The sequence below is a fragment of the Pseudoalteromonas sp. SR41-4 genome, from assembly GCF_014163985.1.
Classification (GTDB): domain Bacteria; phylum Pseudomonadota; class Gammaproteobacteria; order Enterobacterales; family Alteromonadaceae; genus Pseudoalteromonas; species Pseudoalteromonas rhizosphaerae.
Window position 1 is genome coordinate 57,550 of record NZ_JACJEI010000008.1, and the last position, 43,112, is coordinate 100,661.

A 43,112-nucleotide genomic window follows, 5' to 3' on the forward strand; every position below is an offset into this window, starting at 1 on the left:
AGCTAGAGTTATTCTTTAACAACATTCTTTGGTAGAAGAAGTTGGCTGGGATACCAGGATTTGAACCTGGGAATGCCAGGATCAAAACCTGGTGCCTTACCGCTTGGCGATATCCCAACAAAGAAATAGTTGATAGTTTTAATTCTTATCAAGAACATGGTGCGGAAGGAGAGACTTGAACTCTCACATCCTAAGATACTGGAACCTAAATCCAGCGCGTCTACCAATTCCGCCACTCCCGCATAGTCCGTATAATTATATACGTTTTTGCTGTTTATACTCGTAGCTAGAGTTATTCTTTAACAACATTCTTTGGTAGAAGAAGTTGGCTGGGATACCAGGATTTGAACCTGGGAATGCCAGGATCAAAACCTGGTGCCTTACCGCTTGGCGATATCCCAACAAAGAATCAATTGATAGTTTTAGTTCTTATCAAGAACATGGTGCGGAAGGAGAGACTTGAACTCTCACATCCTAAGATACTGGAACCTAAATCCAGCGCGTCTACCAATTCCGCCACTCCCGCATTATCACTTTGAATTAATCAAAGAAATGGTAGTTATTTTAAACTCTTCATTGAGTTGCAATTTAACTCTTGCAGAGCCACTTCTAAAAAAGAAATGGTGGCTAAGACGGGATTTGAACCTGTGACCCCATCATTATGAGTGATGTGCTCTAACCAGCTGAGCTACTTAGCCATTGTTGGCTGGGATACCAGGATTTGAACCTGGGAATGCCAGGATCAAAACCTGGTGCCTTACCGCTTGGCGATATCCCAACAATAACAATTGATAATTTTAATTCTTATCAAGAATATGGTGCGGAAGGAGAGACTTGAACTCTCACATCCTAAGATACTGGAACCTAAATCCAGCGCGTCTACCAATTCCGCCACTCCCGCATCGTATATACAGGTAACAACGTTTTGGAACCTTAACCCAGCGTCTAATTCAAGACAACTGCCAATTCCATCACTCCCGCATACGTTGTGTAATAAAACACTAGGTAGTTATTTTAAACTCTTCATTGAGCAACAAAAAATAATGGTGGCTAAGACGGGATTTGAACCTGTGACCCCATCATTATGAGTGATGTGCTCTAACCAGCTGAGCTACTTAGCCATCTTTTTTTGTTAGCACTTCATCGCTGAGTGCGGGGCGTATTATGCTGATATGACCCAAATCCGTCAACACCTTTTTTGCAAAAAAACACGTATCTTGGTTTGTTTGCGGGAAAAATAGGCTAACAGGCTAAATTTTAATAAAAATGGTGTTTTTTTAACTGCTTTATTGTGACTTATTCACAACAGCTGATATTTAATGATAGTGCAAAAATAAAAAAGGCTCGTAAAAACGAGCCTTTAAAAATCACTAAAGGTGATAGGTCACACTGGGATGGTGTTAAACATTGAACAAGAAGTTCATTACATCGCCATCTTTAACTATGTATTCTTTGCCTTCTTGGCGCATCTTACCTGCTTCTTTTGCACCACTTTCACCTTTATAGGCGATGTAGTCATCAAAAGCGATGGTCTGTGCACGGATAAAGCCACGCTCAAAGTCAGTGTGGATTTTACCTGCAGCTTGTGGCGCAGTTGCACCTACTGGGATTGTCCATGCACGTACTTCTTTTACACCTGCAGTAAAGTAGGTTTGTAAATGAAGTAACTCATAACCACCACGGATCACTAGATTCAAACCTGGCTCATCCAGACCAAGATCGGCCATAAACTCAAGTTTATCTTCTTCATCTAGTTCCGAAAGCTCAGATTCAATCGCGGCACATACAGGCACAACAACAGCATCTTCAGCAGCAGCAATTTCGCGTACACGGTCAAGATATGGGTTATTTTCAAAACCATCTTCAGCTACGTTAGCAATGTACATAGTTGGTTTGATTGTTAAGAAGTTAACAGAGCTAATAGCCGCTTTTTCTTCTTTAGTTAATGCTAAAGAACGTAAAGTTAAGCCTTCATCAAGGTGTACTTTTACTTTTTCAAGTACGGCATTTTGTTCTTTTGCGTCTTTATCGCCACCTTTGGCTTTTTTCGCGTTACGGAAAAGGGCTTTTTCAGCGCTATCCATATCAGCAAGTACTAACTCGGTGTTGATCACATCAATATCATCAGCAGGATCAATGGTACCTGCAACGTGAATGATGTTGTCATCTTCAAAGCAGCGCACTACGTGGCCAATTGCATCGGTTTCACGAATGTTAGCTAAAAACTGGTTACCAAGACCTTCCCCTTTCGATGCGCCTTTTACAAGACCCGCAATATCCACAAATTCCATACTCGTTGTAAGAATACGTTGTGGTTTTACAATCTTTGCAAGTTCGTCTAGACGAGGATCTGGCACCGGTACCACGCCCGTATTTGGCTCGATGGTACAAAAAGGAAAGTTAGCGGCTTCAATACCCGCTTTGGTTAATGCATTGAAAAGTGTTGATTTACCAACATTAGGCAAACCGACGATGCCACATTTGAAACCCATAGTTAAGATACCTTGTTTAGATCCGCTTAACCAATTATGGCTTAAACGAATGTAGTCTGTTTTGTGCTTTTAACACACCGTCTTTTGCAAGTATTTCCATACAACGAACTGCTTCATCTACTGCGGCATCCATTTTCTCTTGGTCTTCTTTGGCTGCTTTTCCAAGCACCCATCCGGTCACCATTTCACGGTGTCCTGGATGACCTATGCCAACGCGCAAACGCATGAAATCTTTTTGATTTGCCATCTTTGCAATAATGTCTTTTAAACCATTATGGCCACCGTGTCCGCCACCTTTTTTTAATTTGGCAACACCGGGTTCTAAATCCATTTCGTCATGGGCAACTAGGATGCTCTCAACAGGAATTTTGAAAAAGTTGGCTAAACTACCGACAGCTTTACCACTTAAATTCATATAAGTAGTAGGGATCAGTAATTTGAATTCTTGACCTTGGATGATCACTTTGCCGGTAAGGCCGTGATACTTAGGATCGTGTTTTAGCGTACAGTTGTAGCGTGCAGCGAGTTGCTCGATGAACCAAGCACCTGCATTGTGGCGTGTGTTTGCGTATTCGGGGCCTGGATTAGCCAGGCCCACAAGCATTTGAATAGAATTCAAGGTGCAAACCTTAAAATTTATTCTGCAGCTTCGTCTTCAACTGGCGCAGCTTTGTTAGCTTTGATAGTTACGATAGACTGGTCGTGATCAGCACCTTTCGCTAAATCAACAGATGAAACACCTGCTGGAAGTTTAACGTCAGAGATGTGTATTGAGTCACCAGCAACTAGGCCAGCTACGTCAACTTCTACGAATTCAGGAAGTGACTTAGGAAGACACGTGATTTCGATTTCTGTTAATTGGTGAACTACAGTGTTACCCGCTTTAGTTACCGCTTCTTCACCGATGAAGTGAACTGGTACTTTAGTGTTAAGTTTGTGAGTAGCATCTACACGTTGGAAATCAAGGTGAGTGATTTTAGGCTTGAACGGGTGACGTTGGATATCTTTAAGGATAGCTTCAACTTTTTCACCAGCGATATCAAGAGTAAGGATGTGAGTGTAAAAACCTTCACTTTCTTGTGCTTTGATAATATCTTTGTGTTCAAAAGTAAGTGATGCAGCTTCTTTGTCAGCACCGTAAAGGATCGCAGGGATTTTATCTTCACGACGTAGGCGGCGGCTCGCACCTGTACCCGTAGCTGTGCGTAATTCTGCATTAAATGTATATGTTTCGTTAGACATGATGTCTCCAATAATTAAATAGTGTAGGGCCTTTGCGACCAAGGTCCCTAGCCAAAAGGCGCGCTATCATACCACCGCGACTAATTAAAAGAAACACGATACATAAAAAAAGCGCCAACGAGGCGCTTTATTACATCAGGATATTTTAACTAAACCAAGTTTAGTGTTCGAACATCGCTGAAATAGATTCTTCATTGCTGATACGGCGAATTGTTTCAGCTAGCATGTCTGCAAGTGTTAACACTTTAATTTTATCAATTGCTTTTAATTCAGCAGACAGTGGAATTGAGTCAGTTACAATCACTTCATCAATTACTGAGTTACGAATGTTTTCTAATGCTTGGCCAGAAAGTACAGGGTGAGTAGCGTAAGCGAATACTCGCTTAGCACCGTGTTCTTTAAGTGCTTCAGCTGCTTTACATAAGGTACCGCCAGTATCGATCATATCATCAACGATGATACAGTCACGGCCTTCAACGTCACCAATAATGTGCATTACTTGAGAAACATTCGCTTGTGGGCGACGCTTATCAATAATGGCAAGATCGGTATCGTTTAATAACTTAGCAATAGCACGGGCACGAACTACACCGCCGATATCAGGTGATACAACAACAACATCATCAAATTGACGCTCTTTCATATCTTCAAGTAGCACTGGGCTACCGAACACATTATCAACTGGTACATCAAAGAAGCCTTGGATTTGCTCAGCGTGTAAATCAACCGTTAGAACTCGGTCAACACCTACACTTGATAAGAAATCGGCAACAACTTTTGCTGTGATTGGTACGCGAGCAGAGCGCACGCGGCGATCTTGACGTGCATAACCAAAATAAGGAATGACGGCTGTTATACGACCTGCAGATGCACGACGTAAGGCATCAACCATTACAATAAGCTCCATCAAGTTATCGTTAGTAGGGGCACAGGTTGATTGCACAATAAAAACATCCGAGCCACGAACATTTTCATTAATTTGAACACTGATCTCACCGTCGCTAAAACGGCCAACAACAGCATCGCCAACTTCAATATATAAACGTTTTGCAACTTTTTGAGCTAACTCAGGTGTTGCGTTACCAGCGAAGAGCTTCATGTCAGGCACGGTAGGGTTCCTCAGGCACTGAATTTTTGGACTAATAAGCGATAAAAAAAGTATAGCTTATTAACTTAAACTTTATTTACTTGTACGTTACTTCATTGCTTCAATGTATAGCGTCCAACTGCGTATGAGCAGGAGAGATATTAACGCTGCTGGCAATAAAACCGTCCCAGTTATGGGGGAGATTTTCAAGAACATGTTGCGCTTCTTTTTGCGTGGCAAATTCAACAAAACAGCATGAACCTGTGCCAGTCATCTTCGACGGAGCGTATTTTAGCAACCACTGGAGGGTCTTTTCAACCTCAGGGCAGAGCTTTTTAACTAAAGGCTCGCAATCGTTGGCTAATGTTTGTTGCTGCCAGTGGCCTTTTAGCTTCGGTGTATTGCGTTTTAAATCTGGGTGAGTAAAAATTTTCGCGGTGCTGACATGTTCACTTGGATGCACTACACAATACCATTTTGACGGCAGCTCTACATTCACTAACTTCTCGCCAATGCCTTGAGCTAGGGCGCTTTTGCCGTTAATGAACACCGGCACATCTGCGCCTAACTGCACGCCAAGCGCTGCTAATTCAGATAGTGATAACTGGCATTGCCATAATTTATTAAGCGCTAAAAGTGTGCTGGCCGCATCTGAAGAACCACCACCAACGCCGCCTCCCATGGGTAATATTTTAGTTAAATTTATTTTTGCGCCAAAAAGGGAATTTGTGTGTTTTTGTAATAAAACGGCCGCTTTATAGATCAAATTATCTTTTAGGGGGATATCGGTGGTGTCACCAGTGACTTCAATTTCAGTTGTTTCAGTCAAAGTAAATGTGAGTTGATCGCCATAATTTAAAAAAGTAAATAAGGTTTCCAGTTCATGATAGCCATCTTCACGACGGCCATTAATGTGTAAAAATAAATTGAGTTTGGCAGGAGCCAATAACGAAAATGAAGTCATAGTGTGCGTAGTCATGTTAGTTAAAGTGCCACTCGTAAAGTTGAATTTTTATTTTAATATCTTGGTGTTTTAACGTGAGCTTTTTAGGTAACCAAAATCCGGCGTATTGTTGGTAATCAGCATAGCTTATTTGCCATTGATCGCCATCGGGTGCGTGCCAAGTTACATTTTTTGCTCGGCCTAGTTCATCAACTTGCAAACTTGGATCGTCAACAGTGCCTTTTAACCAATTATCGGCGCTGTCCATCGGTATATTAAAACCAGTGAGCCTAGCAAGCAGGCGCGATGCATTAATGTCATGGTAAATGTGATCATCGTATTCAAGTTCAGCGCCGTTAGTATTTTGTGTTAATGCTAAAACACGGGTACCGATAAAACTCGTTAAAATAAGTTGGTTTAACTGTTCTTGTTGTTGCCAATTTAAGTTTGCTGATTGGCGTTCATCTGGACTAATAAAAGCCAGTTTTCCTTCAACTTGCCAATTGGTTTGTTGTGATAATTGCGACTTCCAATCGTCATAAAGAGCTGTTTGAGGGCTAATTTGCTGCGCACAACCACTTAAAAATAAAAAAAATATGAGTAAAATCAAATATAGTCGAATCAAATGTCGTTCCTTACTTTCCATATTCCGCTGATTTTTGGTAAAATTATCGTCTTTCGAGCACGGCTTAGCAATATTTGGCACATATGACCATAGTAGCACTTGGTATTAATCATAAAACCGCATCTGTAGAATTACGCGAAAAGGTTGCCTTTTCGCCTGAGCAATTGTCAGAAGCATTACAGCAACTGAGCGATCACGATCAGTTTAATGAAGCGGTTATTGTGTCCACATGTAACCGAACAGAAATCTATTGTAGCCTCGCTCAGCAAAATTCCCAAATACTGTTGCAATGGTTAGCTAGTTTCCACGGTTTGGATGAATACGAACTGAGCAGTAATGTATATTGTCATCAAGATAATGATGCTATCAATCATTTAATGCGTGTGTCATGTGGCCTAGATTCTCTGGTGCTAGGTGAACCGCAAATTCTTGGTCAGATAAAGCAAGCTTATAATAGCGCCAAAAATCACAATTCGGTGAGTGTGGTATTTGACCGGTTATTTCAAAAAACCTTTTCGGTAGCAAAACAAGTAAGAACGGAAACCGATATAGGCGCCAGTGCGGTGTCTGTTGCTTATGCTGCGGTTAATTTAGCTAAACATATATATGGCAAGTTAGATAAAACCAAAGTGCTATTAATTGGTGCCGGGGAAACAATTGAGCTGGTAGCGAAACATCTATATCAAAATGAACCACAACAGATCACCGTGGCGAATCGCACCATAGAGCGTGCACGCCTACTGGCAGAAGATGTTAATGCCGACGTTATTGCGTTAGCGCAGTTACCTGAACGCTTACATCAGGCGGATATAGTGATCAGTTCGACAGCAAGTACTTTGCCAATTATTGGTAAAGGGGTAGTTGAACAAGCGCTAAAACAACGCCGTAATAAGCCAATGTTATTTATTGATATTGCAGTACCGCGCGATATTGAAAGCCAAGTTGGTGAATTAGATGCGGCCTATTTGTATTCGGTTGATGACTTACAGGCAATAGTAAGCGAAAATATCGCTTCAAGAGAACAAGCCGCCGATGAAGCGCAAGTGATTATTACCCAGCGCTGTGCGGAATTTGTGATGTGGATGCGTTCACTCGACTCTGTCGATCTGATCCGTTCTTATCGCCAAGATGTACACGATATTAAGTCTGAGCTGGTTGATAAGGCAATAAGCCAATTAAATACCGGTAAAGACGCAGAAAAAATTATTTTAGAGCTGGCCAACAAGTTAACCAACCGCCTAATGCACGCGCCTACCCGTGCAATTCAAGATGCGGCTAAAAAAGGTGAAGTTGCTCAGTTAAGCCAATTAAAGAAAATGTTAGGTATTGATCAGGAATAGCAGTTACATGAAAGAGTCCGTTTATCGTAAGTTAGAAACCTTAGTAGAGCGTTATGAAGAAGTACAAGCGCTGCTAAGTGATCCGTCAGTTATTAGCGACCAAAATCGTTTTCGTGCGCTTTCAAAAGAATATTCTGAGTTGGAAGAAATTGTAAAAGCATTTTTAGGCTATCAGCAAACACAAGATGATGTTGCTACAGCAGAAGAAATGCTAAAGGATTCGGATCCTGATATGCGTGAGATGGCGCAAGAAGAATACAAAGAAGCCAAAGCGCAAATCCTTGCTATCGAAGATCAAATACAAGTGTTGATGCTACCAAAAGATCCGCGCGACAATAATAATGTGTTTTTAGAAGTACGTGCCGGCACGGGGGGCGATGAAGCAGCCATTTTTGCTGGTGATTTATTCCGTATGTATACCCGTTATGCTGAAACTAAAAAGTGGAAAGTAGAGATTGTGAGCACCAATGAAGGTGAGCACGGTGGTTACAAAGAAGTCATTGCTAACATTAGTGGTGAAGGCGTGTATGGGCAATTGAAGTTTGAATCTGGTGCTCACAGGGTACAACGTGTGCCAGAAACTGAATCGCAAGGACGAGTACATACCTCTGCGTGTACTGTTGCGGTAATGGCTGAAGTGCCAGAAGCTGAAGCGATTCAAATTAATACCGCTGATATTAAAGTTGATACGTTCCGTGCCTCAGGTGCCGGTGGTCAGCACGTTAATAAAACTGACTCGGCAATTCGTATTACCCACTTACCAACAGGTGTAGTGGTTGAGTGTCAAGATGAACGTTCACAGCATAAAAATCGCGCGAAAGCGATGTCAGTGCTTGCTGCACGTTTACAACAAGCGGAAGATGAAAAACGCCACGCGGCTGAAGCATCAGAGCGTCGTAACTTAGTCGGTAGCGGTGACCGTTCGGAACGTATTCGTACTTATAACTATCCGCAAGGACGTATTACAGATCACCGTATCAACCTCACTTTATACCGTTTAAATGAGGTAGTTGCCGGCGACTTAGGTTGTGTGATTGAGCCGCTAATGCAAGAGCATCAGGCTGATTTACTAGCCGCTATGGGTGATGAGTAATCGTGACCGACACGATTGAAAGTGCTGTTTCGCGTGCTACTTTGCTGCTGCAAAGTAGCAGCGATAGTGCCAAATTAGACGCTCAAGTATTATTGCTCGACGTATTACAAAAACCACGTAGCTACTTATTTAGCTGGCCAGAACAAAAGTTAACACCGCAACAACAACAGCTATTCGAAAGTTATTGTCAACGTCGCTTAACAGGTGAGCCAGTGGCTCATATAACGGGCACACGTGAATTTTGGAGTTTGCCACTGCAGGTTAATCCCACTACGCTGATCCCCCGTCCAGATACCGAAACACTGGTTGAATATACGCTCAGTTTACCTTTACCTGTGGCCGCTAAAGTGCTTGATTTAGGCACTGGGACTGGTGCAATTGCGCTTGCACTTGCCAGCGAAATGCCACTTTGGCAAATCACAGGGGTTGATAGGGTTACTGATGCTGTAGCGCTTGCGAATACAAATAAGCAGCGGTTAGGCTTTATTAATGTAGACTTTGTGCAAAGTGATTGGTTTAGCCAAGTTACAGCACAAAAGTTTGATCTAATAGTTAGTAATCCGCCGTATATCGAATATGATGATATTCACTTAAATCAAGGTGACGTACGTTTTGAACCACTTTCTGCGTTAGTTGCCGATGATGACGGTATGGCTGATATCAAGTATATTATTACTCAAGCACGCAATTTTTTAACGTCAAATGGTTACCTTGTTATTGAGCATGGATATCAACAAAGTACTAAAGTGCATAGTTTTTTTGCACAAATGGCGTATACAAATATACTTACAGTTAAAGATTTAGCAAATAACGATCGTGTAACGCTCGCACAGTGGCCGGGATAACTATAACAATTACAGTGCGAGAGCAAAATAAACGCTTTGAGGACTCAGTATGATGGATGATTTTTTGTTTTCGGATGAACCACAAGAAGTAGAAAGTGATGTAGTTAAGGGGACATGGAAAGTCATCATTGTTGATGATGAGCCTGAGGTTCATGCCGTCACGAAACTGGCATTAAGTGATTTTGAGTTTCAAGACAAGCGTTTAGAGTTTATTAGTGCATACTCAGGGGCTGAGGCTAAAGTACAAATAGATAATAATCCCGATGCTGCAATAGTACTGCTTGATGTGGTGATGGAAACCGACGATGCAGGCTTGAAAGTCGCGCAATATATTCGTGAAGTCGCTAAAAATAATCATATACGTATTATCCTTCGTACTGGTCAACCCGGCCAAGCGCCAGAGCGCCAAGTTATTGTTAATTACGATATCAATGACTACAAATCAAAAACAGAACTTACCGCACAAAAACTATTTACTGTAGTGATGTCGAGCTTACGTTCTTATCGCGATATTTTATCGATTGAACAATCTCGTCAAGGTCTTGAAAAAATCATTAAAGCATCTCGAGATATTTTTTCAGCGCACTCACTTGATCACTTTATTGAAGGGGTGATGCAACAATTAACATCGTTGCTCGGCACCGTTGATCAAGCAATGTACGCCACCAGTTTAGTGGCAGGTAATCCACAAGATAATCAGCATAAATTAGTGGTATTTTCTGGGCGAGGCGATTTTGAACGCAGCGAAGGTAAAGCAATTGAAGAGGTCTTGAATACCGAGCAGCTATCAGCATGTAAGCAAGCATTTAGAGATAAAAACATTGTTTATAAAGACAATTATTTGTTTGCATACTGTTGCAGCGAACATAATCATAATTCAATGCTTTTTATATCTGGTATTCCACACGACTTATCGGATACACAGCGCCATTTGATTGAAATATTTTCGCAAAATGTACAGTTAGCGTATGAGAATGTGCAATTACAATCCGAGGTCGAAGCTACTCAGCAAGAGTTAGTGCTTCGTTTAAGTGAAGCTCTGGAGCAGCGTTCAACCGAAACAGGTAATCATGTTAAGCGGGTTTCGCATATATGTAATACTTTAGCACTGGCGTATGGTTTATCGAAACGTGAGGCTGACTTAGTTCGTTTAGCGTCGCCACTTCATGATGTTGGTAAGGTCGGTATTCCTGACGCTATTTTAAATAAGCCGGGTAAATTGACCTCCGAAGAGTGGGAAATCATGAAAACGCACACTCAAAAAGGTTACCTTATCTTACAAGACTCTCGTCGAGAAATCGTTAATGCGGGTGCTCAAATTGCACGTGATCACCATGAAAAATGGGATGGTTCAGGTTACCCACAAGGAAGGCAAGGACAAGACATTCATATCTTTGGCCGTATAGTGGCGCTTGCAGATGTGTACGATGCGCTGCGCCATAAACGTTGTTACAAAGAAGCGTGGACGCTTGATGATGTCGTTAATGAAATCAATCAGCAAAAAGGCAAACATTTTGAGCCTAAACTGGTCGATGCATTTAACGACAACCTAGCGGAGCTTGAAGAAATTTTAACCCGTTTTCCAGATTAAAAAATAATACCCAGTGCATTGAACTGGTGAGTTATTTAACGCATTAGAATGAGTATGTTTAATAACATTGGTACAATTTCTTTTTTAACATTAATGAGTAGTTAGGGGCATATGGATTATTTAGCAGTCAAACACACACACATGGCAATTGCAGTTTTAAGCATTGTTCTATTTTATGTACGTTCATTTTCTCGCCTCGGCAGTGGTGCAATCGCTAAAAATAAATTGGTATTTATTGGTAGTCACGCAACCGATACGTTTTTACTTATTTCAGCTTTCGCGCTGATGGCAATTGCAAAAATTAATCCACTAGAACAAACCTGGCTGCTTGAAAAGATTATTCTTGTAGTGGCGTACATTGTACTGGGTATTATTGCCAGTAAACAGCAAAAAACCAGTATAAAAATTGTGTTTTTAGTTGTTACGACTGCGGTCATTGCCTTCATTGGTAAGCTGGCGGTTGCCAAAACAGCGTTTATTTTGTAACTAAACGTGTTCAAAGGCTGCACTAAACAGTCTTTGAACGTTAATCTAGCGCGCTACGTTGGTATCTGTGTAAAAAAATAGGTAAACTAGTCATTCATTTTCTATTAAAGATGTTGCCGTATTAATGACCACCCCTTGGTTTGAAGATCAAAATGAATCCTATCAAGATGAGGCTTTTGACACATTCGTTCCCCAAGCGTTGTATCGTTGTATAAGCGCTGAAGCGAAGTGGGATCCTCAAGCTGATTTAAGTGATAGCTTTGCCACACTGAGCGACTTTGAAAATCAAGTCACCGAACTATGCCAACAATACCCTGATATTCACGAACGGTTTGATGCGTTGGTTGACATGTTTTTTACTCAGTGGTTATTTAGCGTATCCAGTTTAAAAGTCCCAGAATACACCTTAAATAGTTTTAGCTATATGCTGAGTATGCGCAGTGGTTCTGAAACAACACTGGGTATTTTATTATGCCATTTGCTGAACCATGCAGGTTTTGATGCAAATGTAACGATTAATAATAGTGAAATAAATGTCCATGTTGCTATTAGCGATGAGGAAGGTTATTTACTTGAGCCGAGTTCAGGTCAACAAAGTTGGTATATTATTCCTGAAAACGCCAGTGAAGAAAATGGTGATGAGCAAGAGCCGCTTGAGCTCATTTTTGACGAAGAAGTGTATAAGCTTTATCTAGCACAACAAAAGTGGGCCTTTATTAGCAGTAATAAATTTGGTCATGCTTTGAGCTGTGTTGAGATGCTGATGGAGCTAATAGGCGATGATCCGTACGAAAGACGCGACAGAGGCTATTTACTTAACCAGCTTGATTGTCCGAAAATGGCACGTGACGACTTACAATTTTTTATCGATGAGTGTCCAGATGATCCTGCAATTGATATTATTCAGCATCAACTTGAAGAACTCGAAGATAATCACAAAACTCACCATTAACTTTTAAGGAATTTACATGGCTGACGCCCATACTGCCCTGATCACCAATGACGCGGTTGTCTTTGGTTTATTAGCAGTAATATTAGGCTTTATTTTTAAAACATCGAACAGTCAAAATAGCGCACTGAAAAAGTTTTACAAATATGTCCCAGCATTATTACTGTGCTATTTTTTACCTTCACTATTGAATACTTTTGGCATTGTTGATGGTCATTCATCTAATGTGTACTTTGTAGCATCACGTTACTTGCTTCCGGCGTGCTTAATTTTACTGACCATTAGTATTGATTTACGTGCCATTATTAATCTTGGTCCGAAAGCATTAATTATGTTTTTAACCGGTACTGCGGGTATTGTGATCGGCGGCCCGTTGGCCATTTTGATCATGAGCGCAGTGTATCCAGAAGCAGTCGGTGGTCATGGCCCTGATGCAGTATGGCGTGGCATGACCACGATTGCTGGAAGCTGGATTGGTGGTGGTGCAAACCAAGCATCGATGAAAGAAATGTTTGAAGTTGGCGGAGATATATTCTCAGCAATGGTTACGGTAGATGTGATTGTCGCTAATTTATGGATGGCAGTATTACTGTTAATGGCTGCCAACCATAAAGCCATTGATGCGAAAACAGGCGCGGATACTAGCGCGATTGAAGAGTTAAAAAATCGCGTTGAAAAATACCAAGCCGAGCACGCACGTCTGCCAACACTCAATGATTATATGCTGATCATTGCAATTGCATTTGGTATTACCGGTCTTGCGCATTTTTGTGCAGACTTTTTAGGACCTTACTTTGGCGCTAATTTTCCATGGGCACAAGAATATAGCTTAAACAGCAAGTTCTTTTGGTTAATTGTTATTTCGACGACCATAGGTATTGCATTGTCGTTTACTAAAGTACGTCATATTGAAGCCTTTGGCGCATCTAAAGTAGCCTCCAGCTTTTTGTATATTTTAGTGGCATCAATTGGCCTTCATATGAATATTACGGCTATATTTGAATCGCCTATGTATTTCGTCATTGGCTTAATTTGGATGCTTACCCACGCCAGTTTAATGTTAATTGTGGCAAAAATAATTAAAGCGCCGCTATTTTATATGGCCGTTGGCTCACAAGCGAATGTGGGCGGTGCGGCATCGGCACCTGTGGTTGCTTCGGCATTTCACCCATCGCTTGCGCCAGTTGGGGTATTATTAGCCGTTCTGGGCTATGGCGTAGGCACGTATATGGCATATATTTGTGGTTTAATGATGCAAGCAGTTGCACCTTAAGGAATAAAAATGAACAACCATTTAATTAAAATTAATGATATTGAACTGGCAAACGAAAAACCGTTTGTATTGTTCGGTGGCATGAATGTACTTGAGTCTCGTGATTTAGCAATGCGTATCGCCGAGCATTATGTAGAAGTGACCACTAAGCTTAATATTCCTTATGTGTTTAAAGCGTCATTTGATAAAGCAAACCGTTCATCAATTAATTCATACCGTGGTCCTGGCATGGAAGAAGGCTTAAGGATTTTTGAAGAAATTAAAAAAACGTTTAATGTTCCTTTGATCACTGACGTCCATGAGCCGCATCAAGCAGCGCCTGTGGCAGAAGTGGTTGATGTGATCCAATTACCAGCATTTTTGGCGCGCCAAACAGATTTAGTGGTCGCAATGGCGAAAACGGGCGCAATTATTAATGTTAAAAAGCCACAATTTTTAGCCCCGCACGAAATGCGCCACATCATTACTAAATTTAATGAAGCGGGTAATAACAATGTTGTATTGTGCGAGCGTGGCTCAAGCTTTGGTTATAATAACTTAGTCGTTGATATGCTGGGTATGGATGACATGAAACCAATGGCTCCGGTTATTTTTGATGCCACTCATGCTTTACAACGTCCAGGTGGGCGCAGTGATTCTGCCGATGGTCGTCGTGCACAAGCGGCAGAACTTGCTCGCAGCGGCATGGCATTAGGGTTAGCGGGTTTATTTATTGAAGCGCATCCTAATCCTAATGAAGCTAAATGTGATGGCCCATGTGCACTTGCATTAAGTAAGTTGGAAGGCTATTTAAGTCAAATGAAAGCCGTGGATGATTTAGTTAAAAGCTTTGGCCCATTGGATACCAGCGCCAGCGACTTGTAATCGCAAAGCGTGATAAGAAAAGCGACGAAAGTCGCTTTTTTTATGTCTTGAATATACACTTCCTTGGCATGTGTATATAATCTTATCCATAAGAAAAACTAATTCTAAGTTTGATCACTATGTCTCGACGTGTTCCGCCACTAAACGCATTAAAAGCATTTGAAGCTGCTGCTCGGCATTTGAGTTTTACTAAAGCGGCTGAAGAGTTATACGTCACACAGGCGGCGGTAAGTCATCAAATAAAAACTTTAGAAGAGCATCTTGGCTTAAAACTATTTTTGCGAAAAAACCGTTCTTTATTACTCACCGAAGAAGGCCAAGGTTACTTTTTAGATATTAAAGAAATATTTACTCAGCTAATTGATGCTACCGAAAAGCTATTAGCCCGTGGTGCAAAAGGCTCATTAACCGTGAGTTTAACGCCCAGCTTTGCTATTCAATGGTTAGTGCCACGCTTGAGCTTATTTAACGAACTGCACCCTGAGATAGATGTACGAATAAAAGCCCAAGATCAAGACGAAAACTCACTCACCGATGATGTTGATGTGGCTATTTATTATGGCCGTGGTCATTGGAGTGGCGTGCAAACGCATAAACTGCATACCGAATACTTAGTACCTTTGTGTAGCCCCATGCTATTAACAGGGCCAAAGCCGCTGGATCAGCCAAGTGATTTGGCAAACCATACTTTATTACACGATACCACCCGTAAGAACTGGAAAACGTGGATGAAAACCGCCGGTGTTCGTAATGTGCAAGTAAACCAAGGACCTATATTTAGCCACTCATCAATGGTGTTGCAAGCAGCAGTGCATGGTCAAGGTGTTGCTATTGGTAACAGTGTGCTTGCTAAACCTGATATTGATGCAGGACGTTTAGTTATTCCGTTTAACCACAGTTTAGAAAGTAAAAATGCGTACTATTTAGTAAGTCGTGAAACGCAATCTGAATTAGGCAAAATAGTATCGTTTAAGCAGTGGATGCTGAGTTTAGTTGAACAAGAGCAAGAGTATTAATATGACTATCGAATGGATTAAAAGTGACCAACAACCCGCTTTGGCACAATTTATTTTTGCCCATGGTGCTGGAGCCGCTAGTGATTCAGGATTTATGCAGAAAATGGCAAGCTTGCTGGCAGAGCAAGGTATTGATGTTGGCTTATTTGACTTTGAATATATGCAAATAGCCAAGCAAACCAATAAGCGTCGCCCGCCAGATCGTGCGCCTAAATTACTGCAATACTTTGCACATATATTAACCTTTGTACAGCCAAGCTTACCGTTATTTATTGGTGGCAAGTCAATGGGCGGGCGGATGGCATCAATGCTTGTCAGTGAAGAGCGAGTAACAATGCCTACAATTTCAGGCGTATTGGCATTTGGCTATCCATTTCATCCACCAGGCAAGCCTGATAAATTACGCATTGATCATTTTGGTAAAATACCATGCCCGTTTATGGTGCTCCAAGGCGAGCGCGATACATTTGGTACCCGTGACGAATTAACACAGCTACAACTGGATAAACGCCCAGAGTTTGTGTGGCTAGCTGATGGCGATCATTCCTTAAAACCACGCAAACGCAGTGGCTTTACAGAGTTAGGTAATGTGCAAACTGCCGCTGAGCACGCTGCTAGTTTTATCAAACAGCATATTTAAAGGCATCTTTAGCAGGAAAAAAATCATGATTAAACTATTTTTAATGACTGGCAGTTTATTTTGCATGCTATCAGTGGTGTTGGGCGCCTTTGCGGCTCATGGTTTAAAAAGCCGTGTTTCTGAATATGCTATTGGCGTATTTAAAACTGCGGCAGAGTATCAGATGGTGCATGGCCTTGCGTTAATTGCGATTGCCATTTTAATAAAATGGGGAATTAACCTCACATCGGCTGGTTGGTTTATTATTGCTGGTATTTTTTTGTTTAGTGGCAGTTTATATTTATTAGCAATCACCGGTTATAAGTGGCTTGGCCCCATCACACCCGTTGGTGGTTTATGTTTTATTATTGGTTGGACTATTTTATTAGTGCAAGTAGCACGGTTTAAATTTTAATAGAGAATATCGCTCAAAAGAGCAATTAAAGGGTTTTTATGTCAAGTGTAGTGATTTACTGCCGTAGTGGTTTTGAAAATGATGCCGCTGCAGAAATAACATTTCATGCCGCAGAGCAAGGTTTTGCTGGGTATGTAAAAGCAAAGCCAAATACCGGCTATGTTATTTACGAATGTTTTGAAGCGCAGCATAGTGATGAAATCATCAAAAAGGTTGATTTCAAAAATATGGTATTTGCCCGTCAGTGGTTTGCCGGCACTTTACTTGAAAACATGCCCGTCGAAGATCGTGTTGGCGAAATAGTAAAAGCAGCGGTCGATTTTCCACTTTGCTCAGAGCTACGGGTAGAAACACCCGATACCAATGAAGGCAAAGAGTTGTTAACTTTCTGCAAAAAAATCTCTACCCCACTTAAAAAGGCTTTAGAGAAACAAAACACCGTGTTACGCGAACCTAAAGCCAATCGCCCCGTAATGCACATCATGTTTTTAACTAATAACACCGCGTTTGTCGGTCATTCATATAGTTATAATAATTCCCCATTTTTTATGGGAATATTACGACTAAGAATGCCAAGTGATGCACCGAGTCGCTCGACCTTAAAACTGGATGAAGCGTTTAATGTGTTTATTGCGGAAAAAGATCGTGAAGCGCGGGTTCAAGCCGGTATGCGCAGTGTTGACTTAGGTGCCTGCCCAGGTGGTTGGACGTATCAACTAGTGCGTCGCGGTATGTTTGTTAGCGCCATTGATAACGGCCCAATGAATGATGATTTAATGCAAACAGGTCAAGTTAAGCACTTCCGTGTTGATGGTTTTAAATACCGCCCTGAGAAAAGAAATATTACTTGGTTAGTATGCGATATGGTAGAAAAACCAACCAAAGTAACCAGTCTTATGATTGATTGGGCGGTCAACGCATACGCGAAAGAACTTATCTTTAACTTAAAGCTGCCAATGAAAAAGCGCTTTGACAGTGTGTATGAGTGCTTAACGATGATCAAAGAAGAGCTTAATAAATACGGTATAAGCTATGAATTACAAGCTAAGCATCTTTATCACGATAGGGAAGAAGTAACTGTTCATTTGAACGTCACTAAAGTGCCACAAAGTCTATATAGTTAATAAGCTTGCAAAGTTTAGATATATAAAAGCACAGCATTAGCTGTGCTTTTACGTTATGGCGTAAGTCTGCACTAACATAGCATTGCAAGTTACAGCATATAACGCGTAATATAGGGGTTATGGAGAATTAGTTAAGTTGCGGCATGAGTGCACTGCATTATAAAAGGTAAATATAAATGTACAAAAACCAAAAAGTAATCTTGCGATTACGCGCTAACATTCCATCGTTTGAATGTGTTGAAGGTTGCCATGATTGCTGCGGTCCAGTGACAACATCATCTGAAGAAATGTCGCGATTACCGGTAAAAAGCGATGCAGAGCACGAAGCGGCATTAAATGAATTTAATTGTGTACACTTAGGTCCAAAGGGATGCACTGTATATGATGAACGGCCATTAATTTGTCGTTTGTTTGGCACAACTCCAAGGATGCCATGCCCAAATGATCGCGCTCCAGAGCAGCCAGTTGATCCTAAAATTGAGCGCGAAGTGCATCATTTCATTGCTAATACACGGCAAGTTTTAGTGTAAAAAGTGCTGCAAATAGGGGACTTAATAATGGCTTATATTGTCGTCCCCTCTGAGCTTTTTATTCGCGGTAGTTAGGGCGGTATTGATCAACCCACAAGCGAGTTGCGCCGCACACAGCGACAGGCATAACAATTAAATTCACGATAGGAATGGCTGTAAGCAACAATACTGCTAAGCCGAATCCATACGAGAGAGTTTGTTTTTGTTTTAAGTCTTCTTTCATTTCTTTAAAGCAAATTTTGTGATTATCAAACGGATAATCTTTGTATTGCACGGCATACATCCAACAGGTAAACATCACCCATAACACTTGGCCGATAACAGGTAATATCCATAGCAAGATAAAAAAGCCAATGGCACGTGGTAGGTAATAGCACAACTTAGTCCACTCACGGCCAAGCATTCGTGGCACATCTTTCACTATCTCCGCTAAGCCATCATCATTAATTTTTTGCCCGGTTAAATACAGCTCTACTTTTTCACTGAGTAAGCCATTAAAGGGCGCGGCAATGAAATTAGTGATCACCGAAAACAGCATACTGTAGCTAAATAAAATCACTAATACTGCAATAGGCCACATCAGCCACTCCAGCCAACTTAACCATGTTGGTAATAGATCATTTAAATAAGCAAACCCATCGGTAAGCCAGCCATATAAAAAGAATAATGAGCTACCAAAAAGCACGATATTGATTAATAAAGGAATAAATACAAATCGCTTCAAGCCTTTTTGGGTAATTAATTTGAAGCCCGAAAAAAAATATTCCATACCTTGTGTAAACTGCACGCTAAAACCTCTGATCATATCGACATTGCCCTCAGTATAAATTGCTCAGATATTTTGAACAGTATTTTTGCGTAACAAAGTGTTTAATATCTAATGAGCAATAGAGTGTATGGTCTAAAAAGCATTATCTTTATATTGATAGAAAAATCGGAGTTACTGATTGAATCGCAACAAACACTGGGATATGGTTTATATATCAACAATAATAAATTAAACGAGAGATGTTATCGGCTCGTTTATTACGCAGGAAGCTTTAAATGACTATGAAAAAGTTATATCTGTTTGCATTGTTACTAATGCCGCTGGTAAGTCAGGCTGATGTTACTGATTTGCAAAGTAAAATGATGCGTTTAGATACAGGACTTTTTGATTCTTTTAATCATTGTAATAACCCAGTACAACTTGCTAAGCACGCGAGCTACTTCGCGGAAGGTGTTGAGTTTTATCATGATAACGGTGGAGTTACCTGGGATCGCAATTCCATGATAGCTAATACTAAACAATATGCATGTGGCAAGTATACGCGGGAGTTGGTCAGCGGCACGTTTGAAGTGTTTACCATTAAAGATTTTGGTGTGATGACCAAAGGAACTCACATATTTTGTCAAAATGGCGGCTATAAATGTGACGGTAAAGCTGATTTTGTGATGCTTTGGCATGACTTAGGCGACAAATTAGAAATTACTCGAGTATTGAGTTATGGGCACCGTAGTAATATGGATAATAAATAAGGGAGCTTGCGGTTAAACTACCGCTTAACTTTGTTGTTGCTCTGTGGGTGATGCTGTCATTTAGGTATATACTAACGGCCTTTTAAAAATGAGTGACGTTAGATGTCTAAGATATTTATTATCGGTCTACCTCGAACCGGCACCACGAGCATCAGTGTTGCGTTGTTAGAAATGGGCTTGTTGGTTGCGCATACCGCGTTTACTAAAAAAGCGTTTGAAATAGCTGATGCTATATCTGACGCACCGTGTTTTAGTGACTATATGCATTTAGACGGGTTATTTCCTGGTGCTAAGTTTATTTATTTAAACCGAGACCTAAAAGCATGGTTGCCATCCATCACGATGCTGCTTGAAAAAATGGCGCCACATCTTGATCTTAAAACAGGGCACTTTAGCCCGGTTCTAAAGCGCAGCTTTCATCAAACGTTTCCCTCTATTTACCCGTTGAGTGAGCGCGAGTTAGCAGATTGCTATACTAAACATCAACACGCAGTGTTTCATTATTTTAAAGACCGTGATGATTTTTTATCGCTTGATGTAAGCGAACCTGGCGGCCTGTTGAAGCTAAAACAGTTTTTGGGAATGTCGCCTGAGGGCGATACTGACTTTGCGAAATTAAATGTTGGCCGTAATGTGGCAAACTGGCGTGAGTATAAACATCCTAATAAGGTGAATGCCAACTTAGCCGGAGCAGAGCATCGCAAGTTCTTTGACTACAGTTGATTGATTTAGAATTAGTCAGTTTTGGGCTCTTTACTATCAGCTGAACTGTGAATATTACCACTACTAAAAAAACTAAGCTTGGCGATTAAATCAGGAACTAGTCGCTCGCTATTATAATCATAAATTTTATTCATTTGTTTTACGTGAAATGCATCTTCTATCCGAGCAATATTATTTATTGCCCATGCCTCAACCGAATCTGAGCGAGTAAACTGCTCAGGCATTTTTTCCTTATCATCAAGTAGTGTTTGCCATAATTCGTTTTGGATCTGCGCTGGACTCCCTGTGAATTGCTCTAGCGCATCGTTTATCCAGCCCATGCCAATGTCGTTATAGGCGTTTAAGATATTGCTATAAAGCTCACGTCTATTAGAGTCAGAGCTAATATTGTCTTGTTGTGCAACAAACTTACCATTATCCATTTGGTAATACTGCTTATTGGCTTGATAATTAGTTTGCAGTGCAAGGTAACTAAATAAGTTAGGTTCACGGTCTTTATCAACTTCATTGAACATTGCCAATACATCATCCGTTTGATGGTTTTTAACTAAGCTAATCATGTCGATGATACCACTGCTTTGTGTAAGCGTACTGTCAGATAAGTGGTCATTTAACTGCATAAGTTGATCTTCGCTGAGGTTTTTTTCTATTAATAAATTGGTGTAGTCATTTGCCAATTCATATTTTGCACTGTTAGCCTTATAGTTTGATTTAAACCAGTTTATGGTTTCAGGCATACTGATCATTTCGACTCTTTCATTACCATGCTCATTTTCACCTAATGGTGACACCGGCTTCTTATAATCATTCCCTTGTTGTAATAATTTATCCATTGTTGCGAGGGTACTGCTCAAGGCATCATCTGACAGTTTGCTTAAAGCTGAAATTAACTGTGCACTGCTGTTGTTGTTTTCTGTGCCAAAGTGATAGCTAGATGTTGTAACAACAAATTGACTAAATACAGCAAGCTCTTCATCACTCATTTTTTGCACCAAATCAAGTAGTTCTTGTGTTGGTTTTAGGTGTTGGAACATAAATTTATGTTCACCTTCAAGCCGGTCTACTTGATCTAAAAAAGCATTTATATCATCGGGATCTGTAAAGTCACCATAGCGATAGGTCGGCTCTTTAATCGGTTCACCTATGTTAATGGTGGTGCTAGAGGTGACTTTATAACGGTTCATACCAATGTAAGAAGAGGGGGTGTAATCTTGATTAAGTTTGCGGCCTTTGAATGGATCATAAAGGGGCGTACTTGCTGCGTCTTCGAGCGTTGAAAGGAGGTCTTGTGGTTCGACAAGAGAAGCGGCGGCTTTAAACTCCGTGGCGCGATTGGCCGACACCGTTTGCAAAGCTATTTGCTGCGCTTGACCAAGATTGGGGAGTTTCATTGTTATTCCTTTAACGTTAACTTAGCTATTTATCGACGCAGGGCGTTAAAGCTTTAGTCGTTAATTTATTTTTTAACCCGTATTTTTATAAAAGTCGCTAACGTTTAACACCACAGCAAACTATTATCTTGACGTGTTTGCTACTTTTTAGAAAATAGCTAAATGCTGTTATTTTGACATACGACAAAGTCGTGACTAATAAGACAGCAAATAAATGAAAAATCCATAGTTCTGGGTTGTTCATTTGCAACAATTCGGTATAGTTTGTTATCAAACAATAAATATAATTAGAGCTTTTATGCAGTTAGTCGACTTAACCCCTGATGATCCGGATGTGATTAATGTTTTTTCTGATATCGATAGGCTTATAAATTCTCTGTACCCAGTAGCCACGGCGCAATCGCTGTCGGTGAGTGAGCTTGGTCAAGCTAATGTGTACGCCATTGGCTTAAAAAGCGAGGAGGGTATTGTTGCATGTGGTGCGATTGTCAGACAGTTCGACACAGTACCTTATGGTGAAATACGCCGTCTATATGTCAAACCAAGTCATCGTGGTAAAGGCTTGTCTCGGCGTATAATGCAAATTTTATTGCATCATGCTGGCGAAGAAGAGATCCCTTTGATCCGCTTAGAAACAGGCCCGAAACAGGCTGAATCGATTAGTCTGTATGAAAATTTAGGTTTTAAACGCTGTGCAAGTTTTGGTAATTATACCGATAATCCACATAGCTTGTTTATGGAGTTAGGGCTCAGTCAATAAGGCTAATTAGTGGCTAGAAACTGCCTACGCTTTGTGTTTTAGTTTTTGAGTACTTCATCGATTTAATCTCCTACACAACTACGGCTTATACACGGATATAAGTCGACATTTATATGCTTAAATGGCCTTGGTCAGCGCCACTTTTATCATTGAGAGTCACGTTTTCGGCTAACTTTTATATATATATTCCCTTTTAAGCCTTCTATTTTTTATACTAAAGACTCCAGTGCCCAACAAATAAAAGGGCCGTTGTTATCAACACTAAAACTCACTCGTTACGAGCAAAAATACTTGTTGGACTTGATAAGCTATTTTTCCTTTAATGCGCGCAACAGCCGCAAGGCATTCATCAAATAAAAGAGAAAGATAAATGAAAGAGACAACATCACTAGAACAAGCTCGCACGAGTTACAATGTTCGTCATTGGAGCCAAGGTTTTTTTGGTATTAATGATCAAGGTGATGTGTATGTTGCGCCCAAGGCTGATGCCCCAGAGCAAACCATCGCACTTATTGATATTGCAAAACAACTTGAAGATAAAGGCTTGAGTTTACCTGCGTTGGTTCGTTTTCCACAAATTTTGCATCACCGCGTGCACAGCTTATGTGCTGCATTTAATACTGCGATTGAAAGCTATGGTTATCCAAAAGATTACTTGCTTGTTTATCCAATTAAAGTAAACCAACAGCGCGAAGTGGTCGAAGAAATTGTTGCAAGCCAAGCGAACGTAGAAAAGAAGCAACTAGGTTTAGAGGCGGGCAGTAAGCCTGAGCTATTAACAGTATTGGCATTAGCTGAAAAAACCAGTGCAGTGATTGTGTGTAATGGCTACAAAGACAAAGAATATGTGCGCTTAGCATTAATTGGCGAAAAGTTAGGCCATAAAGTGTACATCGTACTTGAGAAACTGTCTGAGCTGGACATGGTACTAAGCCAAGCTAAAGAGCTGAACGTAAAACCGCGTATTGGTATTCGCGTGCGCTTAGCGTCGCAGGGTAAAGGAAAATGGCAAGCTAGCGGCGGTGAAAAATCAAAATTTGGTTTATCCGCTTCACAAGTATTACATGTTGTTAATCGTTTAAAAGAGACTGATCAACTTGATTTAGTTCAGTTGGTGCATTTTCACTTAGGCTCGCAAATGGCGAATATTCGCGATGTGCGTTTAGGTGTTAGCGAAGCGGCGCGTTTTTATTGTGAACTACGCAAACTCGGTGCACAAATTGAATGTTTAGATGTCGGTGGCGGTTTAGCGGTTGATTACGACGGTACACGGAGCCAGTCTCACAACTCGATGAACTATAGCTTAGCTGAGTATGCAAATAATATTGTCTACACCATTGGTGATATTTGTAAGCAGTACGAGCAACCATTCCCGACTATTATTTCTGAGTCTGGGCGTGCATTAACAGCGCATCATGCAGTGCTTATCTCTAATGTGATTGGCACTGAAAGTTATGAGCCTGAAGAAATTCAAGCGCCAGCAGATGACGCGCCATTATTGCTTAATAACATGTGGCTGTCGTGGCAGCAACTTCATGTGCTGACAGACGACCGTGCATTAATTGAGATATATCATGATAGCCAAGGTGATTTAGCTGAAGCACATAACCAGTTTGCGATGGGATTATTAGATTTAACTCAACGCGCCTGGGCTGAGCAAATAAATTTACGTGTGTGTTATGAGCTTAATAAACACATGGATAACAAAAACCGTTTTCATCGCCCGATAATAGATGAACTTAATGCCCGTTTAGCGGATAAGTTTTTTGTTAATTTCTCATTGTTTCAGTCATTGCCTGATGCGTGGGGAATCGACCAAGTATTTCCGGTATTGCCATTAAGTGGCTTAACTGAGGCACCACAAAGACGCGCAGTATTGTTAGATATTACCTGTGACTCTGACGGTGCACTAGATCATTACGTTGATGGGCAAGGCATTGAGAGTACCTTACCAGTGCCGGCATTTAGTGCTGAAAAACCCTATTTAATGGGCTTTTTCTTAGTGGGGGCATACCAAGAAATTTTAGGTGACATGCATAACCTATTTGGCGACACCCACAGTGCAATGGTACACATGGATGAGCAAGGCGACGCAAGCATTGTAGAAATAAACCAAGGTGACACTGTAGCTGACATGATGCGCTATGTTCATCTTGATGTAGAAGGTTTTCAATCATCGTACGCACAGCTAGTGGCTGCAAAATTACCAGCAGATGAGCAGCAAAGTGTGCTTGATGAATTGCAAGCAGGTTTAGACGGTTATACTTATTTAGAAGAGCTTTAATATGACCACTTTGTTTGATCATCCAGATCACTCATTGTATTCCAATGGCATGACGTTCTTACGTCAGCCAATGGTACAAAATATTACTGACATCAATGCTGATGTTGTGGTGTTAGGTTTGCCATTTGATATGGCAACTTCAGGACGTCCAGGTGCGCGTTTAGGCCCTGATGCGATTCGTCGTGCATCAGTGCATTTAGCATGGGAAGAAACAAAATACCCATGGACGTTCAAATTGTTCGAACGCCTAAAACTGGCTGATGCTGGAGATTTTACTTACCCTGTCGGTGACGCTGAATACTTTACCGCTAAGCTTGAACAAGCTGCGACGGGTATTTTAAGCCAAGGTAAAGCAATTTTAGGTTTAGGGGGCGATCACTTTGTAACCTTACCGTTGTTACGTGCTCACGCTAAGCGCTTTGGTAAAATGGCGTTGGTGCATTTTGATGCCCATACTGATACTTATAGTAATGGCTCACGCTACGATCACGGGACCATGTTTTACCATGCGCCGATGGAAGGGCTGATTGATGTTGATCATAGTATCCAAATTGGTATTCGTACTGATTTTGATCAAAGCAAACACGAGTTTGCAGTGATTGATGCGATGGCCGCCAATGATTTATCGGCGCAAACGATTGCTGAGCAGATTAAAGCGAGAGTAGGTGATTTACCTGTGTATATCACTTTTGACATTGATTGCTTAGATCCGGCGTTTGCCCCTGGTACTGGAACACCGGTATGTGGTGGATTAACATCAGATAAAGTACTTAAGATATTACGTGCCCTTAAAGGCATTAATATGATTGGTATGGATGTTGTTGAAGTATCACCTTCGTACGACCAAAGTGAGCTTACTGCGATTGCTGCAGCCACTATTGCTAGTGAGCTACTGCATTTGTGGGCATTAAAGCATAAGTATTGATGTTATAAATAGAGTTTTACAACAAAGGGTATGCCAACGCATACCCTTTTGTTTTACAGGCTCGTATTATTTGTAATAGTTATTTCTTTTAACCAAATAATACTTAACACAATAAGTGGTACGTTAGTTGTAACAGGGTTAAACGCTTCAATAAGTAGTTGTGGTTGCATTATTATCACAGCAAGCAAGAGTCCACTAAGCGCTAAAATGTTTAAAATAACTAAGTATTTATTTTTATAAAATAAAGCTAAACACAGGCCAAAAATAATTTCTCCAACACCTGCTGAGCGGGTAATAAAATCAGACACCTCAGTTGAAAAACCCGCACTGCCGGTCATAAGCTTTTCAAGAGGGGCTATATGATAAAGCTTTGGGAAAAAACCATGATATATCCATGTTAATGCTACTACACCGCGGGCAAGTTGCATATAAAGTAAGTTATTATCTGGCATTATCTATTCGCTCTTGTGCACTTGGGTGGCTAGATAAATACTCGAGTAAATTATTCACTTTTTTAAGGTGCTCGTTTTCACTGGTATGGCTATATTGGAGTGTCTCTATTGCATCGGCAAAGTCGTTACTTGAGTACCCTAAATACTCCAATTGCGTTAACGCAAAACTGTCGGCCTCGCGTTCCATATCCCTTGAAAAACCTTGCTGTGCAAATGACGCGCCAGTCCCCAGAGCAACTTCTGCAATACCTTCTAAGTCACCAAATATTACCGCTAATACAATTGTACTTGCAGCTGATTGCGCAGTAATACGCACACTATGCTGGTGTACTATATGGCCTATTTCGTGTAGTAATACTGCTTTTAGGGCATTGGGTTGATCGACAAGTAAATTAACAAGCTCATCTGTTATCACAATACGTCCATGCGGTAGTGCAAATGCATTAGCGCCAAAATGTTCAGATTTATAAAAAGATAATCGATATATCGATTTATCAAGTGATAGTTGCTCAAGCATGGTATTAAAATGTTGTTGTATCTTAGTTTGTTGTTCAACTGGCAATTCGCTATCATCGAGCGCTAACTTTTTAATCACCGTAAAGCTTTGTTCACCCATTTGATTAATCACATTATGCGGCAGTGTATCTATGCTATAAACCGCAATTGCTGGCACTGCTTTGTAAAGCGCTAGCCACATAAACAGTGGTGTAAGTATAACGGCAGCTAAAATAGCCCATTTACTTTTTTCTAGGCGTTCCATTATCTGATGATTATTTGATTTAAATGGCCACCTGTAATTTACATCTAGTGGAATAAATCGACTGCCATCGGTAAAGCTTAACTCGTCGGCAAGACCAGCCATACCTGAATTTAAATTAAGTTCAGTAATGGCGTGGCGAGTTATAATGTATTCATCGTGTTTTATGTCAATATGTGTGTCGCTAATACTTGCGACACACTCTTGATAATTACTCGATGCCTTAGGAAAGTAATGTCCTTTTACATGCATGATGAGCTCTTAAGTTAATGAAAGGTCTATATCAAATACATTTGCAGCTTCTTCAGCGAAAGATGATTGCTGTGCTTGTTGAGTATCGATTAAGTTTAATGCGCCAGAATAAATATTCACCGTAGTTACATCAGCGAGCATTTTTGATGTACGTACTTTTGTCCACGGGTAAGCAAGTCCTAAAGAAAATACAATAGCGAGCATGTTTGTTAAAAGTAACATAGCAAAAGGTACAGGTTTTAGTTCTGACTTAAACGTTGCTACACCTTCAAACTGGCTATTATCAATAATATGGTTACGGATAGCAGCTTTCCACACAGCAGTTACTATAGTAATCATAAACACATAAGCGGCCATTAAAGCAGCAAACATAATTATCATCGCAGATGGGTCTTGTATATTTTGTTGGTTTTCTGCGTTTAGTAAATCGAGAACAAAAAAACCTAAAATGGCCATAAATATCACCATAGTGATAGAACTAACTACAAAACAAATAAGTGCTGTGAGGTAATAGGTTTCACCTTTTAAGTTCACCGTCAGTGGTTTGTCGCCGTAGCTAATGTTACTGTGAATATAGCTGTCGATACGCTTTAAAACATAAGGCATTAATAAATATAAAGTAAATATGCTTGCAATCGGCAGTAGGATAAAGTTAACAAAGGCTTCGCCATAATTACCTTGAAACGAAAAACACACATTTCGGTGGCGAGTCATACGCATATTAAACCGTAGGCCTTGGTTAATAATCCATGGCATTAGAAATAGAAATCCAATAGCAAACAATAAACCAATAATAGGTAAGAAGCTGGTGGCAAAGGTATAAATTAAAAAAACCGCCACCGCTAAAATACGGCCTTTTAAAATTTGCATCGGTGTTGCTAAGTAGTCAAAGCCGTGTCCGTCTATACGTGTGTGACCATAAAAGTAGCGGTATGTGCGTACTTTTGCCCATGCTGAGTAAATACCGAGTGTAATAACGCTGAGTAAAATATTGACAATCCAAATACCAAAATACTCAGCAGCTTTACCCTTAAATTGTACTTTCCCGCTAAAAATTGGCGATGCACTTTGGGTGTTTGTTTTGTTAGGCTCGTCTGGGGTTGGGTGTGTTGATTCCATTAAAAAAATATATCCATGCTGTTTTTTGTAAATTTACCTTTTTTTGGTAATGAAAACAATCTTTATCATTATCCTAGCTTGTTGTTTGTAGTGTGATTTTATTGGTTTTAATGTTTGTAGGGCTGCACTTTAAATCATCTCTGGTATACTGAGCAGATAATTTAATGGGGCTATTATGATTTCAAAAAACCAACTCAAACTTATTCGCCAGCTTGGCCAAAAAAAGTACCGTAAACAATATAGTCAATATCTTGTTCAAGGTGAAAAAAACGTATTAGAGTTACTAAATAGTCCATTAAAAGCCAAAGACGTTTTTGCAACGCAAAGCTTCATCGATAGCTATCAAGATAAGTATCAACACGTTAACTTAATTGCAGCGGATGAAGATGTGTTAACTAAAGCAAGTACTTTAGTGAGTAATAATGCCGCTATAGCTATAGTTGACATGCCAACAGCGAGTGCACCGCAGGCAAGCGGTTTAATCTTAGCCCTTGATGGTGTATCTGATCCGGGCAATTTAGGTACTATTATCAGAGTAGCTGATTGGTATGGGATCAAGCATATTGTCACCAGCACAGATAGTGCCGATGCTTACAACCCTAAAACTATTAGCGCCACTATGGGCTCGTTTGTTAGAGTCTCAGTGAGCCAAGTTGAGTTGCCTGCGTATTTAAGTGGTTTAAACTTACCTATTTATGGCGCTTTTTTAGATGGAAAAAGCGTGCATAAAACTCAATTTACAGGTCAAGGTGTTTTGTTAATGGGTAGTGAGTCTCATGGAATACGTCAAGCTTGCGCAGCATTGGTAACAGATAAGATAACCATCCCCGCTTTTGGTGGTGCAGAATCTCTCAATGTAGCCATGGCAACGGGTATTATTTTAGATAATTTTAAACGCCAAGCTTAATCCCTGTACTTACTTTTATCGTCAAGAACGGTTAAATTAAATACTCAAGCTATAACAATAACAATCGGTAAACCAATTAGATGCGTTTGAGCACCATAAAATTAGCGGGTTTTAAATCTTTTGTAGAGCCCACTAAAATTCCATTCCCAGATCAAATGACCTGTGTCGTTGGCCCAAACGGCTGCGGTAAGTCTAATGTCATCGATGCTGTGCGTTGGGTGCTTGGCGAAAGCTCTGCTAAAAATCTGCGTGGCGATGCCATGACCGATGTTATTTTTAATGGCTCAACCAATCGCAAACCTATTTCTCAAGCGTCGGTAGAGTTGATTTTTGATAATACCCAAGGGCACTTACCGAATACTTTTGCCGATCGAAACCAAGTGGCAATTAAACGTTTGGTAACACGCGACGGGCAATCGCTGTATTTTCTCAATGGCAGTAAATGCCGCAAACGAGATATTACCGATATATTTTTAGGCACAGGTCTTGGTCCGCGTAGTTATGCGATTATCGAGCAGGGCATGATCTCGCGTTTAATTGAGAGTAAACCGGCAGATTTACGGGTGTTTTTAGAAGAAGCTGCAGGCGTTTCAAAATACAAAGAGCGCCGTCGTGAAACGCAAACCCGGATCAAAAGTACCCGCGAAAACCTTGAACGCTTACTCGATGTTCGCCAAGAGCTGCAAGCACAAGTTGATAAACTGGCAGTACAGTCAGTTGAAGCAAAAAAATACCGCGAGTTAAAAACCCAAGAGCGCACTTTAAAAGGGCAACTAGCGGTCTTAAAATGGCAAAAGCTACATCAGCAACAAGTGACTAAAGCCGACAAAATGGCCAAGCTGAATGAGCAAATTAGTTTTTTTAAAACCGCTCATTCAGGTCATGACGATGTACTAGCAAGTCTTGAAAACCAAGTGCAATTGCAACTTGAAAAACTCAATGATGCGCAGCAAGACCAGCACCAAACGCACACTGAATTGACTCGTGCTGAGCAACAGCAAATAAACTTAAAACAACAACAACAAGCGTTTAGTCACAACCTGATCAAACAGCAACAGTTGCAGTTACAAAATCAGCAGCTGCAACAACAACAAAAAGACCATACTGATGAGTTACAAAATGCGTTACAAGAGGCAATTGAACATACTTTAATATGTACAGAGCAAGTCACTGAGATGGCCGACGCGGCGGCACAGTTGCAAAGTGCCAAGCAGCGCAGTGCTTCGGATTGGCAACGAGTTAATGAGCAGTTTCAGGCTATTAATACGCAATATAGCAAGCAACAAAATATAGCCGAACAACAGCTGCAAAATTTGCACTATATTAAAAACCAGCAAACGGCATTAGAAAGCGAATTAATAGAGCTGGCAGAAAATCCAATTACTGAACAAGTAGCGCAGCAGCAGCAGTTAATGCAGTCACTAACGCAAGAGTTAGCAGCAAAACAAACTGCCTTAAACAAAGTAAATAGTAATCATCAACAAGCTCAAACCGTGTTACGCACCTGCCAAGATGCACATCAAACACTAGCACAACAACAAAACGAGAATAAAGCCAAAATAGCAGGCTTGAATACAATACTCGCAGATACTCCAGCGCAAAGTAGTGGCGATGTTTTGGCACAGTTAGTTGTACGTACTGGATTTGAGCATGTGGTTGAACAAGCATTACAAGGGCTTGAACAATTAAATGTGACATCTACAGCAACACCTAACGGAGTATGGCCAACTACCGACACCGCACCGCAAAGCTCATTAGCGGTGTTTATAGAGCAAGGGGTTTACCCTGATTTATTACATCGCATTAAGTATAAAAATGATTTTGCTCATAACGATTTAGCGGATGAGTATTGGCTTGCAGTGATTGATCGCCAAGGTAATATTCAGGGCCGCAATTGGTATCAACAAGCCAGTAAAAGTGCGGAAAATTCGTTGCTGATCAAACATAAACAGTTGGCCGAAGCAACCCAGTTAGCATCTCAACTCAGTGACGAACTAGCTATACAAAGCAAGAAGCTTACAGAACAACAGCAAGTCTGTGAGCAATTGAAGGCACAAAGCGAAGAGTTAAAAGCAGCGGTACATCAGCTTGCTCAACAAGTGGCCTCAGGAAGCACTCGTCGCGATATGCTCAAAGAGCAATTACAGCAGTTTCAGAATCAACAACATAAATTACAAGCAAAGCTACAGCAGTTAAACGTTGAACACACGAGCATAGAGAATAAAGTGGCTGAACAACAGCAACATATAGCAAGTGTGGTAAAACAGCGTGATGAAATAAGTGTTGCGCTTAATGATGCTCAAGTGCAGCAGCAACACACTGATGAGCAATATAAACAGGCAAACGCTCAGCTTGAACAGTATAAAACGCTTGCCCATCAGGCGACGCTAAGTGAGCAAAAAGCGCGCAGTGAATGCCAACTCAGTGACACTAAATTACAGCATGCAACGACCGCCAGCGAAACCGCCAGTGAAGCTGTCAGTGAGTTAACCGCGCAAATTGAAGAGTTGGTGATCCCATTAGAAGAGGTCGCAGAGCAAATAATATTATTGTTGGAGCAACATCAACAAAGTGACATTGAACTCAAAAATTTGCAAAGTGCATTGACGGAAGCTAAAACAGCTTTTGTAGATAAACAAACAACGCTTAAAGCGTCGCAGGGGGAGCTGGTACTTTTACAAGAACAATTACAACAACTTGCCCTCGAAGAGCAGAGCTTATTAATTAAAGCACAGGCAGCTCTTGAACCTCTGGGTGAGTTACAGCAAAACTTGAAAGAAGTATTGGCACAGCTCCCTGAAAACGCCAATATAAACACTTATCAAGGACAGCTTAATAAAGTAGGACAAAGTTTAAGTGACTTGGGCGCGGTAAACTTAGCGGCGATTGATGAGTTTGAACAAGCGCAGCAGCGTAGCCAGTATTTAGATCGTCAAGTCGAGGATTTAAGCAAAGCATTAACAACACTTGAAGGTGCAATTGGAAAAATTGATCGCGAAACCAAAACGCGTTTTAAAATGACTTTTGATCAAGTGAATCTCGATTTTGGTCAGTTATTTCCTAAAGTATTTGGCGGCGGCAGTGCATATCTTGAATTAACCAGTGATGACTTACTGGAAAGTGGTGTTAGTATAATGGCACGCCCACCGGGCAAGAAAAATTCAACAATTCACCTTTTAAGTGGTGGAGAAAAAGCGCTGACCGCATTATCATTGGTATTTTCAATATTCAGGCTCAATCCAGCTCCGTTCTGTATGCTGGATGAAGTTGATGCACCATTGGATGATGCGAATGTTGGGCGATTTTGCCGATTAGTGGAAGAAATGTCACAATCGGTGCAATTTATTTATATCAGTCATAATAAAATTGCCATGGAAATGGCTGGCAGGTTGACGGGTGTAACAATGGCTGAACCGGGCGTTTCGCGTGTGGTCGCTGTAGATATTGAACAAGCGGTGCAAATGGCACATGCATAAATATTAATATTTGAGTAGATAAATAATAAAGGTGAGGGGATGGCCGAACAATTAAGATGGGTTTTAATCATTATCAGTGTAATTGTCATTGGTGGATTATTAATACATGGCCTATGGTCAGTTCGTAAAAAAGACGCACCCGTTGCGACTAATGATGAGCGGGTTGAGCCTGCAGATCAGGCGTTTACTGAGCGTCAAAGCGAAGCTGAGCCAGCATCTCTTACTGAGCGTGATGAACCGCAGTTTGGGGATTTAAGCTTTAGTGCTGATGAAAAACATCCACACACTTTTGCAGCGTCAGATGACGAACTTGCCGCTGAGGTTGATGATGTGACTACTGCAACAGATGCAAGCGTAGAGGATGAAGCTGAGCAACCGGCTGCAAGTGATTTTATCATTGTGCATATTCAAATGCCTGAAGGCTTGAATATGGAAGGCAGCAAATTATTGCCAGCAGTAAATACACTTGGCTTTAAGTACTCTGAAGAAGGCTTTTTTAATCGTCATTTAGATCCAGCTGGCCATGGTCCAGTGCTGTTTAGGTTAGTGAACATGTACAACCCTGGTACTTTCGATATAGATAATATGGAACAATTTAGTACAGGTGGGATTAGCTTGTTTATGACCTTGCCGTGCGATGGTGACGGGCTTGCTGCATTTAACATGTTGCACAGTGCGGCTAAAAAATTAGCAGATGAATTTGGCGCCGTTATTTTAGACTCACAACGAGAAGAAATGACCGTTGACAGTGTGCGCAATTATGTTGAAAAAGTGAGACGCTTTTCAGCTTAATCACCTGCAATATACAGTTAATTAATTAAGAATTTTATAAGCCACTTGGCGATAACTCGTTTAAGTGGCTTTTTTATGTTTTTTGAGGTCAGTATGTCCACTTTAGTGTTAGCGCAAATAACGCAACTTCGTCAGCAGTTAGAAGATCACAATCATAATTATTATGTACTTGATAACCCAAGTGTTCCTGATGCAGAGTATGATCGTTTATTACAACAATTAAGTGCGCTTGAGGTAGCAAACCCTGAGTACTTGAGTACTGATTCACCGACCCAGAAAGTAGGTGGTGCGGCGCTTGCTAAGTTTGAGCAAGTCACTCATCAAGTGCCGATGTTGTCACTTGATAACGCTTTCAGTGAAGAAGAGTTCAGCGCTTTTAATCGCCGCATTAAAGAACGTTTGATGGATAACAATGAGCTGACCTTTTGCTGTGAACCAAAACTTGACGGTTTAGCGGTGTCGATTTTATACCGTAATGGTGTGTTAGTGCAGGCGGCAACACGTGGCGACGGGCACACCGGCGAAAATATTACCACTAACGTTAAAACGATTCGTAATATACCGCTTAAATTACGTGGCGATGACTTTCCTGAGGAAATTGAAATTCGTGGTGAAGTGTTCATGGATAGCGCCGGATTTGACAAACTTAATGCTGAAGCCGAAAAGCGTGGCGACAAAGTATTTGTTAATCCACGTAATGCAGCCGCAGGCAGCTTGCGTCAACTCGATTCAAAAATCACCGCCAAGCGACCTTTGATGTTTTATGCCTACAGTATTGGTGTTGTTACAAATGGCGAATTACCAAGTGATCATTACCAGCAATTGGCTAAGCTAACTGACTGGGGGTTACCACTTTGCCCGGAAACAAAGTTAGTCGAAGGTCAGCAAGCTGCTTTGGATTACTATCAAGATATACTTGAGCGCCGCAGCAGCTTGAAGTATGAAATTGATGGTGTGGTGATCAAAATAAATAACAAAGCACTACAAGAGCGGTTAGGTTTTGTGGCGCGAGCTCCGCGTTGGGCCATTGCGTATAAGTTTCCTGCGCAAGAAGAAATCACTCAGCTACTGGATGTTGAATTTCAGGTAGGGCGCACTGGTGCAATTACCCCTGTGGCTCGTTTAGAGCCGGTATTTGTTGGTGGTGTCACGGTTTCAAATGCAACGTTACACAATCGTGATGAAATAGAGCGTTTGGGTGTAAAAATTGGCGATACTGTGATCATTCGCCGTGCTGGTGATGTGATCCCACAAATTACTCAAGTGGTATTAGAGCGCCGTCCAACAGATGCCAAAGAGATTGAGTTTCCGGCTACTTGTCCAATTTGTGACTCCCATGTTGAACGCATTGAAGGCGAAGCCGTAGCGCGCTGTACAGGAGGTCTGGTGTGCCAAGCACAGCGTAAAGAAGCGATCAAACACTTTGCTTCACGCAAAGCACTCGATATCGATGGCCTTGGCGATAAAATTGTTGAACAGCTGGTGGACAGAGAGCTCATTAAAACGCCAGCAGACTTATTCATACTTAAACAAGGACATTTTGAATCGCTTGAGCGCATGGGGCCAAAATCGGCGAAAAACCTAGTAGCTGCACTTGATGATGCAAAACAAACGACGTTGGCTAAGTTTTTATACTCATTAGGTATTCGTGAAGTCGGTGAAGCGACGGCGCAAAATTTAGCTAATCACTTTTTAACGCTAGATAAAGTAACTGCGGCAACAACTGAAGCGTTAGTCGAAGTTAGTGATGTTGGGGAAATTGTAGCCAAGCATGTGCGTGGTTTTTTTGCTGAGCAACATAATTTAGATGTCGTAACTGCCTTGCTGGAGCAGGGTATTCATTGGCCAGAACTCACGCCGCCAAGTGAAGACTCACAACCGTTAGCAGGCTTAACCTATGTGTTAACGGGTACTTTGAACGAGCTTAATCGAAATGATGCAAAAGCACGCTTGCAGCAGTTAGGGGCGAAAGTTTCAGGTAGTGTATCAGCTAAAACAGATGCGTTAATAGCGGGTGAAAAAGCCGGTTCTAAGCTCACAAAAGCACAAGATTTAGGCATTGAAATATTGACCGAAGATGATTTAATTGCATTACTGGCGCAACATAATGGATAGCATTATTACGCTTTTTCAGGATTTAGCACTGACCTTTGGTCAGTGGCTAAAGCCTTACTTATATAATATCGCATTGTTACTGGTGGTGTGTTTGGTGTCTTTGTATGCAAATGAGATTATTAAAACCACGAAACGCTTTGTAGCAAGGCGCCACTTTATACTTAGAGTATGTGCATTTGTACTAGTAACCGGGTTTGGTTTTGGCTTATTAGTAGTATTTGTCACTCCATTACTAAGCCAGTTACTGATGTTTTTTGGTGTGCGCTGGTTAGGTGTTACAGCCGTGGCTGCATTTATATTACTTGGCGTAGTAGCCGAGAGGAAAAACCAGTTATGAAGCGTTATGGACCAGAGTATTGGGACAAATATGGCACCTATCGCACTCCAATCGCGTTTCATTTGAGTTTATTGGTATTACTTCGTGCCTACTTTATTTGGATCATTGCGGCACTGAGCAGGCGTCCTGAGCTTGATTTAATGTCATTAGTGTTTAGATCTAAAGCTGACTTTTTCAGTGCGTTGGCTATTGGTGCAATAGCCATTATTCCTGCCGTAATTTTTTGTTTGCGCAGGCCACAAAAAAGCGCAGACAGTGCAGCATGGTTAGCGCGAGTGTGGCGTTTTATGCGTTGGCCATTATTAGCATGTGCAGCGATAGATTTAAGCTGGCTGATTATTCAAGCCGCCCATAGTTATTATCAGTTTTCGATGTTTTTAGCGCTGCAAATGGTGACGGTATTGTGGGTATTATTATATTTAGCAAAAAGTCGTTATTTAACGGTGTTTTTTAATGATTGGCCCGATCCTGAAACCGATGAAAAAAGTTCAAGTAAGTAATTTAGGTTAACGTTGCAAGGAGTCTTTGATGCGTAAAATTAATCAATTACTGGCGCTGATAGTCGGCTGTTTCGGTATCGTGTTATTATTGTTGAGTGTATTTACCATGTTATTTCAGCAAGCGTGGTTTGTATTTCTAATTGCTCTGTGGCTATTTGTATTTAGCTCATGCTGTTATCGGCTAACACCACTATTTAAAGCACGTAATGGCCTAGATAAGTTTATTCGACGCGAACAACAGCACCTTTTGTTATTTTCCCTTTCAGGTTTTTTTGACCGCACTCACGGCCCGCAATGGCTGCCTATAAATAGTATCAAGAAAATACAGTGTCATGATGACCAATTTTTAATTATCTTCAGCGAGCAGCATCAATGCTCAATAGGCTTACCGGCAACTAAAGCGGAGCTAATACAATACTTTAATGCACTATTGACTAAAAATGAAAAGAAATTAATTACAATTGAATGAAACTAAATAGTGAGCAACACGGTATATATGTCAGCGCCTTAAAAAGCATAGTGGGTATGAAATATAGTATGCAACAGCAAATAGGCTTAGGAGTGAGCTGCCATTAGTGTACTGAAGCGATAAGATTTAGCTTTGATTACGCAAATATTATTAGCCAGTGAGTTTAAACATTCCCCTAGCCAGTATCGAAATAATTATTTTTCAACCCCTACAAAACCATTTTGTGCAGTGCGGATAAATCCAGAGCTGACAATGTTATTAGCGCGATACCATGATAATGTGGATAGCAGTAAATTAACCTATCTTACTCAATGAGGTCAGTTATGTTGAATTGGAATGATATTCTAAACTTTGCCAATAAAGGCAATCCTGAGCCGAGCCGTAAAGTAGTAAAAACCGAGCAGCAATGGCGTGAACAATTAACCGAAGAAGCCTTTTATGTGACTCGTAATAAAGGCACAGAGCGCCCGCACAGCTCAGATAGCTGCACCTTGTTTGAACCTGGTAAGTACGCCTGTGTATGTTGTGATAACTTATTATTTGATGGTGATGAAAAATTTGATAGTGGCACTGGCTGGCCATCATTTACTCAACCCGCGCAACTAAACTCGATTGCCTATAATGGTGACAAGACCCATGGTATGCAAAGAATAGAAACTGTGTGTAATGTATGTGATGCACACTTAGGTCATGTATTCCCTGATGGGCCAATGCCAAGTGGTTTGCGTTATTGTATAAACGCGGTCTCATTGAAGAAGGTGTAATTTATTAGCTCGTAATTGACAATAACCAATGCCTTACTGAATTTACATGATACGATTCCAGTAAGGCTGGATTTTAAAAGTCATATCACCGCTTATCAGCGATATTTTTAATTTCGTATTCCTCATTCTTATAAACAACACCTTATCTAAACTATTTATTCAGCCTGCTCTTTGCTGAATAATATTTATTATTCTATTTGGTTTTGCCAGGCTCTTCTAGATTAGCAAGTGTTAGCCCCATACTCGTTGCTTGTTGTACTATTTTATTAAAGCGTTGTTGCTGCTCGTTGTCTAATGGTGTCGTATTGAGTAACGCATAGCATTTTTTTGCCATCATTAGGTTTAAGGTTTGGCCATTTTGCTTGGAATTATCAAATAGACACTGCAATAAATTTAAAGCAATACTAGGATTACGAGGCATTACTCTAAATGCTTGTGTGAATGCTTCAAGAGCGGTATTTAATTGACCACGATTAAACTGTGTAACTGCATGGTTATTTAGCTCTTTAGGGCCCATTTTTATATCACGGCGTTCACTTTGTTGTTGTTGAATATAACGTAAATAAACAGCATCACTGACTGTTGGATGACGTTCACAATGACTGATAATTTGGTTAAATAACGATTGTGCTTTGTGATGAAACCCTAGCTCATGAAATGCCTTTGCTTTATCAAGTGCGCCGTCTACAGAGCGAATGTGGCTATCGTCATCGTCGAGCTGCTCAATCAACTTTTTCGCTTTTTGATGTTCGTCTTTTAGATAGTGTAAACGGGCATTTAAAACATCTATTTGCGCCTGATTGTGACTATTTGGAAATTGGCTTTTTAAATCAGTTAAGTATTGATTAGTTTGTCTTGAAATCCTTTGAATCTGATCGCTCTGATCTGTTGTTAGAGCAAAATCGATACCAGCACGTGCAGCATTTAAATATACGTCAGGATGATCGTGAATCGAATGTTTGGCAAAGTTGGCGATATCTTTTTGTGTTAGATAATTTTTTTCATAATCATGATTTACCAGCGATACATGGCTAAGTGATTTTTGGCGTTCGATATTGCGTGGAGCAATATCAACAGCTTGGCTTAAAAAATCTTGCGCTAATTCAAATTGGTTTAATTTAATCTCCAGTTTACCAAGTAAATCGAGTGCGACTAATCGTGTTTCATGACGTTGCAGCATCGTTTTCAGCATTCTTTGCGCAAGAATATGCTCATTATTAGCAATTAATGCTTCAACTAAACCTACCTTTGCCCATGTGAATTTTTGAATATCAAGAACTGATTTAAAGAATGCTTTTGCAGTATCTACTCGTTTTAAGCGAAGTAGAGCATCACCTTTTAAACGCAATAATATTGCACTATAAGCATTGCCTTTTTTATCAAGCGCGGCATTGATTGCTTTTAGTGCTTTAGAATCATTACCATCGTCAATGAAATTATATATTGCTTGTAAATGATTTTTACGCAGTAAAATTCGTTCTATACGCGTTTTAAGGTCATGTATTGTGAATGGCTTGACCAAAAAGTCATCGGGTTGCAGTTCAAGCACGCTGTGCACCAAAGAACCACTGGTTTCAGCTGAAATAAAAATGAATCCTGTAGAGTTTTTTATTAAACGCTTAACGCGTAACTCTTCATATAGCTGATAGCCATCTTGGTGCTTACTCAAATTAAAAGAGCAAACAATCAGATCAAACTGTTCACTGGTGCACTGCTCTTTCGCTGAATTTGCATGTTCAGCAAAGCGCAGCTGTCGAAAGCCAAGTTTTTCGAGCGACTGTTTCATATAGCTTTGAGCAAGAGGCTGCTCTTCAACTATAAGTATTTTTGCATTAGAAAAAATCTTTGCTGGCATTAGACTTGTGACCACATGAACGTATCAGAGACTATAATAAACAGTCTAGTCGCTGACAAGGGAATTTAAAATTTAATACCGCAGACTTCGTTTATTTGATCAGTTATGGGTTTTAAAGTAGCTTGATTATCCAAATTTAGGTAGCGCTAGTTATTGCTTGAGGATTTTTATAGAGATAGGAGACCCTAGGTTTGTAAAGCGCCTAGGTTGATGCTTTTCAAACTTAATTATCCATCAAGGAACATATTAAAAGAGTTTAAGGTTTGGAAAAGAATTAGCGTATTTAGAGGCTTTTTGAATTTTATTTTTAACAGAATTACTAAGAAGTTTTATATGTGGTCGGTGATACTGGACTCGAATTAGTGACCCTCGCCATTATTTGTGAAGGGTGGCGATGCTCTTTTTTTTTAGCTGAGCTAATTATCGATTAAAGAATATAACGTAAGGTTTGATTGAGGGTTTTAAAAGGTTTTATATGTGGTGGGTGATACTGTACTTGAACTAGTGACCCTCGCCATTATTTGTGAAGGATGGCGATGCTCTTTTTTTCAGCTGAGCTAATTATCGATTAAAGAATATAACGTAAGGTTTGATTGAGGGTTTTAAAAGGTTTTATATGTGGTGGGTGATACTGTACTTGAACCAGTGACCCTCGCCATTATTTGTGAAGGGTGGCGATGCTCTTTTTTTCAACTGAGCTAATTATCGATTAAAGAATATAACGTAAGGTTTGATTGATGATATTAAAAGGTTTTATATGTGGTGGGTGATACTGGACTTGAACCAGTGACCCTCGCCTTGTAAGGGCGATGCTCTCCCAACTGAGCTAATCACCCACATATAATTTTGATTAAATGGTGGGTCGTACTGGACTTGAACCAGTGACCCTCGCCTTGTAAGGGCGATGCTCTCCCAACTGAGCTAACGACCCCAAATAATCAATTACTAAACTTTACGATAACCATTTTATAAATGGTGGGTCGTACTGGACTTGAACCAGTGACCCTCGCCTTGTAAGGGCGATGCTCTCCCAACTGAGCTAACGACCCGTAAAGTTTTATATCTAAATGGTGGGTGATACTGGACTTGAACCAGTGACCCTCGCCTTGTAAGGGCGATGCTCTCCCAACTGAGCTAATCACCCATCTAGATATCATGTAATATGCACCATTCTAAGAATGGTGGGTCGTACTGGACTTGAACCAGTGACCCTCGCCTTGTAAGGGCGATGCTCTCCCAACTGAGCTAACGACCCATATTACAAATTTAAAACGCTACTATTAAAATAAATAGTACTGGATTTTAACCAGTGAACCTCGCCGTTAGTTGTAAATAGCGGTGATGCTCTCTTTTCTTGTAACTGAGCTTGTGACCCATATTACAAATTTAAAACATGCAACTACTAATATAATAACAGGTTTTATATGTGGTGGGTGATACTGGACTTGAACCAGTGACCCTCGCCTTGTAAGGGCGATGCTCTCCCAACTGAGCTAATCACCCACATATAAATTAAAACGCTACTATTAAAATAAATAGTACTGGACTTTAACCAGTGAACTTCGCCGTTACTTGTAAATAGCGGTGATGCTCTCTTTGTTCCAACTGAGCTTGTGACTCATATTACAAATTTAAAACATGCAACTACTAATATAATAACAGGTTCTATATGTGGTGGGTGATACTGGACTTGAACCAGTGACCCTCGCCTTGTAAGGGCGATGCTCTCCCAGCTGAGCTAATCACCCACATATAAATTAAAACGCTACTATTAAAATAAATAGTACTGGACTTTAACCAGTGAACCTCGCCGTTACTTGTAAATAGCGGTGATGCTTTCTTTTCTTAGAACTGAGCTAATCACCCACATCTAAACAACAACTCATTGCTGCGTTGTTGTGGGGCGCTATTATAGATAGAGTTGTAAATGTGTCAACACTTGAATGAGGAAAAATGTTTTAGATGCAGGTTTTATAATCAATGAAGTAAGATTGAGATTGTTTTATAGCCAATTTACTTACATTCAATCTATATGTGCAATCAATTTACTCATTATTTAATGCAATACTTTAATAGCTAGTGGTGCCTGTTAGTCAAAAGCGGATTTGTTTTTTAATCATGAGGGAGGAAGGTTATAGTCAATTGCATTGAAAAATCCAAATACCGTTAGTTAAATACGATTAATATAAAACACCGACTGTAACTAATGGAGCCTCTGTGATCATATAAATAACTGACAATAGAGTAGGGGCGTTGCAGTTAATTGCTAGTATGTTCATCTTAAATTCGTTTTACTTGGTGATGAAAACGTTGTTGTGAAAAACAAGAAAAGACTCCGACTTTATTTTGCATATAAATGTATACCTTATTGTTTTGATGTTTTAGAATATATTTCACCTCAGTTAATCTAGATTGTGCGCCTTTCAGTCCTAATTTTTGTTTTGAAACAGCTCCCTTGCATGTATTTTGAGCGCCGCGGTTTATTCATTATTCAGTTTGTTGAAAATTAAACCGTTTAAAGAAAGTTACTGAAAAAAATGTTGACATTATTTTGGTGGCTGCATAGAATGCGCCCCGCACTCAGCGATACACAGCACGGTTTAACTGCGCAAGTGTTTAGCAAAATAAATTGGGGCTATAGCTCAGCTGGGAGAGCGCTTCGCTGGCAGTGAAGAGGTCTGCGGTTCGATCCCGCATAGCTCCACCAATTTATTAAAGTGTTTGTCCTAGGGTAGCAGTTTTCTGTGTCCCCATCGTCTAGAGGCCTAGGACACCGCCCTTTCACGGCGGTAACAGGGGTTCGAATCCCCTTGGGGACGCCACTTAACTTTTATAAGTTAAAGGCGGGTTAACCGAGAAAATAGCGAACAAATTAAGCTCGAGTCTTAATTTGTATTAATCGCAATTACCTTAAAAACTCATGATGTGAGTCTAACTAATCAATTGTCCTAGTGATACATTTATGTGTCCCCATCGTCTAGAGGCCTAGGACACCGCCCTTTCACGGCGGTAACAGGGGTTCGAATCCCCTTGGGGACGCCACTTACTATTTCTATAGTAGGTGTAGTGTTATTAAGATAGCTCGCCTGAAACGAGTTAAACCATTCAGTTGTCCTAGTGACACATTTATGTGTCCCCATCGTCTAGAGGCCTAGGACACCGCCCTTTCACGGCGGTAACAG

General features: G+C 40.6%; 37 protein-coding genes, 18 tRNA genes and 1 pseudogene. 29 read left to right on the top strand and 27 right to left on the bottom strand.

What is annotated here, in order from left to right:
* Positions 1-42: 42 nt before the first annotated feature.
* The 14 genes from H5180_RS08505 to lolB form a co-directional block, all read right to left on the bottom strand.
* Positions 43-117 (bottom strand) — tRNA-Gln (locus H5180_RS08505).
* 40 nt (positions 118-157) lie between these two features.
* A tRNA-Leu gene (locus H5180_RS08510) sits at positions 158-242 on the bottom strand.
* A gap of 84 nt (positions 243-326) precedes the next feature.
* A tRNA-Gln gene (locus H5180_RS08515) sits at positions 327-401 on the bottom strand.
* A 40-nt stretch (positions 402-441) separates the two neighbouring features.
* Positions 442-526 (bottom strand) — tRNA-Leu (locus H5180_RS08520).
* A 95-nt stretch (positions 527-621) separates the two neighbouring features.
* Positions 622-698, bottom strand: a tRNA-Met gene (locus tag H5180_RS08525).
* 5 nt (positions 699-703) lie between these two features.
* Positions 704-778, bottom strand: a tRNA-Gln gene (locus tag H5180_RS08530).
* A 38-nt stretch (positions 779-816) separates the two neighbouring features.
* A tRNA-Leu gene (locus H5180_RS08535) sits at positions 817-901 on the bottom strand.
* A gap of 143 nt (positions 902-1,044) precedes the next feature.
* Positions 1,045-1,121, bottom strand: a tRNA-Met gene (locus H5180_RS08540).
* Between the two features lie 279 nt (positions 1,122-1,400).
* Positions 1,401-2,492 (bottom strand): redox-regulated ATPase YchF, encoded by a 1,092-nt coding sequence (gene ychF / locus H5180_RS08545; RefSeq protein ID WP_145240629.1) that lies wholly within the window; start codon positions 2,490-2,492, stop codon positions 1,401-1,403.
* Positions 2,493-2,526: 34 nt separating this feature from the next.
* A complete protein-coding gene (gene pth, locus H5180_RS08550) occupies positions 2,527-3,111 on the bottom strand; it encodes an aminoacyl-tRNA hydrolase (protein ID WP_145240631.1) in 585 nt (194 codons plus the stop codon).
* Positions 3,112-3,128: 17 nt separating this feature from the next.
* Positions 3,129-3,734, bottom strand: a complete 606-nt coding sequence (locus H5180_RS08555; protein ID WP_145240633.1) for a 50S ribosomal protein L25/general stress protein Ctc — start codon at positions 3,732-3,734, stop codon at positions 3,129-3,131.
* Between the two features lie 160 nt (positions 3,735-3,894).
* On the bottom strand, positions 3,895-4,842 hold the full coding sequence (locus tag H5180_RS08560) for a ribose-phosphate pyrophosphokinase (protein WP_145240635.1): 948 nt from the start codon (positions 4,840-4,842) through the stop codon (positions 3,895-3,897).
* Between the two features lie 100 nt (positions 4,843-4,942).
* Positions 4,943-5,800 carry a 4-(cytidine 5'-diphospho)-2-C-methyl-D-erythritol kinase gene (gene ispE, locus H5180_RS08565; protein WP_257325560.1) on the bottom strand — a complete coding sequence of 286 codons (858 nt, stop codon included), beginning with the start codon at positions 5,798-5,800 and terminating at the stop codon, positions 4,943-4,945.
* A gap of 1 nt (position 5,801) precedes the next feature.
* A complete protein-coding gene (gene lolB, locus H5180_RS08570) occupies positions 5,802-6,389 on the bottom strand; it encodes a lipoprotein insertase outer membrane protein LolB (RefSeq protein ID WP_149980714.1) in 588 nt (195 codons plus the stop codon).
* Between the two features lie 83 nt (positions 6,390-6,472).
* Between lolB and hemA the strand changes: the two genes are divergently transcribed.
* From hemA to H5180_RS08635, 13 genes are all read left to right on the top strand, one after another.
* Positions 6,473-7,729 carry a glutamyl-tRNA reductase gene (gene hemA, locus H5180_RS08575; RefSeq protein WP_182719176.1) on the top strand — a complete coding sequence of 419 codons (1,257 nt, stop codon included), beginning with the start codon at positions 6,473-6,475 and terminating at the stop codon, positions 7,727-7,729.
* Between the two features lie 7 nt (positions 7,730-7,736).
* Positions 7,737-8,822, top strand: coding sequence for a peptide chain release factor 1 (gene prfA, locus H5180_RS08580; protein ID WP_145240641.1), 1,086 nt, complete (start codon positions 7,737-7,739; stop codon positions 8,820-8,822).
* A gap of 2 nt (positions 8,823-8,824) precedes the next feature.
* Complete coding sequence (gene prmC / locus H5180_RS08585) at positions 8,825-9,667, top strand: peptide chain release factor N(5)-glutamine methyltransferase (RefSeq protein ID WP_145240643.1); 843 nt, start codon at positions 8,825-8,827, stop codon at positions 9,665-9,667.
* A 49-nt stretch (positions 9,668-9,716) separates the two neighbouring features.
* Positions 9,717-11,258 (top strand): response regulator, encoded by a 1,542-nt coding sequence (locus H5180_RS08590; protein WP_182758057.1) that lies wholly within the window; start codon positions 9,717-9,719, stop codon positions 11,256-11,258.
* Between the two features lie 111 nt (positions 11,259-11,369).
* Positions 11,370-11,744 carry a SirB2 family protein gene (locus H5180_RS08595; RefSeq protein WP_145240645.1) on the top strand — a complete coding sequence of 125 codons (375 nt, stop codon included), beginning with the start codon at positions 11,370-11,372 and terminating at the stop codon, positions 11,742-11,744.
* A gap of 124 nt (positions 11,745-11,868) precedes the next feature.
* Positions 11,869-12,696 carry a tetratricopeptide repeat protein gene (locus tag H5180_RS08600; RefSeq protein ID WP_145240647.1) on the top strand — a complete coding sequence of 276 codons (828 nt, stop codon included), beginning with the start codon at positions 11,869-11,871 and terminating at the stop codon, positions 12,694-12,696.
* Between the two features lie 16 nt (positions 12,697-12,712).
* The gene (locus H5180_RS08605; protein WP_145240649.1) at positions 12,713-13,966 is read left to right on the top strand and encodes a DUF819 domain-containing protein; all 1,254 of its coding nucleotides are present in this window, start codon (positions 12,713-12,715) and stop codon (positions 13,964-13,966) included.
* A gap of 9 nt (positions 13,967-13,975) precedes the next feature.
* A complete protein-coding gene (kdsA, locus tag H5180_RS08610) occupies positions 13,976-14,830 on the top strand; it encodes a 3-deoxy-8-phosphooctulonate synthase (protein ID WP_145240651.1) in 855 nt (284 codons plus the stop codon).
* Between the two features lie 119 nt (positions 14,831-14,949).
* The gene (locus H5180_RS08615; protein WP_145240653.1) at positions 14,950-15,846 is read left to right on the top strand and encodes a transcriptional regulator GcvA; all 897 of its coding nucleotides are present in this window, start codon (positions 14,950-14,952) and stop codon (positions 15,844-15,846) included.
* Between the two features lies 1 nt (position 15,847).
* Positions 15,848-16,486 carry an alpha/beta family hydrolase gene (locus tag H5180_RS08620; protein WP_182758058.1) on the top strand — a complete coding sequence of 213 codons (639 nt, stop codon included), beginning with the start codon at positions 15,848-15,850 and terminating at the stop codon, positions 16,484-16,486.
* A 25-nt stretch (positions 16,487-16,511) separates the two neighbouring features.
* On the top strand, positions 16,512-16,880 hold the full coding sequence (locus H5180_RS08625; RefSeq protein WP_182758059.1) for a DUF423 domain-containing protein: 369 nt from the start codon (positions 16,512-16,514) through the stop codon (positions 16,878-16,880).
* Between the two features lie 38 nt (positions 16,881-16,918).
* A complete protein-coding gene (gene rlmM / locus H5180_RS08630) occupies positions 16,919-18,004 on the top strand; it encodes a 23S rRNA (cytidine(2498)-2'-O)-methyltransferase RlmM (protein ID WP_145240657.1) in 1,086 nt (361 codons plus the stop codon).
* Positions 18,005-18,180: 176 nt separating this feature from the next.
* A complete protein-coding gene (locus tag H5180_RS08635; protein WP_145240659.1) occupies positions 18,181-18,534 on the top strand; it encodes a YkgJ family cysteine cluster protein in 354 nt (117 codons plus the stop codon).
* A 58-nt stretch (positions 18,535-18,592) separates the two neighbouring features.
* Here the strand turns inward: H5180_RS08635 and cysZ are convergent, their stop codons facing one another.
* Complete coding sequence (gene cysZ, locus H5180_RS08640; RefSeq protein ID WP_220493073.1) at positions 18,593-19,303, bottom strand: sulfate transporter CysZ; 711 nt, start codon at positions 19,301-19,303, stop codon at positions 18,593-18,595.
* Positions 19,304-19,578: 275 nt separating this feature from the next.
* Between cysZ and H5180_RS08645 the strand changes: the two genes are divergently transcribed.
* Both H5180_RS08645 and H5180_RS08650 read left to right on the top strand, forming a co-directional pair.
* Positions 19,579-20,052: a DUF4440 domain-containing protein gene (locus H5180_RS08645; protein WP_259399556.1), complete on the top strand. Its 474-nt coding sequence runs from the start codon at positions 19,579-19,581 to the stop codon at positions 20,050-20,052.
* A 108-nt stretch (positions 20,053-20,160) separates the two neighbouring features.
* Positions 20,161-20,775, top strand: a pseudogene (locus H5180_RS08650) (sulfotransferase); the annotation flags it as partial.
* 11 nt (positions 20,776-20,786) lie between these two features.
* Here H5180_RS08650 and H5180_RS08655 read toward each other — a convergent pair.
* Positions 20,787-22,166, bottom strand: a complete 1,380-nt coding sequence (locus H5180_RS08655) for a hypothetical protein (protein ID WP_182758061.1) — start codon at positions 22,164-22,166, stop codon at positions 20,787-20,789.
* 298 nt (positions 22,167-22,464) lie between these two features.
* Here H5180_RS08655 and H5180_RS08660 point away from each other — a divergent pair, with 298 nt between their 5' ends.
* The 3 genes from H5180_RS08660 to speB all read left to right on the top strand — a co-directional run bounded on the left by H5180_RS08660 (position 22,465) and on the right by speB (position 26,135).
* On the top strand, positions 22,465-22,926 hold the full coding sequence (locus H5180_RS08660; protein ID WP_145240665.1) for an N-acetyltransferase: 462 nt from the start codon (positions 22,465-22,467) through the stop codon (positions 22,924-22,926).
* A 370-nt stretch (positions 22,927-23,296) separates the two neighbouring features.
* Positions 23,297-25,210: a biosynthetic arginine decarboxylase gene (speA, locus tag H5180_RS08665; protein WP_145240667.1), complete on the top strand. Its 1,914-nt coding sequence runs from the start codon at positions 23,297-23,299 to the stop codon at positions 25,208-25,210.
* A gap of 1 nt (position 25,211) precedes the next feature.
* Positions 25,212-26,135: an agmatinase gene (gene speB / locus H5180_RS08670; RefSeq protein ID WP_145240669.1), complete on the top strand. Its 924-nt coding sequence runs from the start codon at positions 25,212-25,214 to the stop codon at positions 26,133-26,135.
* A 53-nt stretch (positions 26,136-26,188) separates the two neighbouring features.
* Here speB and H5180_RS08675 read toward each other — a convergent pair whose 3' ends face one another.
* The 3 genes from H5180_RS08675 to H5180_RS08685 are packed head-to-tail and all read right to left on the bottom strand — an operon-like array spanning position 26,189 to position 28,715.
* On the bottom strand, positions 26,189-26,587 hold the full coding sequence (locus H5180_RS08675) for a DoxX-like family protein (protein WP_182758062.1): 399 nt from the start codon (positions 26,585-26,587) through the stop codon (positions 26,189-26,191).
* Complete coding sequence (locus H5180_RS08680; protein ID WP_182758063.1) at positions 26,577-27,596, bottom strand: M48 family metallopeptidase; 1,020 nt, start codon at positions 27,594-27,596, stop codon at positions 26,577-26,579. Before H5180_RS08680 ends, H5180_RS08675 begins: the two co-directional genes overlap by 11 nt.
* A 9-nt stretch (positions 27,597-27,605) precedes the next feature.
* Complete coding sequence (locus tag H5180_RS08685) at positions 27,606-28,715, bottom strand: YjgN family protein (protein ID WP_182758064.1); 1,110 nt, start codon at positions 28,713-28,715, stop codon at positions 27,606-27,608.
* A gap of 175 nt (positions 28,716-28,890) precedes the next feature.
* Between H5180_RS08685 and H5180_RS08690 the strand changes: the two genes are divergently transcribed.
* From H5180_RS08690 to msrB, 8 genes are all read left to right on the top strand, one after another.
* A complete protein-coding gene (locus H5180_RS08690) occupies positions 28,891-29,622 on the top strand; it encodes an RNA methyltransferase (protein WP_145240683.1) in 732 nt (243 codons plus the stop codon).
* Between the two features lie 80 nt (positions 29,623-29,702).
* On the top strand, positions 29,703-33,098 hold the full coding sequence (locus tag H5180_RS08695) for a chromosome segregation SMC family protein (protein WP_182758065.1): 3,396 nt from the start codon (positions 29,703-29,705) through the stop codon (positions 33,096-33,098).
* 39 nt (positions 33,099-33,137) lie between these two features.
* Positions 33,138-33,890: a cell division protein ZipA gene (gene zipA / locus H5180_RS08700; protein ID WP_145240687.1), complete on the top strand. Its 753-nt coding sequence runs from the start codon at positions 33,138-33,140 to the stop codon at positions 33,888-33,890.
* A 93-nt stretch (positions 33,891-33,983) separates the two neighbouring features.
* Entirely contained in the window at positions 33,984-36,005 is a 2,022-nt protein-coding gene (gene ligA / locus H5180_RS08705) for an NAD-dependent DNA ligase LigA (RefSeq protein WP_182758066.1), read from the top strand.
* Positions 35,998-36,342, top strand: a complete 345-nt coding sequence (locus H5180_RS08710; RefSeq protein ID WP_145240691.1) for a DUF3392 family protein — start codon at positions 35,998-36,000, stop codon at positions 36,340-36,342. The genes ligA and H5180_RS08710 overlap by 8 nt, the downstream gene beginning before the upstream one ends.
* Positions 36,339-36,842, top strand: coding sequence for a DUF2919 domain-containing protein (locus H5180_RS08715; protein ID WP_145240693.1), 504 nt, complete (start codon positions 36,339-36,341; stop codon positions 36,840-36,842). The genes H5180_RS08710 and H5180_RS08715 overlap by 4 nt, the downstream gene beginning before the upstream one ends.
* 28 nt (positions 36,843-36,870) lie before the next feature.
* The gene (locus H5180_RS08720) at positions 36,871-37,311 is read left to right on the top strand and encodes a hypothetical protein (protein ID WP_182732419.1); all 441 of its coding nucleotides are present in this window, start codon (positions 36,871-36,873) and stop codon (positions 37,309-37,311) included.
* A gap of 323 nt (positions 37,312-37,634) precedes the next feature.
* On the top strand, positions 37,635-38,075 hold the full coding sequence (gene msrB, locus H5180_RS08725; protein WP_145240697.1) for a peptide-methionine (R)-S-oxide reductase MsrB: 441 nt from the start codon (positions 37,635-37,637) through the stop codon (positions 38,073-38,075).
* Positions 38,076-38,268: 193 nt separating this feature from the next.
* Here the strand turns inward: msrB and H5180_RS08730 are convergent, their stop codons facing one another.
* The 8 genes from H5180_RS08730 to H5180_RS08765 form a co-directional block, all read right to left on the bottom strand.
* Positions 38,269-39,930: a tetratricopeptide repeat-containing response regulator gene (locus H5180_RS08730; RefSeq protein WP_145240699.1), complete on the bottom strand. Its 1,662-nt coding sequence runs from the start codon at positions 39,928-39,930 to the stop codon at positions 38,269-38,271.
* 760 nt (positions 39,931-40,690) lie between these two features.
* Positions 40,691-40,766 (bottom strand) — tRNA-Val (locus tag H5180_RS08735).
* A gap of 19 nt (positions 40,767-40,785) precedes the next feature.
* A tRNA-Val gene (locus tag H5180_RS08740) sits at positions 40,786-40,861 on the bottom strand.
* A gap of 42 nt (positions 40,862-40,903) precedes the next feature.
* A tRNA-Val gene (locus H5180_RS08745) sits at positions 40,904-40,979 on the bottom strand.
* 19 nt (positions 40,980-40,998) lie between these two features.
* Positions 40,999-41,074, bottom strand: a tRNA-Val gene (locus H5180_RS08750).
* 35 nt (positions 41,075-41,109) lie between these two features.
* Positions 41,110-41,185, bottom strand: a tRNA-Val gene (locus H5180_RS08755).
* A 172-nt stretch (positions 41,186-41,357) separates the two neighbouring features.
* Positions 41,358-41,433 (bottom strand) — tRNA-Val (locus H5180_RS08760).
* Between the two features lie 169 nt (positions 41,434-41,602).
* Positions 41,603-41,678 (bottom strand) — tRNA-Val (locus tag H5180_RS08765).
* 883 nt (positions 41,679-42,561) lie between these two features.
* Between H5180_RS08765 and H5180_RS08770 the strand changes: the two genes are divergently transcribed.
* The 3 genes from H5180_RS08770 (at position 42,562) to H5180_RS08780 (ending at position 42,972) form a co-directional block, all read left to right on the top strand.
* A tRNA-Ala gene (locus tag H5180_RS08770) sits at positions 42,562-42,637 on the top strand.
* 39 nt (positions 42,638-42,676) lie between these two features.
* A tRNA-Glu gene (locus tag H5180_RS08775) sits at positions 42,677-42,752 on the top strand.
* 144 nt (positions 42,753-42,896) lie between these two features.
* Positions 42,897-42,972: transfer RNA gene (locus H5180_RS08780), tRNA-Glu, on the top strand.
* The last annotated feature ends 140 nt before the right edge of the window (positions 42,973-43,112 follow it).

Excerpts from the sequence above, each read along its gene's own strand:
- H5180_RS08720 (WP_182732419.1), top strand. The coding sequence starts at position 36,871 with ATGCGTAAAATTAATCAATTACTGGCGCTGATAGTCGGCTGTTTCGGT.
- H5180_RS08730 (WP_145240699.1), bottom strand. The coding sequence starts at position 39,930 with ATGCCAGCAAAGATTTTTTCTAATGCAAAAATACTTATAGTTGAAGAG.
- H5180_RS08555 (WP_145240633.1), bottom strand. The coding sequence starts at position 3,734 with ATGTCTAACGAAACATATACATTTAATGCAGAATTACGCACAGCTACG.
- H5180_RS08690 (WP_145240683.1), top strand. The coding sequence starts at position 28,891 with ATGATTTCAAAAAACCAACTCAAACTTATTCGCCAGCTTGGCCAAAAA.
- cysZ (WP_220493073.1), bottom strand. The coding sequence starts at position 19,303 with ATGGAATATTTTTTTTCGGGCTTCAAATTAATTACCCAAAAAGGCTTG.
- speB (WP_145240669.1), top strand. The coding sequence starts at position 25,212 with ATGACCACTTTGTTTGATCATCCAGATCACTCATTGTATTCCAATGGC.
- msrB (WP_145240697.1), top strand. The coding sequence starts at position 37,635 with ATGTTGAATTGGAATGATATTCTAAACTTTGCCAATAAAGGCAATCCT.
- H5180_RS08635 (WP_145240659.1), top strand. The coding sequence starts at position 18,181 with ATGTACAAAAACCAAAAAGTAATCTTGCGATTACGCGCTAACATTCCA.
- ligA (WP_182758066.1), top strand. The coding sequence starts at position 33,984 with ATGTCCACTTTAGTGTTAGCGCAAATAACGCAACTTCGTCAGCAGTTA.
- H5180_RS08680 (WP_182758063.1), bottom strand. The coding sequence starts at position 27,596 with ATGCATGTAAAAGGACATTACTTTCCTAAGGCATCGAGTAATTATCAA.
- H5180_RS08605 (WP_145240649.1), top strand. The coding sequence starts at position 12,713 with ATGGCTGACGCCCATACTGCCCTGATCACCAATGACGCGGTTGTCTTT.
- zipA (WP_145240687.1), top strand. The coding sequence starts at position 33,138 with ATGGCCGAACAATTAAGATGGGTTTTAATCATTATCAGTGTAATTGTC.
- H5180_RS08595 (WP_145240645.1), top strand. The coding sequence starts at position 11,370 with ATGGATTATTTAGCAGTCAAACACACACACATGGCAATTGCAGTTTTA.
- H5180_RS08625 (WP_182758059.1), top strand. The coding sequence starts at position 16,512 with ATGATTAAACTATTTTTAATGACTGGCAGTTTATTTTGCATGCTATCA.
- H5180_RS08695 (WP_182758065.1), top strand. The coding sequence starts at position 29,703 with ATGCGTTTGAGCACCATAAAATTAGCGGGTTTTAAATCTTTTGTAGAG.
- H5180_RS08600 (WP_145240647.1), top strand. The coding sequence starts at position 11,869 with ATGACCACCCCTTGGTTTGAAGATCAAAATGAATCCTATCAAGATGAG.
- H5180_RS08675 (WP_182758062.1), bottom strand. The coding sequence starts at position 26,587 with ATGCCAGATAATAACTTACTTTATATGCAACTTGCCCGCGGTGTAGTA.
- rlmM (WP_145240657.1), top strand. The coding sequence starts at position 16,919 with ATGTCAAGTGTAGTGATTTACTGCCGTAGTGGTTTTGAAAATGATGCC.
- ychF (WP_145240629.1), bottom strand. The coding sequence starts at position 2,492 with ATGGGTTTCAAATGTGGCATCGTCGGTTTGCCTAATGTTGGTAAATCA.
- H5180_RS08620 (WP_182758058.1), top strand. The coding sequence starts at position 15,848 with ATGACTATCGAATGGATTAAAAGTGACCAACAACCCGCTTTGGCACAA.
- H5180_RS08590 (WP_182758057.1), top strand. The coding sequence starts at position 9,717 with ATGATGGATGATTTTTTGTTTTCGGATGAACCACAAGAAGTAGAAAGT.
- H5180_RS08655 (WP_182758061.1), bottom strand. The coding sequence starts at position 22,166 with ATGAAACTCCCCAATCTTGGTCAAGCGCAGCAAATAGCTTTGCAAACG.
- H5180_RS08660 (WP_145240665.1), top strand. The coding sequence starts at position 22,465 with ATGCAGTTAGTCGACTTAACCCCTGATGATCCGGATGTGATTAATGTT.
- hemA (WP_182719176.1), top strand. The coding sequence starts at position 6,473 with ATGACCATAGTAGCACTTGGTATTAATCATAAAACCGCATCTGTAGAA.
- kdsA (WP_145240651.1), top strand. The coding sequence starts at position 13,976 with ATGAACAACCATTTAATTAAAATTAATGATATTGAACTGGCAAACGAA.
- speA (WP_145240667.1), top strand. The coding sequence starts at position 23,297 with ATGAAAGAGACAACATCACTAGAACAAGCTCGCACGAGTTACAATGTT.
- prfA (WP_145240641.1), top strand. The coding sequence starts at position 7,737 with ATGAAAGAGTCCGTTTATCGTAAGTTAGAAACCTTAGTAGAGCGTTAT.
- H5180_RS08615 (WP_145240653.1), top strand. The coding sequence starts at position 14,950 with ATGTCTCGACGTGTTCCGCCACTAAACGCATTAAAAGCATTTGAAGCT.
- ispE (WP_257325560.1), bottom strand. The coding sequence starts at position 5,800 with ATGACTACGCACACTATGACTTCATTTTCGTTATTGGCTCCTGCCAAA.
- H5180_RS08685 (WP_182758064.1), bottom strand. The coding sequence starts at position 28,715 with ATGGAATCAACACACCCAACCCCAGACGAGCCTAACAAAACAAACACC.
- H5180_RS08645 (WP_259399556.1), top strand. The coding sequence starts at position 19,579 with ATGACTATGAAAAAGTTATATCTGTTTGCATTGTTACTAATGCCGCTG.
- H5180_RS08710 (WP_145240691.1), top strand. The coding sequence starts at position 35,998 with ATGGATAGCATTATTACGCTTTTTCAGGATTTAGCACTGACCTTTGGT.
- H5180_RS08715 (WP_145240693.1), top strand. The coding sequence starts at position 36,339 with ATGAAGCGTTATGGACCAGAGTATTGGGACAAATATGGCACCTATCGC.